Annotated in this window: 49 protein-coding genes and 1 tRNA gene (1 of these 50 only partly in view); 35 read left to right on the top strand and 15 right to left on the bottom strand. The window is 59.5% G+C overall.

Features of this window, described 5'->3' with window-relative positions; translation table 11 throughout:
- Nucleotides 1–335: 335 nt before the first annotated feature.
- From ACZ5DH_RS10095 to ACZ5DH_RS10130, 8 genes are all read right to left on the bottom strand, one after another.
- A complete protein-coding gene (locus ACZ5DH_RS10095; RefSeq protein WP_464254166.1) occupies nucleotides 336–2189 on the bottom strand; it encodes a lysophospholipid acyltransferase family protein in 1854 nt (617 codons plus the stop codon).
- Between the two features lie 26 nt (nucleotides 2190–2215).
- Nucleotides 2216–2674, bottom strand: coding sequence for a TraR/DksA C4-type zinc finger protein (locus ACZ5DH_RS10100; protein ID WP_464254167.1), 459 nt, complete (start codon nucleotides 2672–2674; stop codon nucleotides 2216–2218).
- A gap of 205 nt (nucleotides 2675–2879) precedes the next feature.
- Nucleotides 2880–3458, bottom strand: coding sequence for a pyridoxal 5'-phosphate synthase glutaminase subunit PdxT (pdxT, locus tag ACZ5DH_RS10105; protein WP_464254168.1), 579 nt, complete (start codon nucleotides 3456–3458; stop codon nucleotides 2880–2882).
- Between the two features lies 1 nt (nucleotide 3459).
- Nucleotides 3460–4341 carry a pyridoxal 5'-phosphate synthase lyase subunit PdxS gene (gene pdxS / locus ACZ5DH_RS10110; RefSeq protein WP_291300995.1) on the bottom strand — a complete coding sequence of 294 codons (882 nt, stop codon included), beginning with the start codon at nucleotides 4339–4341 and terminating at the stop codon, nucleotides 3460–3462.
- A 289-nt stretch (nucleotides 4342–4630) separates the two neighbouring features.
- Complete coding sequence (gene cuyA, locus ACZ5DH_RS10115) at nucleotides 4631–5641, bottom strand: D-cysteate sulfo-lyase (RefSeq protein ID WP_464254169.1); 1011 nt, start codon at nucleotides 5639–5641, stop codon at nucleotides 4631–4633.
- A 160-nt stretch (nucleotides 5642–5801) separates the two neighbouring features.
- A complete protein-coding gene (locus ACZ5DH_RS10120; RefSeq protein ID WP_464254170.1) occupies nucleotides 5802–7052 on the bottom strand; it encodes a dicarboxylate/amino acid:cation symporter in 1251 nt (416 codons plus the stop codon).
- Between the two features lie 406 nt (nucleotides 7053–7458).
- Entirely contained in the window at nucleotides 7459–8172 is a 714-nt protein-coding gene (gene cuyB, locus ACZ5DH_RS10125) for a cysteate racemase (RefSeq protein WP_464254171.1), read from the bottom strand.
- Complete coding sequence (locus ACZ5DH_RS10130) at nucleotides 8169–9419, bottom strand: dicarboxylate/amino acid:cation symporter (protein ID WP_464254172.1); 1251 nt, start codon at nucleotides 9417–9419, stop codon at nucleotides 8169–8171. The genes cuyB and ACZ5DH_RS10130 overlap by 4 nt, the downstream gene beginning before the upstream one ends.
- Before the next feature lie 513 nt (nucleotides 9420–9932).
- Here ACZ5DH_RS10130 and ACZ5DH_RS10135 point away from each other — a divergent pair.
- From ACZ5DH_RS10135 to ACZ5DH_RS10185, 11 genes are all read left to right on the top strand, one after another.
- Nucleotides 9933–10616 carry a GntR family transcriptional regulator gene (locus ACZ5DH_RS10135; RefSeq protein ID WP_464254173.1) on the top strand — a complete coding sequence of 228 codons (684 nt, stop codon included), beginning with the start codon at nucleotides 9933–9935 and terminating at the stop codon, nucleotides 10614–10616.
- A 90-nt stretch (nucleotides 10617–10706) separates the two neighbouring features.
- The gene (locus ACZ5DH_RS10140; RefSeq protein ID WP_464254174.1) at nucleotides 10707–11561 is read left to right on the top strand and encodes a hypothetical protein; all 855 of its coding nucleotides are present in this window, start codon (nucleotides 10707–10709) and stop codon (nucleotides 11559–11561) included.
- Nucleotides 11558–12223 carry an HAD family hydrolase gene (locus ACZ5DH_RS10145; protein WP_464254175.1) on the top strand — a complete coding sequence of 222 codons (666 nt, stop codon included), beginning with the start codon at nucleotides 11558–11560 and terminating at the stop codon, nucleotides 12221–12223. Before ACZ5DH_RS10140 ends, ACZ5DH_RS10145 begins: the two co-directional genes overlap by 4 nt.
- A gap of 61 nt (nucleotides 12224–12284) precedes the next feature.
- Nucleotides 12285–12587 (top strand): YggT family protein, encoded by a 303-nt coding sequence (locus tag ACZ5DH_RS10150; protein WP_464254176.1) that lies wholly within the window; start codon nucleotides 12285–12287, stop codon nucleotides 12585–12587.
- 55 nt (nucleotides 12588–12642) lie between these two features.
- On the top strand, nucleotides 12643–12870 hold the full coding sequence (locus ACZ5DH_RS10155) for a DUF465 domain-containing protein (protein ID WP_464254177.1): 228 nt from the start codon (nucleotides 12643–12645) through the stop codon (nucleotides 12868–12870).
- A 22-nt stretch (nucleotides 12871–12892) separates the two neighbouring features.
- Nucleotides 12893–14584: a biosynthetic-type acetolactate synthase large subunit gene (gene ilvB / locus ACZ5DH_RS10160; protein ID WP_464254178.1), complete on the top strand. Its 1692-nt coding sequence runs from the start codon at nucleotides 12893–12895 to the stop codon at nucleotides 14582–14584.
- 10 nt (nucleotides 14585–14594) lie between these two features.
- Complete coding sequence (gene ilvN / locus ACZ5DH_RS10165) at nucleotides 14595–15086, top strand: acetolactate synthase small subunit (RefSeq protein ID WP_291300991.1); 492 nt, start codon at nucleotides 14595–14597, stop codon at nucleotides 15084–15086.
- 416 nt (nucleotides 15087–15502) lie between these two features.
- Nucleotides 15503–16504: a ketol-acid reductoisomerase gene (gene ilvC, locus ACZ5DH_RS10170; protein ID WP_464254179.1), complete on the top strand. Its 1002-nt coding sequence runs from the start codon at nucleotides 15503–15505 to the stop codon at nucleotides 16502–16504.
- 431 nt (nucleotides 16505–16935) lie between these two features.
- On the top strand, nucleotides 16936–19212 hold the full coding sequence (locus ACZ5DH_RS10175; RefSeq protein ID WP_464254180.1) for a hypothetical protein: 2277 nt from the start codon (nucleotides 16936–16938) through the stop codon (nucleotides 19210–19212).
- A 764-nt stretch (nucleotides 19213–19976) separates the two neighbouring features.
- Complete coding sequence (locus ACZ5DH_RS10180; RefSeq protein ID WP_179979903.1) at nucleotides 19977–20147, top strand: hypothetical protein; 171 nt, start codon at nucleotides 19977–19979, stop codon at nucleotides 20145–20147.
- A gap of 84 nt (nucleotides 20148–20231) precedes the next feature.
- Nucleotides 20232–20918, top strand: coding sequence for a ubiquinone/menaquinone biosynthesis methyltransferase (locus ACZ5DH_RS10185; protein ID WP_291301027.1), 687 nt, complete (start codon nucleotides 20232–20234; stop codon nucleotides 20916–20918).
- A gap of 445 nt (nucleotides 20919–21363) precedes the next feature.
- On the opposite strand, the gene ACZ5DH_RS10190 is transcribed toward ACZ5DH_RS10185, so the two are convergent.
- A complete protein-coding gene (locus ACZ5DH_RS10190; RefSeq protein WP_464254181.1) occupies nucleotides 21364–21561 on the bottom strand; it encodes a DUF2065 family protein in 198 nt (65 codons plus the stop codon).
- A 47-nt stretch (nucleotides 21562–21608) separates the two neighbouring features.
- Between ACZ5DH_RS10190 and ACZ5DH_RS10195 the strand changes: the two genes are divergently transcribed.
- The 6 genes from ACZ5DH_RS10195 (at nucleotide 21609) to ACZ5DH_RS10220 (ending at nucleotide 30702) form a co-directional block, all read left to right on the top strand.
- The gene (locus tag ACZ5DH_RS10195) at nucleotides 21609–22922 is read left to right on the top strand and encodes a nucleotide sugar dehydrogenase (protein ID WP_464254182.1); all 1314 of its coding nucleotides are present in this window, start codon (nucleotides 21609–21611) and stop codon (nucleotides 22920–22922) included.
- Complete coding sequence (mqnB, locus tag ACZ5DH_RS10200) at nucleotides 22919–23701, top strand: futalosine hydrolase (RefSeq protein WP_464254183.1); 783 nt, start codon at nucleotides 22919–22921, stop codon at nucleotides 23699–23701. The genes ACZ5DH_RS10195 and mqnB overlap by 4 nt, the downstream gene beginning before the upstream one ends.
- 8 nt (nucleotides 23702–23709) lie before the next feature.
- Nucleotides 23710–24675, top strand: a complete 966-nt coding sequence (locus tag ACZ5DH_RS10205; RefSeq protein ID WP_464254184.1) for a polyprenyl synthetase family protein — start codon at nucleotides 23710–23712, stop codon at nucleotides 24673–24675.
- A 25-nt stretch (nucleotides 24676–24700) separates the two neighbouring features.
- A complete protein-coding gene (locus ACZ5DH_RS10210) occupies nucleotides 24701–27700 on the top strand; it encodes an AIR synthase-related protein (protein WP_464254185.1) in 3000 nt (999 codons plus the stop codon).
- A gap of 480 nt (nucleotides 27701–28180) precedes the next feature.
- The gene (locus tag ACZ5DH_RS10215; protein WP_464254186.1) at nucleotides 28181–29368 is read left to right on the top strand and encodes a M20 metallopeptidase family protein; all 1188 of its coding nucleotides are present in this window, start codon (nucleotides 28181–28183) and stop codon (nucleotides 29366–29368) included.
- Between the two features lie 68 nt (nucleotides 29369–29436).
- Nucleotides 29437–30702 (top strand): MFS transporter, encoded by a 1266-nt coding sequence (locus ACZ5DH_RS10220; protein WP_464254187.1) that lies wholly within the window; start codon nucleotides 29437–29439, stop codon nucleotides 30700–30702.
- Nucleotides 30703–31528: 826 nt separating this feature from the next.
- Here the strand turns inward: ACZ5DH_RS10220 and ACZ5DH_RS10225 are convergent.
- Together ACZ5DH_RS10225 and larC are read right to left on the bottom strand one after the other, a co-directional pair.
- On the bottom strand, nucleotides 31529–32008 hold the full coding sequence (locus ACZ5DH_RS10225) for a hypothetical protein (RefSeq protein ID WP_464254188.1): 480 nt from the start codon (nucleotides 32006–32008) through the stop codon (nucleotides 31529–31531).
- A gap of 399 nt (nucleotides 32009–32407) precedes the next feature.
- Nucleotides 32408–33580 (bottom strand): nickel pincer cofactor biosynthesis protein LarC, encoded by a 1173-nt coding sequence (gene larC / locus ACZ5DH_RS10230; RefSeq protein ID WP_464254189.1) that lies wholly within the window; start codon nucleotides 33578–33580, stop codon nucleotides 32408–32410.
- Between the two features lie 149 nt (nucleotides 33581–33729).
- Between larC and ACZ5DH_RS10235 the strand changes: the two genes are divergently transcribed.
- From ACZ5DH_RS10235 to ACZ5DH_RS10250, 4 genes are all read left to right on the top strand, one after another.
- Nucleotides 33730–34389: a CBS and ACT domain-containing protein gene (locus tag ACZ5DH_RS10235; RefSeq protein ID WP_464254190.1), complete on the top strand. Its 660-nt coding sequence runs from the start codon at nucleotides 33730–33732 to the stop codon at nucleotides 34387–34389.
- Nucleotides 34390–34641: 252 nt separating this feature from the next.
- Entirely contained in the window at nucleotides 34642–34959 is a 318-nt protein-coding gene (locus ACZ5DH_RS10240; protein ID WP_012625537.1) for a TusE/DsrC/DsvC family sulfur relay protein, read from the top strand.
- Nucleotides 34960–35386: 427 nt separating this feature from the next.
- Entirely contained in the window at nucleotides 35387–37825 is a 2439-nt protein-coding gene (locus ACZ5DH_RS10245; RefSeq protein WP_464254191.1) for a penicillin-binding protein 1A, read from the top strand.
- A gap of 244 nt (nucleotides 37826–38069) precedes the next feature.
- Nucleotides 38070–38963, top strand: coding sequence for a tRNA (adenine-N1)-methyltransferase (locus ACZ5DH_RS10250; protein ID WP_464254192.1), 894 nt, complete (start codon nucleotides 38070–38072; stop codon nucleotides 38961–38963).
- Between the two features lie 826 nt (nucleotides 38964–39789).
- On the opposite strand, the gene rfaD is transcribed toward ACZ5DH_RS10250, so the two are convergent.
- Entirely contained in the window at nucleotides 39790–40761 is a 972-nt protein-coding gene (gene rfaD, locus ACZ5DH_RS10255) for an ADP-glyceromanno-heptose 6-epimerase (RefSeq protein WP_464254193.1), read from the bottom strand.
- 153 nt (nucleotides 40762–40914) lie between these two features.
- Between rfaD and ACZ5DH_RS10260 the strand changes: the two genes are divergently transcribed.
- From ACZ5DH_RS10260 to ACZ5DH_RS10295, 8 genes are all read left to right on the top strand, one after another.
- Nucleotides 40915–41241, top strand: a complete 327-nt coding sequence (locus ACZ5DH_RS10260) for a hypothetical protein (protein ID WP_291300974.1) — start codon at nucleotides 40915–40917, stop codon at nucleotides 41239–41241.
- Nucleotides 41234–42028 carry an ABC transporter ATP-binding protein gene (locus ACZ5DH_RS10265; protein ID WP_464254194.1) on the top strand — a complete coding sequence of 265 codons (795 nt, stop codon included), beginning with the start codon at nucleotides 41234–41236 and terminating at the stop codon, nucleotides 42026–42028. Before ACZ5DH_RS10260 ends, ACZ5DH_RS10265 begins: the two co-directional genes overlap by 8 nt.
- Nucleotides 42025–43188: a SufB/SufD family protein gene (locus ACZ5DH_RS10270; RefSeq protein ID WP_464254195.1), complete on the top strand. Its 1164-nt coding sequence runs from the start codon at nucleotides 42025–42027 to the stop codon at nucleotides 43186–43188. The genes ACZ5DH_RS10265 and ACZ5DH_RS10270 overlap by 4 nt, the downstream gene beginning before the upstream one ends.
- Nucleotides 43189–43318: 130 nt before the next feature.
- Nucleotides 43319–43394, top strand: a tRNA-Ile gene (locus ACZ5DH_RS10275).
- Between the two features lie 198 nt (nucleotides 43395–43592).
- On the top strand, nucleotides 43593–44117 hold the full coding sequence (locus ACZ5DH_RS10280; protein WP_464254196.1) for a phosphatase PAP2 family protein: 525 nt from the start codon (nucleotides 43593–43595) through the stop codon (nucleotides 44115–44117).
- A gap of 298 nt (nucleotides 44118–44415) precedes the next feature.
- Nucleotides 44416–44775 carry an ArsR/SmtB family transcription factor gene (locus ACZ5DH_RS10285; protein ID WP_464254197.1) on the top strand — a complete coding sequence of 120 codons (360 nt, stop codon included), beginning with the start codon at nucleotides 44416–44418 and terminating at the stop codon, nucleotides 44773–44775.
- A 55-nt stretch (nucleotides 44776–44830) separates the two neighbouring features.
- Nucleotides 44831–45676: an arsenite methyltransferase gene (gene arsM, locus ACZ5DH_RS10290; protein ID WP_464254198.1), complete on the top strand. Its 846-nt coding sequence runs from the start codon at nucleotides 44831–44833 to the stop codon at nucleotides 45674–45676.
- A gap of 220 nt (nucleotides 45677–45896) precedes the next feature.
- Nucleotides 45897–46163, top strand: coding sequence for an RNA recognition motif domain-containing protein (locus ACZ5DH_RS10295; RefSeq protein WP_464254199.1), 267 nt, complete (start codon nucleotides 45897–45899; stop codon nucleotides 46161–46163).
- 729 nt (nucleotides 46164–46892) lie between these two features.
- Here ACZ5DH_RS10295 and secF read toward each other — a convergent pair.
- The 3 genes from secF to yajC all read right to left on the bottom strand — a co-directional run bounded on the left by secF (nucleotide 46893) and on the right by yajC (nucleotide 50156).
- The gene (gene secF / locus ACZ5DH_RS10300) at nucleotides 46893–47996 is read right to left on the bottom strand and encodes a protein translocase subunit SecF (RefSeq protein ID WP_464254200.1); all 1104 of its coding nucleotides are present in this window, start codon (nucleotides 47994–47996) and stop codon (nucleotides 46893–46895) included.
- A gap of 17 nt (nucleotides 47997–48013) precedes the next feature.
- Complete coding sequence (secD, locus tag ACZ5DH_RS10305; RefSeq protein WP_464254201.1) at nucleotides 48014–49588, bottom strand: protein translocase subunit SecD; 1575 nt, start codon at nucleotides 49586–49588, stop codon at nucleotides 48014–48016.
- 223 nt (nucleotides 49589–49811) lie between these two features.
- Nucleotides 49812–50156, bottom strand: coding sequence for a preprotein translocase subunit YajC (gene yajC, locus ACZ5DH_RS10310; RefSeq protein ID WP_291302466.1), 345 nt, complete (start codon nucleotides 50154–50156; stop codon nucleotides 49812–49814).
- 374 nt (nucleotides 50157–50530) lie between these two features.
- Between yajC and ACZ5DH_RS10315 the strand changes: the two genes are divergently transcribed.
- From ACZ5DH_RS10315 to ACZ5DH_RS10340, 6 genes are all read left to right on the top strand, one after another.
- Nucleotides 50531–51853, top strand: a complete 1323-nt coding sequence (locus ACZ5DH_RS10315) for an amidohydrolase family protein (RefSeq protein WP_464254202.1) — start codon at nucleotides 50531–50533, stop codon at nucleotides 51851–51853.
- 223 nt (nucleotides 51854–52076) lie between these two features.
- Complete coding sequence (locus ACZ5DH_RS10320) at nucleotides 52077–52340, top strand: PxxKW family cysteine-rich protein (protein ID WP_464254203.1); 264 nt, start codon at nucleotides 52077–52079, stop codon at nucleotides 52338–52340.
- A gap of 110 nt (nucleotides 52341–52450) precedes the next feature.
- Nucleotides 52451–52795 (top strand): hypothetical protein, encoded by a 345-nt coding sequence (locus ACZ5DH_RS10325; protein WP_464254204.1) that lies wholly within the window; start codon nucleotides 52451–52453, stop codon nucleotides 52793–52795.
- A 214-nt stretch (nucleotides 52796–53009) separates the two neighbouring features.
- The gene (locus ACZ5DH_RS10330; protein ID WP_464254205.1) at nucleotides 53010–54251 is read left to right on the top strand and encodes a M20 family metallo-hydrolase; all 1242 of its coding nucleotides are present in this window, start codon (nucleotides 53010–53012) and stop codon (nucleotides 54249–54251) included.
- Nucleotides 54244–56193: a tRNA uridine-5-carboxymethylaminomethyl(34) synthesis enzyme MnmG gene (mnmG, locus tag ACZ5DH_RS10335; protein WP_464254206.1), complete on the top strand. Its 1950-nt coding sequence runs from the start codon at nucleotides 54244–54246 to the stop codon at nucleotides 56191–56193. Before ACZ5DH_RS10330 ends, mnmG begins: the two co-directional genes overlap by 8 nt.
- 476 nt (nucleotides 56194–56669) lie before the next feature.
- On the top strand, nucleotides 56670–57513 hold the 5' portion of the coding sequence (locus ACZ5DH_RS10340; protein WP_464254207.1) for a PilZ domain-containing protein. 89 nt of this gene lie beyond the right edge of the window; only the first 844 of its 933 coding nucleotides appear in the window; the start codon lies at nucleotides 56670–56672; its stop codon lies beyond the right edge, outside the window.

Genomic DNA, 57513 nt, shown 5'->3' on the forward strand with positions numbered 1-57513 from the left:
CGGGGTGTGGCGTCCCACACCACAGGGGCTGCCTTGTGGCCGCCCGCCTGCCGCTGAGGCAGCAGGCGCGAGGTCTTCATGCAAAGACTGTTGCGCGGAAGTTCAAATCACCGCAGGCCGTCCCGACACAATGTCGGGGCGGCCTGCGGCTTTACCTGGGGGATGAGAGGAGGGGCTGGAGATCTGAAATTCTTGGTATATGGCGCGTACGCCATGTGTCTGTGATGGCGCGCGTCGTGCCTGGCGCGCCATATCCATTGCTAAGGCATTATCCCAAAGGCGGCCTGAGCCTGAAACTCCGCGACAACGCCTGCCCTCGGTGAGGGAGCGTTTTTTCAGCGCCTCTGATCTGACCGGTCGCACATGCACGCGCCGCCACACAGGGCGACCATTCCTTCCTCGCCAAGAAAGCGGCGTAACTGCTTTTCCGGCGCGTTAAGCAGGTCCACAACCAGAAGCGCGTCCAGGGTTCCAAAGGCCCTGTCTTCGTGAAAGGCCGCTATGCGCCCTCCCAACTGCAAATAGTGCTTAAAGAGAATGGGCAGGCCGCGTCCGCCTTCCATCTGGCGTACCACGCTGTTGACGCCGTTATACTCCATTTGCCGGGCAAAGGGCAGCTCGCTGCGCAGATGACGGGGTTTGCGCCCCCGCACCAGGGCCGCAAGGGGGGCATGCCAGTGGCGCAACCGCAAATGCCGCCACAAAAGGTCTACCGATTGGGGCCGGTAGTTCAGCCCTATGCTGGCCGGGCCAAAAAGCGTGCGCGCGCCCTTTTGCAGGGCCAGTCGGGCAATGCCCTTCCAGAGCAGCATCAGCGGCGCGTATTCCTTTTGATATTCAAGGCAGACAAAAGCTCTGCCAAGTTCAAGCGCGTTGCCGCACTGGCGGAAAAATTCCGGATCATACCGGAAGAGCGAGGCCGTATAGAGGCTGCTGCGTCCGCAGCTGGCTGTATCTTCGGGCCGCACCAGACGCGCCCTGTATGAACCGGCCAGGCACTGGGCCTCCTCATCCACCAGCAGCAGATGTTCATACTGGGGGTCATAGCGGTCAGTGTCCCTGGCCTTGCCCGTGCCTTCACCCAGAGCGCGAAAGCTTTCCTCGCGGCGGCGCGTCACCTCGTCCAGCAGGAGTGGGCACTCGCTGCCGTGCAGCGCGTACACACTGTACCTGCCTTCCCTGGCCAGAACGCTGCTCTCGGGCAAAGCCGCCAGAGCCGCCATGAAGTCCTGCTGGTCCGCGCTTTCGGCCAGCGGTACCTGCCGCCATTCGCCAGCGATTTTTTGAGCAATGGCGCGTTTGCGCGCGGGAACCAGAGCCTCACGGTACATGCGCAAACAATGGGTGCGCTGCACGTGGTCAAGGCCGGTCAGGCTCTGTTCTTTCAAGGCTTCTCCCACCCACAGCGTCGCACGACTTCCGCGCTGCCGCCAGAGAACGCGCGGCAGCAGGGCCGTGGCAAGTCCTTCATGCAGGAATGCGGCGGAAAGAAAGAAGGGATCGGCGCTGGCCTGCACGTGCAGGGGAACGTATTGGACGCGGGACGCTTCCTCCCCGCTGCCCTCCTTTTGCCGCCATTCGCCAAGGCGGCTCAAAAGCTCCGTCCAGGGCTGTTCTTCCAGCCCCGCTCCGGCGCGCCAGCGGGCCACCCTGCCAGCGGGGAAAATTCCCAGGGCTCCGCCCCGGCGCAAATGCCTGACGGCAACGCGCAGGGACGCGCCATTGGCCGCCCTGTCTTCGCCCGAAAGGTCCAGAGGCAGCAGCATGGGAGCCAGCGGAGCCAGTTGGGGCAGTTGCAGCAGCCGGGAACTGGCAAATATTTTCAGATCAGGGCGCGCCCTTCCGCACAGCGCTGCCATTATCAGGCCGTCCAGAGCGCCAGTGGGATGGTTGGAATAAAAAATCACCGGCCCTTCAGCAGGGATGCGGGCCAGGCTCTCCTCGGAACAACACACGTCAACATCCAGTTGCGTCAGACTGGCGGCGGCCCAGCTGTGCGGGGCGTCGCAGACAGGCAGACGCAGCACGGCCCGTTCCAGGGGAGCCAAACCGGCCAAACTGCGACCAAAGGCCCGCATCTGACGGTTCAGGTCGCCGGCCAGACGCCGCAGGGGCGAACGGCCGGGGCCGCCTCTGCCTGAAGGTTCCCGCCCCGGTGCCAGGGGTAGCAGGTCTGTGGTTCCTTGCATATGGATCTCCTGATTGTTTACCGTATTCAGCAAAACCGGGGCTCTGGTGTGGCGGATGCGTCAAATCCTGACAAAGGCCCTGAAGCCGGTACCGATGCCGACCATGCCGCCGGCCAGAACGCTGGCGCGCTTTCAGGCTGCTCCGTCAGAGGAAAGGCCATATTTTCCATCTGCTGCTGGCAGTAAAGGCACCGCGTGGTGCCCGGAGCCGCCATCAGGCGCTCAAGCGGGATGTCGTCGCCGCAGTCGACGCACTGACGGGGACCGTTGTGCTGTAAAAGATGCAAAAGACTCTGGAGGTCACGGATGCGCTGAGCACTGCGTCGCGCGCTGCACTGCGCCAGATGGGCGGCTTCCAGATGGCTGGCCGCATCCACCTCGTCGGCAAAATGCTGGGCCTGAAAAATGGTGCGCAGCTGGCCCATACGCTGCAATTCGTCGGCAAGTTCTTCCTGAAGACGCCTGAGCATGAGTGTGGTTTCCATAACTGCCTCCCCGGAATTTCCGGTGGTTGAACTGTTGTTCTTGAGGCAGTGTGCATGCCCATTTTGGCAGCCAGGTGTCGGCCATGTTAAATCGTGCGGCACGTTGACGGCAAATTGAGGAAAAATTCAGGGGAGGAAAATAAAAAGGGGAACGCCAGACGACGTTCCCCCCGTTCAAAACAGGAAGGCTGTTGGTTTCAGGCGGCTATTGGCCGCGCATATTCAGAAAGTAGCTGTGCAGGCGCGTATCCGGCGTCAATTCCGGATGAAAGGATGTGGCCAGAATATTGTTCTGGCGCACAGCCACGGCCTGACCCTTGACTTCGGCCAGCACCCTGACTTCCGGCCCCACGCTGATGAGCACCGGAGCGCGGATGAATACCGCCGGAACAGGGTCGGGGCCGATCTCGGGAATGCTGAGTTCGGTCTCAAAGCTGTCCACCTGACGGCCAAAGGCATTGCGCCGTACGGTGGCGTCCAGCACGCCGAGGCGTGGCTGGTCCGAGTTTTCAATGGTGCGGCACAGCAGGATAAGCCCGGCGCAACTGCCGTAGACGGGCATGCCCTGCATGACGCGTTCGCGCAAAGGCTCCAGCATATGCCACTCGTTGAGCAGCTTGCCCATGGTGGTGCTTTCGCCGCCGGGAATGATCATGGCATCAATGCCGTCCATATCCTTGAGCTGGCGCACTTCGCGTGCCGCCACGCCCAACCTGGACACAGCGGCCATATGTTCACGAAAGGCTCCTTGAAGAGCCAGAACGCCCACGCAACGTGCGGTCATCTTACCAGCCCCGCTCCTGCATACGCTCACCGGAAGGAATGGTGGAAATTTCAATGCCCACCATGGGTTCGCCCAGATCGCGGGATATTTCGGCCAGCATGGCGAAGTCCTTGTAGTTGGTCACGGCCTGCACAATGGCTTTGGCGCGCCTGGCCGGGTCGCCGGACTTGAAGATGCCGGAGCCCACAAAGACGCCGTCGCAACCAAGGTGCATCATCAGAGCCGCGTCGGCCGGAGTGGCGATGCCGCCAGCGGCAAAGTTGACCACGGGCAGGCGGCCTTCTTTGCGCACGAGCAGACACACTTCAAGAGGCGCGCCGATTTCCTTGGCAAAGTTGGCAACTTCGGCTTCGGGCAGACCGCAGAGAACACGCACTTCGTTCATGACCTGGCGGCAGTGACGCACGGCCTCGACCACGTTGCCGGTGCCGGGTTCGCCCTTGGTGCGGATCATGGCCGCGCCTTCGGCAATGCGGCGCAGGGCTTCGCCCAGGTTGCGGCAGCCGCAGACAAAGGGCACGGTAAAATCGCGCTTGTCGATATGGTATTTGTCGTCAGCGGGAGTGAGAACTTCGCTTTCGTCAATGTAGTCCACACCCATAGCTTCAAGGATGCGGGCTTCCACAAAGTGACCGATGCGGGCCTTGGCCATAACCGGAATGGTGGCCACTTCCATGATTTTTTTGACAATGGTGGGATCGGCCATGCGGGCCACGCCGCCAGCGGCGCGGATGTCCGCAGGCACACGTTCCAGCGCCATAACAGCGCAAGCCCCGGCCTCTTCAGCAATCTTGGCTTGTTCTGGAGTGGTGACGTCCATAATCACGCCGCCTTTCAGCATTTCCGCAAGGCCTGTTTTCAGGCGGATGGTACCCTGTTCCATGTTTCTACTCCTTCTGAGCCGGGTCCGCCGGCGAGGTATTGGCAGTCTACCGCTCACGCTGCGGCGTTGCTGGGGTGCTATATAAGCGATAAAAGCGCGTCTGACAATCAGTGGATACCGCCTCAAGAATAAACTCACAGGGCGTATACGCCCTGCGATATTTTCTTGTCTCTTGTACCAAGTATTGGGAATATTGGGCAGGTTTCAAAATTTCCGTCCGGCGGGCTCCGCTCAGATATACGGAGCCCGCCGGACAGGAGTGGAAAATCAAATCGACCGAAAAACCAAGTTACGCCCAGGACTTATGAAATGTATCCAGATAGGCGAACAGGGCCGGTGAACCACCCGTATGCAGGAAAAGTACATTACTGCCCACGGGGAATTTATCTTTGCGCACAAAGTCGATGAGGCCGGACATAGCCTTGCCGGAATAGACGGGGTCAAGCAGGATGCTCTCCGTACGGGCAAGCAGGGTCACGGCTTCGACCATAGCGTCCGTAGGCAGGGAATACCCGGGGCCAACGTAGTCATCATAGGCCACAACCGATTCGCGCGGGAGTGCCGTTTTGACGCCCATGCTGTTGGCGGTCTCCAGCATGAGATCATACACTGCCTGTTCCTGCACTGACTTTTTACGGTTAACGCCAACGCCAGTGACGGGGATGTTCATATTGCAGCCGAGAATGCCCAGCAAAAAGCCAGCGTGTGTTCCGGCACTGCCGCTGGGCACGACAATATGATCAAAATTGAAGCCCTGCTCGAACATTTGCTGCTGCAATTCCTGCGCACATTGCACATAGCCCAGCGCACCGATGTGATTGGAAGCGCCGCCAGGAATGATGTAAGGCTTACGACCGCTGGCAGCAAGTTTATCGGCCAGTTTCTGCATTTCCTGCATCATTGGACTTCCGCCGGGAACCACTGTGGTGGACTTCACCCCCATCATCTGGAACAGAAAGTTGTTGCCTGAAGATTCCGGCTTGTAGCTGCCGGCCACGCGTTCTTCAAGAACCAGGTGGCAGTCCAGGCCCTCTTTAACGGACCAGGCCAGAGTCAGGCGGCAGTGGTTGGACTGGACAGCGCCGCAGGTGATAATGGTGTCGGCCCCTTTGGCAAGGGCGTCGGCTATACAGAAGTCCAGCTTACGGGTTTTGTTGCCGCCCCCGGTACCGGGCAGCAGATCGTCACGCTTGATCCAGATGTTGACCTTGCCGCCCAGAGCCTTGCTGAAAGCTGGCAGGGGTTCTACCGGGGTAGGATGCTTGACGTAGCCGCGACGGGGAAACTGTGCGAGATTCATACAATTCTCCTTAAATAGCAGTATAGTCTGCTGTTGATTATGGTAAAAATCAAAGGGCTGCTGTTCCCTTGGCCATTTCCACAATGGTTCTGGCCAGCACATCAGCCGCGTCAACGGAAAAAAATTCCGTAATCGCCGTCAATAATACCCAGTTCGGTCATTACGCAAACCCCATCTTGACGTTTCCGCTCTGGTCGTCGTCGTCCGCAAGATGCTTGCCGCCGAACTTGTTGAGCACCACACAGGCCATGGTGTTTCCGTAGACATTGACGGCTGTCCGCCCCATGTCCATAAAGCGGTCAACGCCGGTGATGATCCCGATGGCCTCAAGCGGCAGGCCCAGGCTTTGGCAAAGGGCCGCGACAACCACAAGCGATGCAGCGGGTACGTTGGCTGTGCCTTTGTTGGCGATGAGGGTGGTCGCAAGGATGGTCAGCAACTGGGGAAAATCCAGATGCAGGCCGTAGGCTTCTGCCAGAAAGGTGATTGCCAGCGACTGATAGAGAGCAGCACCGTCAAGGTTAAAGCTGTAGCCCAGCGGCATGACGAAAGAGACAACTTTTTTCGGGATACCGTTACGTTCAAGAATTTCCATATGCACGGGCAGAGTCACCTCCGCAGAACATGTCGTAAATCCGAGAAGCAAGGGTTCCAGAATTTTTTTGGTGGTTTTGAGAGGGGAGATGCCCAGAAGTTTGAGTATGACCATGAATATGCAGACGATAACCAGAATTCCCAGATAGAACACTCCGATGAGCTTGCTCATGGCGATAAGCAGAACCATACCTTGCGAGGCGATGGCCCAGGCAATGATGGCGGCCACGGCCAAGGGCGACGTGGCAACGATGCCTCTTGTCAACGTGAACATGGCTTCCAGAATGCCTTCCATCCCTCTGATGACAGGCTTGCCCTTTTCGCCAATGGCGCCAATGCACAGGCCGAAACATATGGCGAAAAAGAGTACGGGAATAATTTTCTGCTGGGCTGCGGCCATGATCACGTTGTCGGGGATGATATCCAGCAGGAATTTCGTCCAGTCGATATGCGTGGCGAGGTTTGCAGGAATTGCCCCGGTAATCTCAAGGGCTACCCCTTGCGCCGGGTGGAAAAAGTGATTCAGGGTAATACCGATGATGATGGCCATGCCCGTAGCGGTATAAAACCAAAGAAAAGCCAGGCCACCCAGCCGTCCCAATTGCTTTATGTCCTGGCTCATCTTGCTGATGCCCAAAGCTATGGCGCAAAATACAAGAGGAATGACTACCATCTTGATGGCCTTGATAAAGGCCGTTCCGATGGGTTGCAGGGTTTTGCCGAAGTCCGGCCACAAAAAGCCAATGGCGGCTCCGATGGCCAGACCCACCAGAATTTGCCCGTACAACGGGAATGATCGTTTTAAGTGTGCAGCCATTATGTTTCTCATCGGTTTAAAAGTTCAGTCCGACGACCTCACTGTAATACCTTACTCTGACTCTGGACTTACGTTTTGCGCTGTTCCTTGACGCGACGCGTTTTCTGGTTTCGTTTCGGGCAGAGACTTGTGTGCGCCTGTTTTACCCTGCGGCATGAAATGTTAAAATGTCAAATGTCAACATTTAATGATGCACTCTCGCTCAACTCCTTAGAGCAATTTCACTTTGAAATTGCTCTGGTGGATGCGTAAGCAGACGTTCGCTACGGAGGCGTCAGCGCAGTTTATCTGCGCGGTTAAACGCCGAAGTGAGCGTGCCTTAAACTTTGAGAATGTATATTCTCAAAGTTAATCTGCTCTAGTAAGAGCCAAGAACGAATATTCACAATATCAATATTGCGGTGCATCAAAGGGCTGTTGTTCCCTTGGCCATTTCCACAATGGTTCTGGCCAGCACATCAGCCGCGTCAACAGAAAAAATTCCGTAATCGCCGCCAATAATACCCAGCTCGGTACAGGCGATGGCAATGCCCTGCGCGCCCTGCTCTTTGACGTCACTGACGATTTCGCCAAAGGCCGCACGTACGCTGTCTCCGGTATGCCCGGCCTTGATATCTTTTATAACCCCCAAGAGGCGCTGTTCCTGCATGGGAGAGGCGTACACCGCCTGGATGCCAAACCTGCGGCAAGGCTCTTCATACAGATGAGTGAGACGTACGGCGGGTGAGGCCATAATGCCAAGTTTTTTTACATCCGGGCGCTGCCGCGCCACGGCTTGCACTGTCAGCTCGACCATGTGCAGAACAGGAATGCGCACGGCGTTGCGAACGGAGGGGTAGTAGTTATGCGCGGTATTGCAGGCAATGCACAGAAAATCCGCGCCCCACGCTTCAAGTTTGCGCGCCATATCCGCCATGCACGGGCCGGGATCTTCGCCGCCACCCTCCAACAGGGCCTTGATGCGCGACGGAACCTTGGGATTGTTGTCCACAATGCAGCGCACATGGTCGATATCGTCCCTGGCGTCCGTATGGGCTATGATGCGGCGCATCAGGTCCACCGTGGCTTCCGGCCCCATGCCGCCCAGAATTCCCGCGATTTTCTCAGGGGCGGTGGTCATTGCGCAAACCCTATCTTGGTGTTTCCGCCCTGGTCGTCGTCCGCAAGATGCTTGCCGCCAAACTTGTTGAGCACCACACAGGCCACAGTATTTCCGTAAACATTGATGGCCGTTCTGCCCATGTCCATAAAGCGGTCAACGCCGGTGATGATGGCAATGGCCTCCACCGGCAGCCCCAGGCTCTGGCAGAGTACGGCGATAACGACCAAAGCCGCGGCCGGTACGTTGGCCGATCCTTTGTTGGCGATAAGTGTGGTCACGAGGATGGTCAGGAGTTGGGAGAAATCCAAATGCAGACCATAGGCTTCTGCCAGAAAGGTGATCGCCAGCGACTGATAAAGGGCCGCGCCGTCAAGGTTGAAGCTGTAGCCAAGAGGTATGACAAATGAAACAACTTTTTTAGGAATGCCGTTACGCTCAAGAATTTCCATATGCACGGGCAAAGTCACTTCCGAAGAGCAGGTAGTGAAACCCAGCAGCAATGGTTCCAGGATTTTCTTGGTAGTATACAGGGGTGAAATGCCCATCAGCTTGAGAATGACCATGAAAATGCAGATAATAACCAGAATGCCCAGGTAAAATACGCCAATGAGTTTGCCCATGGCGATGAGCAGAGTCGTGCCTTGCGAGGCGATGGCCCAGGCAATGATGGCGGCCACGGCAAGAGGAGAAGTGGCCACGATCCCCTTGGTCAGCTTGAACATGGCTTCCAGAATGCCTTCCATCCCCCTGATGACAGGCTTGCCCTTTTCGCCAATGGCGCCAACACACAGGCCGAAACATATGGCGAAAAAGAGTACGGGAATAATCTTCTGCTGGGCTGCGGCCATGATCACGTTGTCGGGAATGATATCCAGAAAAAATTTCGTCCAATCAATATGCGAAGCAAGGTTGGCGGGCAACGTACCCGTGAATTCAAGGGCAACCCCCTGAGCCGGATGAAATATTTGGTTCAGGCTGATACCGATGATGATGGCCACTCCCGTGGCTGCGTAGAACCAGATGAAAGCAAGCGCCCCCAGGCGGCCCAATTGCTTTATGTCCTGGCTCATCTTGCTGATGCCCAGAGCAATGGCGCAAAACACAAGGGGGATGACTATCATCTTGATGGCCTTGATAAAGGCCGTTCCGATGGGTTGCAGGGTTTTGCCGAAGTCCGGCCACAAAAAACCGATAGCTGTTCCGATGGCCAAACCCATCAGGATTTGCCCGTACAACGGGAATGATCGTTTTAAGTGTGCGGCCATTATGTTCCTCACAGGCTTAAAAGTTCAGTCTGACGACCTCGTTGTAATACCTCACTCTGACTCCGGACTTACGGTTTGTGATGTCCCTTGGCGCAATGCGTTTTCTGGTTTTGCTTCGGGCAGGGTCTTGCGGGCGCCTGTTTTACCCTGCGACATAAAATGTTAAATGTTAACATTATGTGATGCACCTTTGCCCAAATCCCCAGGGAGTGTCAAGAGTAAATATTCACAATATTCGCATAATTATGAATTAATTATATATATTTTTAAAATACTCTTGTGACACTAACTGAATTTCAAAGTGTAGCCCTGTTATACTTCACCGAAAACAACCGGTGTGCCTTGCTTGCTGTAGCCGCTTGGCGCTCCTGTTACACGCCCACCCTCTCGACCGCGAGACACAAATCTGCTAACTGTTTTACAGCGGCTTGGCGCAGCACTTTACCTGCCTGCCCTGCAGGCTATGCCCCACCTGTTTCGGGGTGCAACCTAAGAAACAAACCCTGAAAACAGATGAAAGCCAATCTCTGCATAACTTACAGCGCTCAAGTCATTTCCCACATCAAGGAATGCTTGCTCAATGGAACGCTCAAACCTGGCGACCCCATACGGGAAGTGGCCTTGGCCGAAAAATTGGGGATAAGCCGGGGGCCTGTACGCGAAGCTATCCAAGCCCTTGCCCTTGAAGGCCTGGTGAGCAGTTTGCCGCAAAAGGCAAAATATATACGCCAGATGGACGCCAAAGAGATTGAAGACAGCTACAACATGGGGGGAACGCTCGAAGGTGCGTGCATTGTTCGCTCCTTACCTCATATGAACGATGAGGCCATGAGCGATATCCGCGATAAATTCCGGCAGATAGAAGAGTCCTGCCGCCAAGCCTCGGGGCTGTCAGATCTGAGCGAGGTTGATGACGCATTCCATAATGCCCTGATGGTCCGTTGCGACAACAATCTCATGGTGGATACGGCGAGAAAATCCTGCTGGCATATTTCAAAGTTTCTCTACTACAGGATCTGGGACAAAATTTTTACGCCGCAAGAATTTTTAAAGCGCCACCTTCTTATTCTTGAAGCCGTTGAAAGTCGTGATCCTCACCGTATTGAGAAAGTGCTGCGCGAGCATTATGCCGAATCGGGGCGTCGGTTCGGTGCGGTTGTCGCTGCCGAAAATTCCGCAGCAGTTACGAAAAAGTAGACTATACCAGATGATGTATCAGGCATGGCAGACCACACGCTTTACGCTTCAGTGCCCCTGCTGGCGCTCGGCCCCTTGTAAGAGAGTATAATGACTACACCTACCCCCTGTGTGCGGCTGCCTTTTTTGCGCGGCCCTCTGTCTGACTCCGGCCCGGAGGATGCCGACGCCGCAGCCGTGTCTGCCGTGCATCCCGGCGCTGACGCGGCTCTGCTGCTGTGGCCGGGCCTCCCGCAAGCTCCGCCGGAGGGCGTGTACTGCCCGGCGGACTACCCGTTCAGCCAGCGCGAAGCCGCCGCCTGTCTTGAAGACCTGCGCCAGATGGGCGACGCCGCGCTTTCGGGCCTCCCAGTGGGCGCCACTGCGGCGGCCAATCCCCGCGCTGCCCGCCGCGCCTCGGAAATGGCGCTTCTGCGCGGCCTTGACGGCGCGGACACTGAGGCCGCCCTCAAGGCCGAGGCCGCCCGCAAGCTGCGCATCGAGCGCGAGCAGGCCCAAAAGGCGCTTATCTGGGCATGGCTTCAGGAAGAACGCCTGGCCGAGCTGGCCGACATGGCCCGCGCCCTTGCGCGAAAATCCGGCACGTTCACACGCTCTCTCGGCGTAGAGGACGAAGACGCCGACGCGCTGGCCGCTTCCGGCGGCTACGCGGGCACGGGCATTCTGGGCGCGCCTGTTTCGCTGGATCTCGGTCTCATGCCGCCCTGGCGGCTGGTTGTGGCCAATGCCATGTATTTTCTGCCGCCGGATATGCCCATTCTGGCCGAAGGCCCCATGGCGGAGGACTTGCAGGAAACCCTGGATTTCGCCCCCGCCGCTGCCCCGGCGCACGCCGCCCTGCTCCGCGCCCGCGCCCCTGCCTGGCGCGCCATGGGCCGAAGCCGCCCCACGGGCGCGCAGCCGCTGGATGCGGAACGCCAGTGGCTTGTGAGGGTCGCGTCATGAGCCGTCTTTTCGCCAATGGCCTTGCAGGGGTCATATTTGACTGCGACGGCGTCATTGTGGATTCGCGTGAATCCAACAATGCTTTCTACAACCGTGTGCTTGAGTACTTCAATCTGCCGCCCATGACGCCAGAGCAGGAAAAATTCTGCTTTATGGCCACTGCCATGCAGGCCCTGCTGCACATTGTGCCGCCGCATTTGCATAATCAGATAAGCTATGTGACCAGTAACGTGGTCAACTACCATCGCGACATTATGCCCATGCTGCGTCTGCAACCAGGGTTTGTTGATTTTATTGACTATCTGCGGGACAAGCAGGTGCGCATGGCTGTGCATACCAACCGCAGGCTTGAGGGAATACAAACGGTTCTGGACATTTTCGGCCTGCCCTCCTATTTTGATCCTGTGGTCGCAGCTGATACGGCAGCGCCCAAACCGTCTCCCGAAGGCACCTTGCGGATATGCGCCACATGGCAGACCCCGCCGGAAACCGTGCTTTTTGTGGGCGACAGCGAGCATGACAAAGAAACGGCCCAGGGGGCGGGCGTGGTCTTTGCCGCATTTAACGGCGGCGCTTTGCGGGGACAGATAACAGCAGCCGATTATGCAGACCTGCGCGTGGCCCTGGACGACGCACTGCCGAGAAGCAGCGCCAGGATATGAGGCCCGGCCCCGCCGGGGCCTTTACGAAAGTTGACACAAAGACCGCCACGCTGGAGGGCGCATGATCATTCTGGCCAATACCATGAGCGCCGTTGCTATGATTCTGGGTTCACTGCTGAGCCTGTATTTCTGGATAGTCATTATTGCCGCCGTACTCACCTGGGTGCGGCCGGATCCGTATAATCCCATAGTGCGCACCCTGCGCGCCCTCACGGAGCCAGTGTTCTATCGCGTGCGCAAATGGCTGCCCTTTACCTACTCCAGCGGCATGGATTTTTCACCTGTGGTGGTGCTGTTGTGCATTGAGCTTTTCAACCGCATTGTGATTGCCTCACTGGCGCAATACGCCCTCACCATGCAATAATACCGGTTTCACTCGCGGGATTCCGCGTCCGAACATCTAACAATGGAGATTTCTTATGGATCAGCATGAACTAGAAATCCTAAATAAGTATGCGGCCACTGATCCGGAGCTGAAATCCCTTTGGGAAGATCATGTGCTCTATGAAAAGCAGGTAGAAAAGCTTGAAGGCAAGGCCTTCCGCACCCCTACTGAAGAACAGACCTTGAAGCAGCTGAAAAAGCAGAAGCTTGAAGGAAAAACCCAGCTCATGGCAATCCTGGATCGTCTGAAAAAACAGGATTAGCATGACTGCGAAGGAGCCGGTCATGGAATGTACAGGTGCGCAGATTCTCCTTGAGTCCCTGAAGAGAGAAGGCGTTGACGTGCTGTTCGGATATCCCGGCGGCGCTGTGATTGACATTTACGACGAACTGCCGCGACATCAGGAAATCCGTCACGTGCTGGTACGGCACGAGCAAGGGGCTGTGCACGCGGCTGACGGCTATGCCCGCGCCTCCGGCAAGGTGGGCGCATGCCTGGTAACTTCAGGCCCCGGCGCCACCAATACGGTGACGGGCATCGCCACAGCCTATTCCGACTCCATTCCTCTAGTGGTCATTACGGGGCAGGTGCCCACACAACTGATCGGCAATGACGCCTTTCAGGAAGTGGATATTGTGGGCATCACCCGCCCCTGCACCAAACACAACTTCCTGGTAAAGGACATCAGCAAGCTGGCCCTTACCATACGGCAGGCCTTTTATCTGGCGCGCACGGGCCGCCCCGGGCCCGTGCTCGTCGACCTGCCCAAGGACATCATGCAGGCCAGAGCCGAGTTCATCTGGCCTGAAGACGTCTACATGCGCAGCTACAACCCCACCTACAAGCCCAACCTCAACCAGTTGCGGCGCTCGGTGGAAGAACTCGCCAAGGCAGAACGCCCGGTCATTCTGGCTGGCGGCGGCGTTATCATGTCCAACGCGGCCGAGGCGCTTACAGGTCTTGCGCGCAAACTGCAGATCCCGGTGACGTGTTCGCTCATGGGCCTCGGGGCCTTTCCGGCCACAGACCCGCTGTGGCTCGGCATGGTGGGCATGCACGGCACCTATGCCGCCAACCTGGCCATCAACAATGCCGACGTGCTGGTCTGCGTGGGCGCGCGCTTTGACGACCGCGTGACGGGCAAACTGGCGGGCTTCGCGCCCAAGGCGCGCATCGTGCATATTGACATTGACCCCACCTCCATTCGCAAGAATGTGGAGGTGCAGGTTCCCGTGGTGGGCGACTGCCGCCTGGCCCTTGAAGGCATGTCCGAGATATGCGACGCCAAGCTTGAAGGCAAGGACTGGGCCAGCGAGCACGCCGCGTGGCTTGAGGCCGTGGGTGAATGGAAGAAGAGCAAGCCGCTCTGCTACCAGAAAAACCACAACATCAAGCCGCAGGAAGTTATTGAAACCCTGTACGAACTTGCCAACGGCGACGCCATCATCGCCACCGAGGTGGGCCAGCACCAGATGTGGGTTGCCCAGTTCTACACCTTCACCAAGCCCCGCACCCTGCTGACCAGCGGCGGGCTCGGCACCATGGGATATGGCTTTCCCGCGTCCATCGGCGCGCAGTTCGCCTTTCCCGACAAAAAGGTCATTACCGTGGCGGGCGACGGTTCGCTGCAGATGAACATTCAAGAACTGGGCACTGTGGTGGCCAACAAGCTGCCCATCAAGGTGGTCATCCTGAACAACCGTCATCTCGGCATGGTTCGCCAGTGGCAGGAACTCTTTTACAACCAGAACTACAGCTCCACCAATATGGAAGCGCAGCCGGACTTTGTGAAGCTGGCCGAAGCCTATGGCGCCGAGGGCTATCGCATCGAAAAGAGCGAAGACCTGCGCGCCACGCTTGAAAAGGCCCTGGCCTCGCCCAATCCTGCCTTTATTGACGTTGTCGTGGAGCGTGAGGAAAACGTGTACCCCATCGTGCCCGCTGGTGCGGCGCTCGATGAAATGTTGCTGGTGTAAGGGAGGGGCTATGAGCAAAAGACATGTGCTTTCCGTGCTGGTGGAAAACGAACCGGGCGTCCTTTCCCGCGTAGCGGGGCTGTTCAGCGGACGCGGCTTTAACATCCACTCGCTCAATGTGGCCCCGGCCCTGGAAGAAGGCGTTTCACACATGACCATCACCACTGAGGGCGACAGCCTGATTTTGGAGCAGATAATGAAACAGCTGCACAAAATCGTCTCCGTCATCAAGGTGGTGGACTTCGCGGACATACCCGCCGTGGAACGCGAAATGATGTTCGTCAAGGTGCAGGCGGAAGGCCCCATGCGGGGTGAAATTCTGCGCACCGTCGAGATATTCCGCTGCAAGGTGGTGGACGTGAGCTCCAATGAAATGACCATTGAGGCCACCGGCAACCAGGACAAGCTGGACGCCATCATCAACCTGCTACAGCGGTTTGGCATCAAGGAACTGGCGCGCACAGGCTCTGTGGCCATACGCCGTTCCAAAAAGACGGATTAGAGCATTTTAGCTTTGAAAAAGCTCAAATGCTCTAACGCTGCACAAGAGTGCAGCGCGCCACAACGTGGCGTGGATTCTGCCGGAAATCACATTTTCCGGCAGAATGACGACTTTGAAATGTGAAGCATTTCAAAGTTAATCTGGACTGGCCCAAAGCCCCGGACTCTGCCCGCTTTCGCGCCTGACGGCCCACAAGGCCCTCTCCGGCGCGCGAGCGACGCAGGCGGCACGCCCTTTATCCCCAAGGGTTCCCCTGCGCGCAGGCATGACCGGTTCCGTCCGTTGCGCCTCCAGGCCGCACCACTGCCGCAAGGCAGCAATGCCGCCGGGGGCATACGTCAAGGCCCCCTATGTTCTCTTCGGGTGAAGAGAAATGTAATTTTAGCTAACCGTGAGTGATCTCAAAGGAATTTCAGATGAAAGTCTATTACGATCAGGATGCCGACCTTAATCTCCTGAAAGATAAGACCGTGGCCATCATCGGCTACGGCAGTCAGGGACACGCCCACGCCCAGAACCTGCGCGATTCCGGCGTCAAGGTTGTGGTGGGACAGCGCGCTGGCGGCGCCAACTACGAACTGGCCAAGGAGCATGGCTTCACCCCTGTTTCCGCAGCCGAAGCCGCTGCCCAGGCTGACCTGATTATGATCCTTTTGCCCGACGAAGTGCAGGCCTCTGTCTACGAAAACGACATCAAGCCCCACCTCACCAAGGGCAAGGCCCTGCTGTTCGCTCATGGCTTCAACATCCACTTCTGCCAGATCCAGCCGCCCAAGGATGTGGACGTGTTCCTCATCGCCCCCAAGGGCCCCGGCCATCTGGTGCGCCGCACCTACACCGAAGGCGGCGGCGTGCCCTGCCTTGTGGCCATTCATCAGGATGCCACCGGCAACGCCCTCAAGATGGGCCTGGCCTATGCCAAGGGCATAGGCGGGGCGCGCTCCGGCGTGATCGAAACCTCCTTCCGTGAAGAAACCGAAACCGACCTCTTCGGCGAACAGGCCGTGCTCTGCGGCGGCGTTTCCGCCCTGATCAAGGCTGGCTTCGAAACCCTGGTGGAAGCCGGGTACCAGCCTGAAATGGCGTACTTCGAATGCCTGCACGAAATGAAGCTCATCGTTGACCTCATGTACGAAGGCGGCCTTTCGCGTATGCGCTACTCCATCAGCAACACCGCTGAATACGGCGACTACGTCACCGGCCCCCGCCTGATCACCGATGAGGTGAAAAAAGAAATGAAGGGCGTGCTCAAGGACATTCAGAGCGGCGTGTTCGCCCGCAACTTCATCCTTGAGGCCCGCGCCAAGTATCCCATGTTCCTGACCACCCGCCGTAACGAGTCTGAACACCAGATCGAAACCGTGGGCAAGGAACTGCGCAGCATGATGTCCTGGCTCAAAAAGGACAAGAAAGACTAAGGCGGATTGCGTTTGAGGATGCACATCCTCAACGCTGATCTGCGCAGATAAAACGACGCTGCAACCGCTTTGCGTTTTGTCTCCCAGCCTTTGGGCCGGCCGTCCTCCGTGGACGGCCGGCTTTTTTCAGGGCGCAGACCAGCGGCAGGGGACGCCAGAGCAGTTTCAAAGTGAACTTGCTCTAAGCCCGGGCGTGCCGTTATGGCGCGCGCCTGCCCGCGCAGTCCACAGGGCAAATCCGAAATGAACGTGCCAGGAAAGTCGCGCAACAGTGAGATTTGCGTCTTTCTTCATAACCTGATACGAAAAACCGTGGCTTTGCACGTATTTTGCTTCTGCGGCACGGCCAGCAACCGTCATACCGCATACAGGCGAAAATCCCGCCCCCTTCCGGCCCTGAAGCCAATGTTCCTAAACACATGAGGTCGCGCATGGCTGCCCAAGACACCCATGAAAACACTGAAGAAATCATCGACCTGACCGAGCTTATCGAAAAAGGCACTGTTCCGGAGGCCGATACCACCGCCTCAAGCCCGGACGCTTCCGAAGAGGACGACCTGCACACCCACATGCGCGACCTGAATGACAGCGGTCAGGACGTCGCTGCAGAAGCTGAAATCGACGACCTGCTGGCGCAGATGGAATACAAGGATGAAGACGGCGCGGACGCGGCGGCAGCCCCTGCACCGCGGACCGACGCCGGAGACGGCGGCGCGGAAAGCGGCATGGCACAGGCTGATTCTGGCGCCACGGCGCCGTCAGATTTCCCGCCAGTGCGCATGCCTGACGGCCATATTGTGGACCCCCACGAAGAATTGCTCATGCCCGGCATAGGTGATGTGGACAGTCTTTTGAATTCACTCGATATTCCGCCGCAACCTCGGCCGCATGAAAAAGCTGCGCCCTCACCGAAAGACACCGACAATGCCGTGGATCAGATGCTCGGCAATCTGAACGGCGCTTCGCGCCCCGCGGCTGAACATTCATCCGGGGATGCGGGCAAGCCCCCCCATGAGGACATGTCGGACCTGGACGAACTGCTGGCCGCCGGAACCATGCCAGAACCTGTAATTTCCGATGAGCTTGAGGCCCTGTTGCGCGAGTCGGCTCCGTCCGCAAACCAGCCGCAGGTTACAGACAAAAGTCAGACGACCCCACCAGTGCCCGAACCCGCGCCAGTTCAGGCGCAAGGTCAGGCGCAAGCCCCGGCGCAGCCTGCGGCCCCGGCCGCTGCAAGCCCCGCGCAGAGCGATCCCTCGCATGACCTCAATGCCGATCTGGACGCCCTGCTGCAGTCCATAATGTCCGACAAGCCGGGGCATGACGCAGATCAGCAGCACCATATGCCTTCCGACACGGCGCAGGCGTCTGCACCGGCCCGTGACGCTGGCCAGGATGCGGACAAGGCGCAGGATGCGAGCCCGGATGTGGGAAAGGATACGGACAGGGATGCGGACAAGGCGCAACCAGCTCCGGCCAGTCCGTCAGGCACAGGCGCTGACGCTGACGCCGACCCCGATCACCTTTCTGCGGATCTTGACCAGTTGCTGTCGTCCATCAACCAGCCAGATCCGGCCCCAAGGGCGGACAGTGGCGCAAGCCAGCCCGCTGCTTCCGACCCGGCAAAAGCCAACGACAAACTTGAATTTGATCTGGATGCCCTTCTGGCGGCGGCCGATGCCGAAGAACGCGGTCTCGCCAAGCCCGCGGCAAAGCCCGAGGCGCCTGCCGCAGAGCAACAGCCTGCCCCCGCGCAGACCGCAGACCAGCCCGAACCCGATCAGGCAACGCAAGCCACCGAACAGCCCGATCAGGCCGACAAACCGCAGCCGCCTCGGCAGCAGTCTGGCAGCCTGCTGCCCGATGTGGACCTGGATGACATCCTGGCAGGAAACATGGTCGCCACCCCGCCCGCCCAGGCTGCCACGGACCACGCAGACAAGGCGGCCGCTCACGCCACGCCTCCCGCCAGCGCCTCCAGCGCCGCCACAGGGCAGGCCACAGTCACGGCGGATATGACGGAGATAATGGCACGCCTTGACCAGTACGCGGAAAAACTGCAACAGGCGGACGACCGTGTGCAGGCTCTGGAAGCAGCTGTGGCCGAGGCCAGAGCCGAAGCCGATCAGGCCCGTGCCGAAGCCGATGCGGCAAGAGCCGCCGCACAGCAGATCCAGTCCGATCTGGATGAAAAGCTCACAGCGGCTCAGACCTCTCACGAAAACCTGGCGCAAACCGCCGCCGAAGCCCTCCATACGGCGCAAAACGCGGCGCAGGCAGCGGCCAGCGCCACTGCCCGGCAACAGGAGCAGCCCGACAGCGAGCCGCCTCTTGAAGCTCTTTTTGATACGGGCCACCCCCTGCACCAGCGTCTTATGGACAGCATCAACACGGCTGCGGCAGAAGCTGCGGGCAAGGCCGCCCGGCAGGCTGCGGAAGAAGCGGTTGCGACGGCCCAAAGCGCCATGGCCCAGCCCCATGACGCGCCCGCCGGTCATGAAGATTCCGCCCTGCTGGAAAGCCTGCTGGATGACCGCATGCATGCGGTCAACCTGACCATGCACGGCGCTTCCGCACGGCTGGACGCGGTTGAAAGCAGGCTGGATGAACTGGAACCACGCTTTAACGAACGGGTGGAAAAAGCCGCTGCTTCTGCGGCGGCCCGCATTCTGCGTGAAGAAATTGGCCGTCTGCTGGAAAACGAATAATCATCAGGCAGCCGCCAGGCCTTGGCTGCCGCTATAACGCACAGCCCGCAAGGATTCTGGCCATCGCGGCACCCGGCCCGGCACGGCGCGCGACACGGCAGCCGCAGGCGAAAGCACACGCCCAGAGCGGCAGGCAGTTCACTTTCGGGCTTTGCCTTGGCCTTTCTGCCAAGCCGCAGGCACGCCCACCAGCCCTTTATGGCCCTCAAAGCCGTGCAGGCAGGGCCTATGCGCTTGCCAAGCGGCAGCGGAACGCATATGCTGTTGCGCGATTTCAGAAGTATGGGAGCATCAGCCCGCTGATCCATGCCGCGTGGTTTCCCTTTGAAACCGGATTACGGCGTCATGGCGTTTTTCTGTTGCCGCTGGCCGCGTTTCAGCAAAAAGGGCACAGGTCATGGCAGTATGCCGAAGCCTGCGAAACCGGGGGCTCCCCGGAACGGGCGACCTTTGCGAACGGCATTCCCAAAGGTTACTGAACACCCGTTGCAGCGCCTGTTGCGGGCATGACCGCGCGGACAAACGGCGCTGCGCCCTGGCGACGGGCATGTGCGTACACAGCCGCCAGAACAAGTGCAGCGTAAGAGTGCTCTGACACATATATAAAAATGGGCGGGGGCTTGAGTTTCCGTTCGTTTCCCGTCCAGGCAATACCCGCTGTGGGTCAAGGCCATTCCCCTACGGGCGGGTTTTTTTCCTTCAGCCAGCAATTGCAAACGTCTGGCTGCTGGCGACAAGCGGCAGTAACAAGGCACGAGGACCGTATGGACAAGGATCGCAAGGAAGCCCTGCAGGTGGCCAAGGAACTGACCGCCAAATTCATTGAAACGCGCACGGTTTCCCCCGGTAATTTTGCCGAGGTTTTTCCTTCGGTCTACCGGGTGGTTTGCGCCGCCATCGGCGTTGATGCGGATCAGGACAACAAGGGAAAATAAGTGGATTCTTCTCGGCATTTCCGGCAGGAAGACGGGCACGCCCCGGCCGCCGCGCCGCAACCGGCTCCCAGGCCTGCCCATGACGTGGCCGTGGCCGGCATGTTCGGCCGTATTGTACGCTTTTACGACCTGCTGAACCGCGTTCTCAGCCTGGGCCTTGACCAGTACTGGCGCAAGGTGCTGGCCCGCAACGTGCGCCTGGGCGATACGGGCGTTGTGCTGGACCTGGCCGCTGGCACGCTGGATGTTTCCCTGGCCATACGCCGCCAGCACCCCACGGCCCTTGTGCCCGCGCTGGATTTCTGCCCGCCCATGCTGGTGCAGGGCAGCCGCAAGCTCAAGGGAGAAAACGCCCGGCGCATCCTGCCTGTGGCGGCTGACGCCAAGCGCCTGCCCCTGCCCGATGCTTCGGTGGATTGTCTGACCATAGCCTTTGGCATCCGCAACATCATCCCGCGCGAAGCGGCTTTTGCCGAAATGCTGCGCGTGCTGCGCCCCGGCGGACGGGCCTGCATTCTTGAATTCGGCTCCGGGCGGGAGCGCATCTGGGGCGGGCTTTACAACCTTTACCTGAATTTTCTGCTGCCCCGCGTTGGCCGCCTGTTTTCCAAAGACCCTGCGGCCTATGGCTACCTGGCCGACACCATCCGCGCCTTTCCTTCGGCTGTTGAGCTGGAAAAGGAACTGCGCAAGGCCGGGTTTTCCAAAGCGTGGTACCAGAAGCTCACGTCGGGCATCGTATGCCTGCATGTGGGAGAAAAGGCGCGCTAGCTGCCCATCGCAGCTGGAATCGTTGCGGATTTTCACGGTTCCGGGCAAGGCAGCCAGGGTTCAGCTGGTGGACGCCGCAACGCCAGAATCAGCCTGAACCTGCCAAAATTTGGTGTTTTACGCGCGTGCAAAGGATTGCCGGCGCCGGGGTTGATTGCGGAATTGCTTGCGAAGCCTGCCGGGAACAGACCATGCGCAAAAGCCTTGCGGCTGACGCCCGTGGCCCGGCAACCGCACGGCCAGGGGATGGTGCAGCCTGCTCACGGTCGGGTATTTTGCATCTCCACTGACAAAATGCTCCGGAGCAGCCTGGCGTTGAGAATATTTTTTTCGCAACGGGTAAAAACGCCCGCTGCGGCTTTTCCAGCGCGGATGCCCCGCGCAGAGATTTCACGGCAAGCGCCCCGCCTGCGCCGCCGCCAGAGCAGGTACAAGCACCACGGCCCTAGTGCGAGGCAAGCCATACTAGCAGCAGGCCCAGAGCCAGAGCCGCCAGCCCCACCACGCGCAGGCGGCTTTCGGGCAAAAGCAGCAACTGCAGCAATGTGCGGCGCATGCCGCCGGGAAACAACGTCCAGCACAGGCCCTCAAGCACAATGGCGAGACCCAGGGCGCGCAAAAAGAGTTCAATATTAAATTCCATGCTTTTCTTGGTGACGAAAAAAGCTTGTTTTGTAAAGGAATGAAATTATGGTGACATTCGAGGCTCTGCAACAAGGCAAGGAAACGCTGGCCGTGGTTGGCCTGGGCTACGTGGGGCTGCCCCTGGCCGTTGCCCTTTCACGCCACATGAAGGTGCTGGGATTCGACATCAGCGCCCAGCGCGTCAAGGAACTGCAGGACGGCCATGACCGCACCCGCGAGGTGGACGATGTCAAACTGCGGGCCGCCGACGTGCGCTACACCTGCGACCCCGTCGAACTCAAGCAGGCCGCCGTCATCATCGTGGCCGTGCCCACGCCCATTGACGACCACCGCTCCCCTGACCTCACCCCCGTGGTGGGCGCCAGCAAAACCGTTGGCCAGAACATGAGCAGGGGCTGCGTCGTGGTATACGAATCCACCGTCTACCCCGGCCTTACCGAAGAAATCTGCGTGCCCATCCTTGAGCGTGAATCCGGCCTTGCCTTTGGCAAGGACTTCACCATCGGCTATTCGCCGGAACGCATCAATCCCGGCGACAAGGTGCACACCCTCGAAACCATCACCAAGATCGTTTCCGGTTCCGACGGCCCCACCGCCGACCTGCTGGTCAAGGTCTACGGCTCCGTTGTCACGGCGGGCATACACCGCGCCTCCAGCATCAAGGTGGCCGAGGCCGCCAAGGTCATCGAAAACACCCAGCGCGACCTCAACATCGCCCTCATGAACGAGCTTGCCATCATCTTCGGCCGCCTGGGCATAGACACCCTTGAAGTGCTGGAAGCCGCAGGCAGCAAGTGGAACTTCCTGCCCTTCCGTCCCGGCCTTGTGGGCGGTCACTGCATCGGCGTGGACCCCTACTACCTCACCTACAAGGCCGAGGAACTGGGCTTTCACCCCGAAGTCATTCTGGCTGGCCGCCGCATCAATGACTATATGGGCAAGTACGTGGCCGAATGCGTGGTCAAGCGCCTTATCAGGAGCGGCCGCGTCATCAGCGGCGCGCGCGTGGGCATCTTTGGCTTCACCTTCAAGGAAAACGTTCCCGATCTGCGTAATACCCGCGTGGTGGACGTCATCCGCGAGCTTGAAGACTACGGGGTGCAGGTGCTGGTCAGCGACGCCGAAGCCGACCCCGCCGAAGCCCTGCACGAATACGGCCAGATCCTGCTGCCGCAGGAAGACCTGCGCAACCTTGACGCCGTCATCCTGGCCGTGGGACACAGCGCCTACAAGGCCCTGACCCCCGAAAAAGTCAAGAGCCTCTTTGCCCAGCAGGACAAGCCCGTCGTGCTGGACGTAAAAAGCTTCTTTGACCCCGCAGCCATGAAGGATGCGGGCATAGACTACTGGAGGCTGTGAGCCGCGTGAGTCTGCTTGTCTGCGCCGCCACCGGCCCGGAACTGGCGGGCCTTTTGCCGGATTTTTCGCCGCCTCTGACGGCTGACGCGAAATCCGGCGGGGACGGCACGGCAGCGGTCTCAGCCGCGGCAAACTGGCCCGAAATGCGGCTGTGGCCGGTACGGCTCAAGGCAGGCGACGCCCTGTGCTGCATCACGGGCATTGGCCCCATCAACGCGGCTCTGGCCATGGGCCGTGTCCTGAGCCGCGCAGAAGCGGAAGGCACAGCCGTAAGCGCGGTGCTGAACGCGGGTCTGGCGGGCGCATTTGACCTTGAGGCCAGGCCCCTGCTTTCGCACTGTCTTGTTCGGGAAGAAATATGGCCCGAATACGGCCTGCACGACGGCCAAAGCGTCACAGCCGGGGCCTTTGGCTTTCCGCAGTGGCAGCCCCCGCAGGGCGAAGCCGTGCGCGACCGCCTGACGCTGTCCGGCGTGGAAGCTCTGGCCCCCTTTGGAGGCAGATGCGCCAAAGACGCCCTGGCTGACTGCCGTTCGCTCACCGTGGCGGGCGTCAGCGCCAGCTTTGCCCGAGCGGCGGACCTGCGGAGCAGGTATCAGGCCGATCTTGAAAATATGGAAGGCTTTGCCGTGGCATATGCCTGCGCACGCCAGGGGATTCCCTGTGTGGAAGTACGCAGCGTGTCCAACAAGGTGGGGCCGCGCGCCAGGGAAGAAAAAGATTTTCCCGGCGCCCTGCGCGCACTGGCACAGGTGCTGCCCGCCCTTAACCTTATCTGAGTAGCGACATGATTCAACTCAAAGCACGCCTCGCCCTGGAACTGCCAGCCATCAACCGCGCTCTGGACAAGGCCGTGGACACATTGCCCGAACCCGTCCGCCCCATAACCCGCCATATTTTTCAGGCTGGCGGCAAGCGTTTGCGGCCCCTGCTCACCGTGCTCACGGCACGATTGCTAGGCAACGGCAATGAAGATATCCTGGATTTGGCCGTCACCCTTGAAATGCTGCACGCCGCCACCCTGCTGCACGACGATGTGCTGGACAATGCCGTGAGCCGCCGGGGCAAACCCGCGGCCCATACGCTTTACAACGTCTCCAGCGTCATTCTGGCGGGCGACGCGCTGCTGGCCGGGGCCAACGCCCTGGTGGCCCAGCGGGGCGACCCGCGCCTTTCGCGCTGTTTTTCCGAGGCCACAAGCCGCACGGCGGCGGGCGAGATTCTTGAAATCGCGTCCCAGGGCCGGGTACACACCAGCGCCGATCAGTACGAAGAAATGGTGCGCGGCAAGACGGCATGGCTTATCCGCGCCGCCTGCGAGATGGGCGCGCTGGCTGCCGGGGCCGACGCCGACGCCGTAGCCGCTGCCGCCACCTATGGCGAAAACCTGGGCATGGCCTTTCAGATGGTGGACGACGCGCTGGACTTCGCCCCCGAGAGCGCCACGGGCAAGCCCACGGGCGGCGACGTGCGCGAGGGCAAGCTAACCCCGCCCCTTCGCCTCTACCGTGCCAGCCTGGACGAGGCTGACCGCAAGAAGTTTGATGCGGCCTTTACCAGCCTGAGCATGACCGAGGCCGATGCCGAGGCCATTGCCCTGCGCATACGCGAAGCGGGCTTTGACGCCGAGGTACGCCGACAGGCCGACACTTTTCTTGACGCGGCAAGGCGTGCCCTTGACAGCCTGCCCGACAAGCCGGAGCGCAAGGTCATGTTCAACATGGCCGACTATGTGCGCGACAGAAAGAAATAAGCTGTAACCTCACGAGGAAGCACCAATGCTCTACCGGGTGGAAACCGGCCTGCACGCCGGACTGGACGATACACAGGGTCGCAAGACGGCCCATCACCTGCTCAAAGCCCTTAACCTTTCCACGGGGTCCGTGCGGCAGATCAAGGTCTTTACGGCCGAGGGCCTCAGCGAGGCCCAGGTCAGACGCCTGCTGGATGAAGGCATCTGGCACGACCCCATCCTGCAGGCGGCCTCACTTGAGCCTCTGCCCGCGGGCCAGCCCGAGCCGGACTGGTATGTGGAAGTGGGCTTTCGCCCCGGCGTGACGGACAATGAAGCCCGTACCGCCCGCGACACAGCCGCTATGGTGCTGGACATTCCGCGCGACAGCCTGCGCGTCTACACCGCCGTACAGCACCGCATCGTCAATGATCCCGCTGCTCCGCTGACCCGCGAACAGGTGGACATGCTGGCCCGTGACCTGCTCTGCAACACGCTCATCCAGCGCTACCGCATCAAAAGCCGTGAAGAATGGCAGGCCAGCCCCGGCTTTGAAGCCCAGGCGGCCCTTGTCACCGGCGAGGCCAACGACACGGTGGACACCATCACCCTGTCCGGCATGAGCGACGACGACCTCACCCAGGCCAGCCGCGCCAATACCTGGGCGCTGAACCTCAGGGAAATGCACTGCATCCGCGAGCAGTTCACCGCCCCGGACGAAGCGGCGCGCCGCAAGGCCCTGGGTCTGCCCGGCGACCCCACTGACGTGGAAATGGAAGTGCTGGCCCAGACCTGGTCCGAGCACTGCAAGCACAAGATTTTCGCCTCGCGCATTGATTACGCCGATGCGGATACGGGCCGCCGCGAAGTGGTGGACAACCTGTACAAAACCTGCATCCGCGACGCCACGGCCATCCTGCGCGAGCGCATGGGCGAAAATGACTACTGCAAGTCCGTGTTCAAGGACAATGCGGGCGTCATCGCCTTCATCAACGGCTACGACGCCTGCATCAAGGTGGAAACGCACAACAGCCCTTCGGCCCTTGATCCCTACGGCGGCGCGCTCACGGGCATTGTGGGCGTCAACCGCGACCCTATGGGCACGGGCATGGGCGCGGAACTTGTCTGCAATACGGACGTGTTCTGCTTTGCCTCGCCCTTCCACGACAAGGCCCTGCCCCCGCGCCTGCTGCACCCGCGCCGCGTGCTGGAAGGCGTGCGCGAAGGCGTGGAGCACGGCGGCAACAAGTCCGGCATTCCCACGGTCAACGGTTCTCTGGTTTTTGACGAACGGTATCTTGGCAAGCCGCTGGTCTACTGCGGCACTGTCGGCGTGATTCCGGCCGAAATCCACGGCCGCCCGGGCTGGTTTAAAAAGGCCGAGACCGGCGACTTCATCGTCATGACCGGCGGGCGCATCGGCAAGGACGGCATCCACGGGGCCACCTTCTCTTCCGAGGAGCTGCACGAAGGCTCCCCGGCCACGGCCGTGCAGATCGGCGACCCCATCACCCAGCGCAAGATGTACGACTTCATCATGCGCGCCCGCGATCTCGGCCTCTACCACGCCATTACCGACAACGGCGCCGGCGGCCTGTCCTCTTCCGTGGGCGAAATGACCGAAGACACGGGCGGCTGCGTGCTGGACATAGCCAAGGCTCCCCTCAAGTACGACGGCCTGCGCCCCTGGGAAATCCTGCTCTCCGAAGCGCAGGAGCGCATGACCCTGGCCGTGCCGCCCGAAAAGCTGGACGAGTTCATGGATCTGGCCGCCCGTATGGATGTGGAAGCCACGGCCCTCGGCACGTTCACCGAATCCGGCTATTTCGAGGTGCGCTACAATGACCGCATTGTGGCCTCCATGCCCATGCGGTTCATGCACGAAGGCGTGCCCCAGCTTGAACTGGAAGCCGAATGGAAGGCTCCGGAACTCAAGGAAATCTGTGTGGATGTGGCCGACGCGGACCAGGGCGCTTTTCTCAAGCGCATGCTGAGCCGCCTCAACATCTGCTCCAAGGAATACATCATCCGCCAGTACGACCACGAAGTGCGCGGCGGCAGCGTCATCAAGCCTCTGGTGGGCGTCAAGCGCGACGGCCCGGCGGACGCGGGCGTGCTGCGCCCCCTGCTGGAATCCGACGCCGGACTTGTGATCTCCCACGGCATCTGCCCCAAGTTCAGCGATTACGACACCTACTGGATGATGGCCAACGCCATGGATGAGGCCATACGCAATGCCGTGGCCGTGGGCGCGGACCCCGACGCCCTGGCCGGGGTGGACAACTTCTGCTGGTGCGACCCTGTGGTCAGCCCCTCCAACCCTGACGGCCGCTACAAGCTGGCACAGCTTGTGCGCGCCTGCCGCGCCCTGCGCCAGTTCAGCCTTGCTTTCGGCGTGCCCTGCATTTCCGGCAAGGACTCGATGAAGAACGACTACACCGGCGGCGGCGAGCGTATCTCCATCCCGCCTACGGTATTGTTCTCCGTTCTCGGCGTCATTCGCAACGTCACCGCCACCCAGACGTCGGACTTCAAGAAAGCCGGCGACTACATCTACCTGCTGGGCGGCACATGGAACGAAATGGCGGGCAGCGAGGCCGCTGACGAACTGGGTCTCAAGGGCGGCCATGTGCCCCATGTGGACGCCGCTTCCGCCATGGCGCGCTACCGCGCGGTTTCCGCCCTTATGGGCCAGCGGGCCATCTCGGCCTGCCACGACTGCTCTGACGGCGGCCTGGCCGTGGCCCTGGCTGAAATGTGCATCGGCGGCCGCCTGGGCGCGGAACTGAACATGGACGCCGTACACGCCATGCAGTGCATGAACAAGACAGAACTGCTGTACAGCGAGAGCGCCAGCCGCCTGCTTGTGAGCGTCAAGCCGGAGCTGGCCATGATCTTTGACGCCCTTGGCCAGTGGCAGCTCTGCTCACGGGTGGGCGCGGTCACCGCCGACAGCCGCCTGACCATAAAGTCCGGCGACAGCGTCATTGCCAACGAGGATGTGGAAGACCTGGCCCGCGCCTTCAAGGTTACGCTGGACTGGTAAAACAGACCTCGCAGCAGAACGAATAAAGAAATGCCGCCGGCTCCCTGCCAGCGGCATTTCTTTATTTTTTTCCGCCAGCCCCACCCTGAGGATCCGGCTTCATATCTTCCAGACCAGATTAACTTTGAGAATGGACATTCTCAAAGTTTAAGACACGCATGCTTCGGCGCTTAACAGCGCAAATAAATAGCGCTTACGCCTTCGCTGCGGGCGCCTGCTCACGCAGTCGCCAGAGCAATTTCAAAGTTAAAATGCTCCAGAGCGTCTTGCCGTTGAGAATATTCACCCGCAAGGTTCAGAACATTTCAAAGTAAAAATTTCTCTGCAATTTAGTCTAACAAAATCGCTATATTACCAATTGCCATCTCATGGGGCTGGGTGTATGCTCACAACATGTTGCATCATCTTACCATGTGATCACGCTGCCGGCAGTCCCTCCCTGCCTGTTGGTGGGGCTGTCCCACAGCAAAGGAGAAAATCATGTACCATATGCGCAAAGAAGCGGAAGGCATCAAATCCCAACTGGCGACGTGGCGTGAAACTTTGCACCGGCACCCCGAATTGAGCTTAAAGGAATTCTGGACCACCGAGTATCTGAAAAAAGAACTTGCCGCCATGGGCATAGAAATTGTGGACTGGGGCGGCGAGACAGGCGTTGTGGGCCTGCTGCACGGTCCCCGCCCCGGCAAGTGCGTGGCCCTGCGGGCCGATATAGACGCCCTGCCCATTGAAGAAAAAAGCGGCGTTCCCTTCACTTCGGAAAATCCCGGCGTCATGCATGCCTGCGGGCACGACAGCCATATGGCCGCCCTGCTGGGCGCGGCCCGTCTTCTGACCGAACACAAAGACGATCTCAAGGGGACGGTGAAGTTCATCTTTCAGCCTGCGGAAGAAATTTTCGCGGGTGGCCCCCTTATGGTCAAAAAGGGCGTGCTTGAAAATCCCCATGTGGACTTCATCTTCGGTCAGCACAATATCTGCGAATACCCGGCGGGCAAGGGTCTGATCTCCTCCGGCTCCATCATGGCCTGTTCGGCCTTCATTTCCATCACTGTGCACGGCAAGGGCGGCCATGGGGCCGTGCCGCATCTGGCTAACGACCCCGTTGTGGCCGCGGCGGCCATCATTTCATCGCTGCAAAGCATCGTCAGCCGCGAGATGCGCCCCACCGAGGCCGTGGTCGTCACCATCGGCAGCATACACGGCGGCACGGTGGCCAATGTCATTCCCGATACCGTCAGCATGCAGGGCACCGTGCGCTGCTTTGACCTTGAACTTTTCAACGAACTTGAAGACCGCCTGCGCCGCGTCATCGACAATACCGCCGCAGCATACAGGGTCACGGCCGATTTCGAATACAACAAGCTCGTCCCCAACGTGAACAACCCGCCGGAGCTTACCGGGTGGATGCGTCAGGGCCCCATGAAGGAAGTGTACGGCGAAGAAAACATCCTGCCCTGCACGCCCAGCATGGGCGGCGAGGATTTTGCCTGCTACATGGCGGAAACTCCGGGGATTTTCGCATGGTTCGGCAGCGGCAATCCTGACAAGGGCATCAAATTCTCGTGGCACAACCCCGCGTTCAACGTGGATAACGAAAGCCTGATTTACGGCGCGGCGCTCTATGCGCAGGTCGCCCTGGACTGGCTGGCCAAGGAAGCCGGATAACAAGCGTACAGCCGGACAGCGTACGCGCGCCGCCCTGCTGATGCAAAACAAGCTGAAGGAGAGGCTCTATGGCATTCAAATGGAAGCACAGGCACACGTCTCTGGCCGTGGTTTTTGTGGTCTGGCTGGTTTCCTACCTTGACCGCATGGTCATGTCCACGGCCATACCGTACATTGCGGACGACTTTAACCTTTCCGCCAGTGAAATGGGCGTGGTCATGAGCGCGTTTTTTGCCGGCTACGCCCTGTTCCAGATTCCCGGAGGCATTTTGAGCGACCGCTTCGGGGCGCGCAAGGTTCTGGTTTTCGCCATCGCATGGTGGTCCATCTTCACACTTTTCACAGGATACGCCAGCAGCCTGATCGGTCTGGTGCTCATCCGCATCTGCTTTGGCATCGGTGAAGGCATCGGCCCCGCCGCCACGTGGAAATCCCTGGCTGTCTGGACGCCCGCCTCGGAACGCGGGCGCGCCAACTCCATCATGATGAGCACAAACTCGCTCGGACCCGCCCTGGCCCCGCTTTTTGTGGTGGCCATCATGTCATACTGGGGCTGGCGGGCCGTGTTCCACTATCTGAGCATACCGGGCTTTCTGCTCTGCATATGGGTCTGGTTCACCCTTTATGACAATCCCAAGGAAAAAAAGGGCGTCAGCGAGGAGGAGCTCAGGGAGCTGGAAGAAGATTCCTCCGCCCAGGGTGTGGAGCAAAAGCGCCTGACCTTTATGCAGGTACTGGCCACGCCCGTGGTCTGGAAGTCGTTTCTTCTGCTTTTCTTCAGCAATACCGTGGCCTGGGGCTATATGTCCTGGCTGCCCACCTATCTTGTCAAAAGCCGTGGCCTGGCCATGGGGCAGATGGGCATTGCGGCGTCGCTGCCCTTTTTCGCGGGCTTCATCGGCGCCATCGTTTCCGGCTATCTTATGGACGGCGCGCTGAAGAAGCACCGTTTCCACTATGTCATAGTCACCCAGTTGTGCATGGCGCTTTTCCTCTACCTCATGTTCACGGCTGAAAGCGTGACCACCCTTATGATCTTCAACGTCATTGCCGGGTACTTCTGCTTCTGCTGCGTGGCCTCGGTCTTCAGCCTGCCCATGATGGAGGTGCCCAAGGAAATCGCGGGGCGCGCCATGGGCATCGTAAACACCGCCGGGCAACTCGCGGGTTTTCTGGCCCCCATCATCGTGGGCCTGCTCATTACCACCGCCGCTGACGGCATACAGAACTACAACGTGGCCTTTGGCTTTTTGTGCTGCTCCAACATCATGGCAGCCATCATCGCCTTCTTCTTCCACCGCGGCAACGTCAGAGCCGCTGCCGCCGCCGCTTAACGTAATTTCACTGTAAAATGCTTTGTGGGGGAGGGACCCTTTTGCAAAAGGGTCTCCTCCCCCACACCCCCACCCCCCAAAACCTTTATCGTGGTTTAGAGCGGTTTAACTTTGAAATTGCTCTGGCGACTGCGTGAGCAGGCGCCCGCAGCGAAGGCGTAAGCGCAGCTTCAGCCGTTGCTTTAGCCGTTGTGACGCAGGCTTCAGCCGTTGCGACGCAGGAAGCTACGGATAAAGACAGCCTGAGTAACTACACAATTCACTCCATACAATCGCTGTCGCCATTCGTAAGGCTCGCAGACTCGCCAACGACTGCCGCGAAGCTACGGATAAAGCAACGGCTGCCGCGAAGACAGCACCGCTATTTATTTGCGCTGTTAAGCGCCGAAGCATGCGTGTCTTAAACTTTGAGAATGTCCATTCTCAAAGTTAATCTGGTCTAGAGCGGTTTAACTTTGAAAAAGTGCAACTGCTCTAACGCTGCACAAAAGGGCGGCTCTGGCGGACAGCAATATCCCCTGACCGTGGTCTCTGCGATACGCAAAAAAGCCCCGCGGGCATTGTAGCCTGCGGGGCTTGATATTGCTGCCAAACCATGCGTTTACGGGGGGTCTTCAGGGTGTGCAGCCGCGAAGAGATTGCCTGTGCCGCATGCGGCTGGCGGAAAGTGCGTCAGTCGTCAGGGCCCTGTACCTTTGCGAAAATACATTCTCAAAGTTTACGGCACGCCCACATTGGACGCTCAAGAGCGAAACAGATCGCGCCCGCGCCACGGCTGTGGACGTCTGCTCACGCAGCCGCCTTGAACAATCTCACTTGAAATGCTCTAGTTGGTAACCTCACCATCGACACGCTGCGGAGCACGGGGCTGCGGGCCGGGGCGCTTGTCATTGGGTCGGGCCACCTTGGAGCCCTTGGGCTGCTTGCCGTTGGGGCGGGCCATCTGGTCGTTGCGCGGCCCCTTGCTGCCGGGGTGCCCGGCAACGGATGCCTTGCCGGACTTTGCGCCGGCATTCTGGCCATAGGCGCTGCCCTTGGCGGCTTTTTTGGGCGCGGGCTTGCCATTGCCGGCCTTGGCAGCCTTGGGAGCCTTCTGAGCCTTGGCAGCCTTGAGGCCCTTGGCGTCCTTTTTGCGCGGGGCGTTCACACCCTGGCCCCCGTCGTACTGCTGGTCATTGCGAGCCGCAAGCATGACGCCCGGCCCATTGCCGAAAACGTCCGCGTTTGCCTGAACCGGAGCCCCGATCCACAGGGCAGCGGCAAGGGTGCACAACCCCAAAGGCCGCCAGAGATTTTGCATGGTCATAATGGTATCCTCCTTAAAGGGCACACAGCCCTGAGCTTCCATATGCCTATGCGTTCCCGGACGCAAGAGGTCTTTGCATATTACCCGTCTTCAGGCTGAAACTATTACTCTTTTTTTACCAGGGCATCTTAATTTTGAAACAAGTTAAAATGCTCTAACGCTGTACGCGAGTGCAGCGCGCCACAACCTGGCGTGGATTCTGCCGAGCTTTGGCCGTTACGATGCAGGCTTCAGCCGTTGCGACGCAGGAAGCTACGGATAAAGCAATGGCTGCCGCAAAGACAGCATTGGTTATCCGTAAGCGGTAAAGACCCGCTAACGGCTACCGCCAATCGCATTTCCAGGCAGAATGACAAATTGAAATGCGAAGCATTTCAAAGCTAATCTGGTCTGGTTTCTTTAAATCTCCGGGCAGTTTTCGGGGTTGGCAGCCAGACGCAGCGCAGGAGTCCCAAGGCCATCCTCATGCGCGGCCCGCCCCAGGGCTTCGGCTTCGGGGCGTACATACCCGCGCCCCTCGACCACGTACAGCTTGGCTGGCATATCCCGTCCCGCCACTCTGGCCGTCACAGCCCTGCGCGGCAGCACCAGACGCTCCATACGCTGACAGCGCAGCCCCAGAGTGTGGGTGTGCCGCACCATGGCGCGGCTGGCCGCGTCTTCGTTTCCCACAAGGCACAGTACGCGCAGCAAACCCGAAGGACGGTTTTTCTTGCCCGTACCCGGCAGCCACAGCACATCCAGCACTTCGGGCATGTCGGCCAGAGCCGTGAGGGCCTGACCAAGCTCTTCGCCTGTGAGGTGATCAATATGGGTTTCAAGCTGGCTGACCAGTTCACGCCCGCCACGGGCATGGTCTGCCTGGGGGGCCGCCTCCAGCAGCCAGACCCGCAGGCCCGACGCGGCCGGACGTGAACCATAGCCCGTGCCCATAGCCCTGAGGGTGCCACTGGGAGCCCCGGTAAATTCGTCGGTCAGGGCATGCAGCAACGCCGCACCGGTGGGGGTGATCAGCTCCTCGCGCGCATCGGTGGCGTACACGGGTTTGTCGCGCAAAAGCCAGGCCGTGGCGGGCGCGGGCAGGGGAATACGCCCGTGTGCGCAGTCTATGCTGCCCGAAAACCAGGGCAGGGATGAAGCCGTGATCCGGCGCGCCCCAAGCTGCTCCAGGCCATAGCACACGCCAAGGATGTCCACCAGGGTGTCCACTGCGCCCACTTCATGAAAATGCACCTTTTCAGGCGCTATCTGATGGGCGTGCGCCTCGGCCATGGTCAGGGCGTCCAGCACGGACAAGGCGCGCTGGCGCACCGCGGCGGGCAGATCCACCGCGTTGAAGATGGCGGCAATGTCCGCCGGGTGGCGCAATGGCTGCCCTTCATGCCGCCAACGCACATCAGCACAACGGCCAGGGCCGGCCGCCCTGACCTCTTCGCGTACTTCAAGCTCACAAGGCACGCCCGCTTTTTCCAGAGCCGCCGTCAGAGGGGCGAAATCCACGCCAAGATGGGCCAGGGCCGCCAGCGTCATGTCGCCGCTGATGCCGCCGCCGCAATCCAGATAAACTTCCATACGTCCCCATATGCCGCCGACAGACGCGCCGGAAATCCCCCAGGCGCACACTTGTGCAGCATCCGTTTGTTGTTGTATAATCAAAAAAAGGCCGCTGTGCCCGGTGGCCGCAGAACCAATCAAACCGCATCGAAAAGCCGGAGGGAAGCATGCCTGTTCAGAACTGGATGACCACCGATGTTGTCAGCGTCACCCCGGAGACGTCTCTGCTCAAGGTTGGCAAACTCATGAAGGACCATCACGTCCGCCGTTTGCCCGTTCTTGACGATGCAGGACGTGTCGTTGGCATTATCTCCGACCGTGATGTGCGCGACGCCTCCCCCTCCAAGGCCACCACGCTCGACATGTATGAAATGCACTACCTGCTGGCCGAATTGAAGGTCAAAAACATTATGACCCCTAACCCCCTGACCGTCAAACCTTCCGACACGGTGGAACAGGCCGCCCTGCTCATGCTTGACCACAAGGTCGGCGGGCTGCCGGTGGTGGAAGAAAACGGCAAGCTGGTTGGCATCATTTCTGACCACGACGTTTTCAAGGCTCTGGTGGACATCACCGGCGCGCGCCTTGGCGGCCTCCAGTTCGCCATAGAGCTGCCCGACCAGCCGGGCACGGCGCGCCCCGTCTTTGACCTGCTGCGCGCCCACAACGCCCGCCTGCTGTCGGTGCTTACCGTGTGCAACGCCGATGGCAATCGTCACCTTTTCATACGAGTGCGTGATCTTAACAGTAAAGCTGCGGAAGACACGCTTATGGAAGAAGTTGCAAAGCTCGGCCGAGTGCTGTATTGCATCCGTCAAGATGGTTGAGCCGAGCGATCGGGATTCGATTATATCGGTGAAATAAATAAGGAAAAAATTTGACCAGATCGGTGGGGCAGACCAAAAAAACGTGCCAGGGCTTGCCATCAAATTTTTTTTATGGCATAAAGGCATTCGTTGTGATTGCATTACGCTTTCGCGCCCCATCGGAGGAATTCGGCCGGGAAACCCCGGTTGGCTGCGCCAGGAGTATCTTGCTCCGGCGAGGTTGAGTACTATCTGTCCAAGGAGGACACACGCATGGCTGAGATCACCTATAAAGGTAAAAGCTTTGAAGTTGACGAAGACGGCTTCCTTCTGCGTTTTGACGACTGGTGCCCCGAATGGATGGATTATGTGAAAGAATCCGAAGGCATCTCTGAAATCACCGCCGACCATCAGAAGATTCTTGACTTCCTGCAGGATTACTACAAGAAGAACGGCATCGCCCCCATGGTCCGCATTCTGTCCAAGAACACCGGGTACAAGCTGAAGGAAGTTTACGAACTGTTCCCCTCCGGCCCCGGCAAAGGCGCATGCAAAATGGCCGGTCTGCCCAAGCCCACCGGCTGCGTGTAGTCCGAGCCGTTACATTTCGGAAAAAAGCGGAAGGGAAACCTTCCGCTTTTTATTTTTGGCGCGAACTGCCGTAAAAATACACTTCGCAAAGGGCACGGCGCGCGCTACCATATATCCGCACGGTCCGCTCGTTACGATATGCCGTTATGATATGCCCGCTCGGCGCGCAACAGCACGGACAAACCGCGCGCGGCCCGGACACTGTGCCGCGTCTTCACGGCAAGAGCGGTTTGCGCGGCCTGAGCAATTTCAAAAGAGCTTGCTCGACAAACCAGCATATCTGCAATTTACAATTGTTTGTTTGTAAAATGCGTCCTCATCCACCATTTCAGGCGTACAGCCCCCGTCCGCACATTTCGCAGCCCGCCGCACCCGGCGCTTTGGACGCGCACTTTACGCCGAAGCAAAAAAACGGTATCGCCCTGCCATGAAAATTCGTCTGTCGTGGAAAAAAATCACTCTCTGGCTGATTGGCATTATACTGGTTTGCGGCATTCTTGGCGGAAGCGGCGTGGTCATGCTCTTTTACTGGGCCTCGCGCGACCTTCCGGACATTAACCGCATAGCAGAGTACAAGCAGCCTCAGGCCACGGTCATTCTGGCCCGCGACGGCTCTACACTGGGCACGCTTTTTCATGAAAAGCGTTACGTCATCGGCCTCAAAGAGATGTCGCGTTATCTGCCCATGGCCTTTCTGGCCGCTGAAGACGACGCGTTCTACCGCCATATGGGCGTGGACCCCACGGCCATCCTGCGCGCGGCCATCAACAATTTTCGCAAGGGACGCCAGGGCGAGGGCGGCAGCACCATCACCCAGCAGCTTATCAAGCAGCTTTTGCTGACCTCCGAACGCAGCTATACCCGCAAGATGAAAGAGGCCATTCTGGCCTATGATCTGGAAAAGACCTATACCAAGGACCAGATCCTCACCATCTATCTCAACCAGATATACCTCGGTGAACACGCCTATGGCGTGGAGGCCGCCGCGCGCACCTACTTTGGCAAGCACGCCTCGGACATCACGCTGGCTGAAAGCGCCGTTATCGCCGGGCTGCCCAAGGCTCCCAGCACATACAACCCTTTCCGGCGGCCAGAAGAGGCCAAGAGCCGGCAAATGTACGTGCTTGGCCGTTTGCGCGACCTCAAATGGATCACCAATGAGGAATACGAAAAAGCCGCAGCCGAGCCTCTGGTTTACTGGAGCATGCCCGAGGGCATGGGCGGCGCGGCCCAGTGGTACCTTGAAGAAGCCCGCCGCCTGCTCATAGAATTTTTTACGGAACAGAACCTCAGGGCCCTTGGCATAGAAACCGACAAAACCGGCGCGGATTACGTGTACGAAGCCGGTCTTACCGTGCATACAGCCATGGAGCCGGTCCATCAGTACGCGGCAGGAGCCGCGCTGCGGCAGGGCCTCGAAGAACTGGACAAACGCCAGGGCTGGCGTGGCCCTCTGGAAAAGCTGGATGCGGAAAAGCAGAAGAGCTTTCTTGCCCAGAAGAGCTTCAGTCCGCTGGATCTCGCTGGCGACAGCTGGGTCAAGGCCGTCGTGACCCAGGTGGAAGCCAAGGAAGCGCGCGTGAGCCTTGGCCAGGGGTATACGGGCGTCATCCCGGTGGCCGACATGTCCTGGGCGCGTAAGCCCAATCCCAAGGTGGCGGGCATTTATGCTCCTGCCGTCAAGGATGCCAAACAGGTGCTCAGCCCTGGCGACCTCATCTGGGTGTCCGCCGCTGAAACCACTATTGTGGAAACAGGAGCCAAGGGCCGCAAGGAAAAGAAAACCCAGCCCTTTGACCCCGGCACTGCCAAAAAAGGCACGCCCATTGCCCTGCTCTTGCAGCAGGAACCGGCGGTGCAGGGCGCCATTGCCTCGGTGGAGGCTGAAAACGGCGACGTGGTGGCCCTTATCGGCGGCTACCAGTTCGGCGACAGCCATTTCAACCGCGCAACCCAGGCCCGTCGCCAGCCCGGTTCCAGTTTCAAGCCGGTGGTCTATTCCACGGCGCTGGACATGGGCTTCACCGCGCTCTCAACAGTGCTGGACGCGCCCTTTGTGTATGTGAACCCCTATACCAACGAGGTATGGCGGCCTTCCAACTACGAAAAGAACTACAAGGGCGAACTGCCCCTGCATACCGCGCTGGCGCTGTCGCGCAATACGTGCACGGTGCGCATAGCCCAGCAGGTGGGCATTGCCAACGTCATCCAGCGGGCCAAGGCTCTGGGGCTTGAACCCCACTTCCCGCAGGAACTTTCGGTCAGCCTGGGCGCTGTGGCGGTTTCGCCCCTCAACCTCACCCAGGCATACGCGGCCTTCGCCAACAAGGGCCTGGGCGTGCGCCCACGCATCATCACCTCCATCGCCGATCCCAAGGGCCGCGTGCTCTACCGGCAGGATGTGGAGCAATGGCAGGCCCTCACCCCGCAAAACGCCTTTATGATGGCTACCCTGCTCAAGCAGGTGGTCAACGCGGGCACTGGCAGCCGCGCCAAGGTTCCGGGGTACAATATCGCCGGAAAAACCGGCACCACCAACGAAGAGCACGATGCCTGGTTTGTGGGCTTTTCTCCCCATCTGGTCACGGGCATCTACGTGGGCTACGACCAGTTGCAGAGCCTGGGCCGCCTTGAACAGGGCGGACGCACCGCCGCCCCCATCTTCCGCGCCTATCGCGTGGAAGTGGAAGACCGCTATCCTGCCGACGATTTCGTCATGCCGGAGGGTATTGTCATGAAGGACGGCCTCGCCTTCCGCTCCGACATGCCCATAGAGGGCGCTTCGGCCACGGCCGCCTCCACCGAGGACGACAGCGTGGTGGACACCTCACAGGGCGGCGAAGACCTTATGCGCCAGATGTTCTGATTTTTTTCTATGAAAACACTGATTAAAGAGCCTCCTGGAAACGCGCGGTTGTTTCGTTTGGCAAGGCGCGATCTTTTTTTGAAGCAGGAGTGGACTCTTCCGTCCTCGACTGTTTCAAAAAAAGTGAAGCAACGCCGCCAAACGGAATAAATCAGCGTTTCCCTGCGTTCTCAGCTTCCAGGGGCCGGACAACCGGCCCCTTCCGCGACTTTACGCGCCCAACGCCGCAACACAAAGGAAATGCATGATTCCCTATGGTTCTCTTGTTGTTTACGTGACGCCCAAGGGCCGCCGCTACACCAAACGCCTGGTCGAAGACCAGAACTGGCACAGCAACGACGGCACCCTGTTGGCCTCTGATGTGACCCGCTGCGATTTCGGCAGTGTGGTTTACACCAATCAGCAGGTGCCCATACAGGTAATGGAAGCCACCCTTTACGACCGCCTCAAGACCCTCAAACGTCAGACGCAGATCATATATCCCAAGGATATCGCCTACATCTGCCTGCGTCTTGGCGCTGGCCCCGGCCGCACCATCATTGAGGCCGGGTGTGGTTCCGGCGGCCTGACCACGGGCCTTTCATGGTTCTGCGGCCCCACCGGGCGCGTTGTCAGCCATGAGGCCCGCGAGGAATTCATGGCTCTGGCCCGCAAGAACCTTGAATGGGCGGGCGTGGGAGACAACGTTGAGCTGCACAACCGCGACGTGGCCCAAGGCTTTGCCGTCACAGGCGCGGACGCCCTCTTTCTGGACGTGCGCACCCCCTGGGAATATCTTGACCACGCGGTGGCGGCCGTGCGCCCCGGCGCAAGCTTCGGCTTTCTGCTGCCCACGGTGGATCAGGTCAGCAAGCTTTTGCTCGGCCTTGAGCGCGGCCCCTTTGCGGATGTGGAAGTCTGCGAGATTCTCATCCGCCGCTGGAAGCCCGTGGCTGACCGCCTGCGGCCCGAAGACCGCATGAACGCGCATACGGGATTTCTGGTTTTTGCCCGCCAGCAGGAACGCAGTCAGGACTTTGAATCGCGCAAACCCCTGGGCACGCGCGAACGCAAGCAGGAGGCCGCACGGCTGGCCCGCCTGGGCCTGGACGGCGAAACCCCGCGGGACGCCACGCCAGAGGAAGATACGGAAGAGTAAAGTAGTTTTACTTTGAAATGCTTTGTGGGGGAGGGACCCTTTTGTAAAAGGGTCTCCTCCCCCACGCCCCCACCCCCTAGACCAGATTAACTTTGAGAATGGACATTCTCAAAGTTTAAGACACGCATGCTTCGGCGCTTAACAGCGCAAATAAATAGCGGCGCTGTCTTCGCGGCAGCCGTTGCCCGCAGGGCTTACGGATAACGACAGCGACTCTTTGAGTAAGATTTTTGCGTAACTCATTGCCGTCTTTATCCGTAGCTTCGCGGCAGTCGTTGGCGAGTCTGCGAGCCTTACGAATGGCGACAGCGATTGTATGGAGTGAATTGTGTAGTTACTCAGGCTGTCTTTATCCGTAGCTTCCTGCGTCGCAACGGCTGAAGCCTGCGTCACAACGGCTAAAGCAACGGCTGAAGCTGCGCTTACGCCTTCGCTGCGGGCGCCTGCTCACGCAGTCGCCAGAGCAATTTCAAAGTGAAAATGCTCTAAAACTTTTACTATAGTATAGTGTAATACAAAGGGTTTTCTGATATAAGCGATGGTTCAGAACATTTTGACTTTGGAAAAAGTCACATGCCCAAACGCTGTCCACGAATGTTCAAAAGCCCGGCACGTTCACACGTGCCGGGCTTTTTCTGCACAATGGCTCAAGGGTTCGCCATGCTTGCTGAAATCACAGAGCGGCCCGCTGGGCTTCCTGCATTGGCCCTTGAGCCGTCGGTTGTCGAAAGTAATGCGGTTCGGGGCGGCCATGAAAAGCCCGCTCCCGTAAAAAATTCGGCGCGAAAGTACCTGCCAAATCCGGCGCGAAAAAACTGTCGACCCACTACAGATAGGGGTCTTCATTCTCCAGATAGCCGCAAACGTAGTCGGCAACGCCCTCTTCAAGCGGCGTAAAGGCAAGCGGGCAGTCCACGCGCTCAAGCCAGCCCATGGCGGCTTCGGTATAGTGCTGGTAGCGCCCCTTCAGCGTTTCGGGCATGTCCACATAGTTGATGCGGCATGGCAGCTCAAGAGCGGCAAACACGGCCTGGGCCAGTTCGTTGAAGCTGCGGGCCGTGCCAGTGCCCACGTTGTGGATGCCGCAAACGTCGTTGCGCTCCAGCAACCAGGCCATAAGGGCCGTGCAGTCTTTGACATAGACAAAGTCGCGGCTCTGCTCGCCGTCAGCCATGTCCGGCCTGTCCGATTTGAACAGGTTCAGGCTGCCCTCTTTTCTGATCTGCCTGTGGGCCTTGGCGGCCACGCTCTGCATATCGCCCTTGTGGTACTCGTTGGGGCCGTAAACATTAAAGAACTTCAGGCTGACCACTTCGTTCTGCAAGCCTTCGCGCAAGAGCCAGAGGTCGAAAAGCTGCTTGGAGTAGCCGTACATATTCAAAGGCCGCAAACGCGGCACAAGAATCTCGTCGTCGCTGAACCCCAGCGATCCGTCGCCGTAGGTGGCTGCGGAACTGGCGTTGATGAAGCGGGCCCCCTTATCCAGGGTATAACGGCAGAGGTCGCGGCTGTAGTGGAAGTTGTTTTCCATCAGAAAATCCGCGTCCTTTTCCGTGGTGGCGGAACACGCGCCAAGATGCACCACGGCGCTGACCTCCCAGGGCAGGGCGTCGCGCTTCATGAGATCGAAAAACCGATCCCTGTGCAGATAGTCCACATAACGGCGCTTGACCAGGTTGCGCCACTTGTCGCTTCTGGCCAGGTTGTCGACAATCACAATATCTTCAATATTCATGCAGTTGAGTTGCCACAAAAGAGCGCTGCCCAAAAAACCCGCGCCACCGGTAATCACATACATGGCTACCTCCATACACTCTTTTTTATGATACCCAGTAGCGTATTGTACCGCAAGGGCGGCCGCGGGCCCCGACCCTGTTCCACCGCCGCCCCCACTGGACACAGGCTTGCAAGTTTGCCACTATGCGGCATCTGCAAAACCAAGGGGAATACCATGAAAGTGTGCATCGCTTATATGCACGGCAAGCCGGTGATGCTGGAGCTGCGGGACGATATCGCCTATATTAATGACGAACCCGAACCCATCAAAAACCTCAGCCGGGAAATGCTTCAAAACTTCAGTGACGCCGTCAGCGCCATACCCTACAGTGCGGATCCGGGCTACGACGCCCTGGTCAATGCCAAACGAGCTGCCTTTATCGTGGATCTGCTGGCCAAGGCCGTGGGAGACGAGTGCGTCTCCAGGCTGACCCACATTCTGGATCATGTGCATTACGATGTGATGGAATATCTTGGAGAAACCGGAGACAGCGATGCTTGAAATTCATGACCTGCATGTGGAGGTCAAGGGCACGCCCGTGCTCAAGGGCATAGACCTTCACATAAAACCCGGCGAAACATTCATCCTCTTTGGCCCCAACGGTTCCGGCAAGACTACCCTGCTTATGACGCTTATGGGCGTTTCAGGCTATACCGTCACCCAGGGGCAGATTATTTTCAAGGATACGGACATAACCCATGCCCCCATGTACGAGAGGGCGCGCCTTGGCCTTGGCATGTCCTTCCAGCGGCCGCCCACCATCCACGGACTGCCCACGGGCAAACTGGTGGAACTGTGCGGACGCGGACGAAAGATGGATATTTCGGCCATGGCCCGCAAAGTGCATTTTGACAAATTTCTGGACCGCGACGTCAACGCGGGGTTTTCAGGCGGCGAAATCAAGCGGTCTGAACTCCTGCAACTCATGGCCCAGCAGCCCGACCTGCTGCTTTTCGACGAGCCGGAATCGGGCGTGGACCTTGAAAACATGACCCTCGTGGGCCAGACCGTGCGCAACCTGCTTGACGGCATGCCGGATCGATGTTGCGCCACGCTGCGGCAGCGTGAAAAGGCGCGCTGTACAAGCGGCCTCATCATTACCCACACAGGGCACATTCTGGAGTACGTCAACGCTCACAGGGGCCAGGTCATGTACAACGGCAAACTGTGCTGTGAAGCCGGGCCGCGTGAAATTCTGGAGCACATTGCCAAACACGGTTACCAGGAATGCCTGCGCTGCCTGGCTGGCGACATGTCTGGTCAAATTGCGGAGGCTCCCCTCAAATGAGCAATGTAAATCTTTCCCGATACAGCTTCAGCGGCAACGAAAGCGCCGCCCCCATCGAAGACCTCGCCAGCCTGCCCGCTGAAGACAGGGAACGCCTTGTTCTGGCAGGCATTGACGTCAACGACCGCTCCGTCAGCGGCGCGTTCATGCAACTCAACCATGCGGGTGTTCACTGCCAGACCAGTCATGAAGGTCTTGACCTTATGGACATCCGCACCGCGCTGAAAAAATTCGACGGCCTGCCCCAGTATTTCTGGAAGCTGCTTGATCCTGACAAGGACGAATTCACCCGGCTCACGCGCGAACACTGCAATGGCGGCTATTTTGTCCGCGCCCGCAAAGGGGCCAGAATCAGCCAGCCTGTGCAGTCCTGCATGTTCATCAAGGGGCACGGCGCGGGCCAGAGCATCCACAACATCGTGATTGTTGAAGAAGGCGCTGAGCTGCACATCCTTGGCGGGTGCGCCACGGCCCACGACGCCAATGACACCGCCCACCTCGGCATTACCGAATACTATGTGGAAAAGGGCGGCAAGCTCACCTTCACTATGATCCACAACTGGGGCACAAGCACCACGGTGCGTCCCCGTTCGGCGGGCATTGTGGAAGCCGGGGGCGAGTTTCAGAACAATTACATCCTGCTCAAGCCTGTGGCCGATCTGCAGATGTACCCCACCATGAAGCTGCAGGGTCAGGGCGCTGTGGCCCGCTTCAACTCCGTCATCGTCGCCCCCACAGGCTCCCATGTGGACTGCGGCAACCGCATCGAACTCAACGCCCCCGACACGCGCGGCGAGGTCATCTCGCGCACCCTCACCACGGGGGGCACCATCATCAACCGGGGCTTCATCGGCGCTTCCGCAGCGCCCGCCAGAGGGCACCTTGAATGCAAAGGGCTCATACTGGGCGGGGGGCGCATCCACGCCATACCCGAACTCGACAGCAACCAGGACGGAGTGGAACTGTCGCATGAAGCAGCCGTCGGCAAGATCGCCCAGGAAGAAATTGAATACCTCATGGCGCGTGGTCTGGATGAAGATGAAGCGGCATCCACCATCGTGCGGGGCTTCCTCAATGTGGACATCATGGGCCTGCCCCTGCCGCTGAAAAAAGCCATGGACGAACAGATCGCCCTGCTTGAAACCGGCAACGCCATGTAGTGACAACTTGGAAAGGTGAAGCATTTCAAAGTCCGTCTGCTCTAGTCCGGCGGCAATGTTATGAAAATCCGGCAGTTCTGCCTTGTTGACTTGACCGACACACAACTTGCGTCTATAGTTCCACTCCTTGGGGCCTATAGCTCAGTTGGTAGAGCCTCCGGCTCATAACCGGCCTGTCCCAGGTTCGAATCCTGGTGGGCCCACCAAGACAATCAGTAGAGTCCGCCGAGGCACAACACGCCTTGGCGGACTTTGCATTTAAAGCATTTTGCCTTTGAAAAAATTTGCAGGCTCCACGCCTCCGCGCCACCTGCCGCCAGCGGGCAAGGCATGCCCCTGTTGCACCAGAAAAACCGCCATCAGGCGGCCTTCCACATATAAAACACCACCACGAAAGAACAGCCATGCAGTCCCTGAATCACGAACTTTTTCTGACGCTGAACGCCGATGAATCTTCACCTGTTGCTCTCATTGCCATTGCCCGCCTTCTGGCTGAATTGCCCATAGCTCTCGCGGTGCTCGCGGCGCTCTACGTACTGGTACGGCGAAAATCTGAAAAAGCCGTCGCCATGCGTCTCCTGCTGTCAGTGTCCCTGGCCATGGCCGCGGCCTACGCCATCAGGAAAATCCATTATACTCCCCGGCCCTTTGTTATTGACCTCGGGCACACCTTGATTGACCACGCTCCCACAGCATCCTTCCCCAGCTTTCACGGCACCTTTCTGTTTTCATTGGCCGCTGCTCTGCTCTTTTGCCCCAAGGAACGCGCCCTGGGCGCAGTGCTCCTGCTGCTGGGTCTGGCGACGGCCTGGGCAAGAATATATCTTGGCGTGCATTACCCTCTGGACATGCTGGGAGCGCTTATTACCGCCTTTGCCGCCGCTGCCGCCGTTCACTGCTGCTTTCTTTTGCGCAGGCAACGGACGTAACGACAAAAGCTCCGCACCTCCGCAACAGCTAGAGCATTTAACACTTGAAATGCTCGCTTACGGCAGGCAAAAGCCTGCCTTCTCGCATTTCGTGGCAAGGATTTTCAGGAAAATCCTTGCAGAGCAGTTAACTCATTTCATTCGTTAACTGCTCTATTTTCAAGGATGGCCCACCCGCCGCCAAGGGCGTAACAGCGCGGGCAATCCGCGCTTGCAGCTTTACGTTGCACTGCCCCGCAGTGATCCCCCCTGCGACAAGCCCATTGACATATTTCAAAAGAAGTTGAAATATTGATCTATGGAAGTCACCCACGCCAGCACACTCTTTGAAGCCCTGTCTTCGCCCGTGCGCCTACAACTCTTTCGGCTGCTTGTACGCTTTGCTCCTGACGGGCTGGTGGCGGGAGAAATAGCCAAACACCTGCAAATCCCCGGCACCAACCTTTCATTCCACCTCAAGGGGCTTTTGCGCACCGGCCTTATCACGGTGGAAAAAGAGGGGCGCTTTCTGCGCTACAGGGCCAACATCCCCCTGATGCTGGAAACCATCGCCTATCTTACTGAAGAGTGCTGCGCGGGCCATCCCGAACAGTGCGAGCGGTTCCGGGCCCAAAGCACGGTGTCGGCAGCGGTGCTGCCCGTGCGCTGCTGCAAGTAATTTTTTTATCACAACAATTCAACTATATTTGAAATATTAAAATAAAGAGAACAGCATGAAGCACTCCAGCACACCCACAAGCGACCAGCACGTCAGGGAAACCGTTCGTTCCGGCTATGCGGCCATAGCCACGGGGCAGCAGCGTTCCTGCTGTTGCGGCCAGCGCGGCAATGTTGCCGACCCCACCAGGCTGGCGCAAACGCTGGGTTACGATGCCGCGACCCTTGCACGTTTGCCCGAGGGCGCCAACATGGGCCTTTCGTGCGGCAATCCTGTAGCCATGGCCGCGCTCATGCCCGGCCAGACCGTTCTTGACCTTGGCAGCGGCGGCGGCTTTGACGCTTTTCAGGCTGGTGAAAAGGTGACCGCAAGCGGGCACGTCATCGGCGTGGACATGACGCCCGAGATGCTCGACAGGGCGCGAAAAAACATTGCGTCATACAGCCAGCTCACCGGGCTCGAGAACGTGGAATTCCGCCTGGGAGAAATCGAGCATCTGCCTGTTGCCGACAACAGCGTTGATGTGGTTCTGTCCAACTGCGTCATCAATCTTTCGCCCGACAAAGAACAGGTGTGGCGAGAGATTTTTCGCGTCCTGAAACCCGGCGGCAAGGCTGCGGTGTCAGACCTTGCCCTCCTCAAGCCGCTGCCGGAAAACATCCGCACGATGGCCGCGGCTCTGGTGGGTTGCGTGGGCGGAGCCATTCTGGTTGAGCAAACCAGGGCCATTGTGGAAAAAACCGGATTTTCCCGTTTTGCGCTGCGCCCCAACCCCGACTATGTGCAGAGCATGCAGGACTGGAATGACCCGCTGTACGCAGAAATTGCAAAAAACCTGCCCCACGGCAAAAAACTTGCAGACTATGTAGTGAGCCTGACTATTGAGGCGTACAAAGAGTAAAACCTACAGAATTGCGGGTTTTACAGCCTCCTGCCATGCCAGGCAAGGATTCTGACCAATTTTGCAGAGTTGCATACCGCGCATTTCTCTTGACAGTCTTTTCCGACCCTCGTAGAGTGCTCTCACTGATTGGGTCCAGTATTTTTTTTTGCCAGAGACTTACGTGGGTAAGGCTTCCAGCGGAAAGTCTGCACCCAGAACAACAAAAATGGAGTCTCAAATGGCTATTTCCATCTACGTGGGCAACCTGCCCTGGTCCGCTACCGAAGACAGCGTTCGTGATCTCTTTTCCGCTCATGGCGAGCCCCTGTCCGTTAAGCTCATCTCTGACCGCGAAACCGGCCGCGCCCGTGGCTTTGGCTTTGTGGAAATGAATGAAGACGACGCCCGTAACGCCATTTCCGCCCTTAACGGTGTGGAATTTGAAGGCCGCGCCCTGCGCGTCAATCAGGCTGAAGAAAAGCGTCCCGCTCCCCGCCGCTGGTAGTCCAGCCGCTAGCTGACGATTCAAGGCCGCAAGCAATTGCGGCCTTTTTTTGCGCCCTCACGATCCCCACGTGCCGCTCCAGAGCAGATTAACTTTGAAATGCTTCACATTTCAAAGTTTTCATTCAGCCGAAAAATGCGATTTGCGGTAGCCGTTAGCGGGGCTTTACCGCTTACGGATAATCAATGCTGTCTTTGCGGCAGCCGTTGCTTTAGCCGTAGCTTCCTGCGTCACAAAGGCTAAAGCTCGGCTGAATCCACGCCACGTTGTGGCGCGCCGCACTTTCGTGCAGCGTTAGAGCATTTACACTTTGAAAAAGTGTAAATGCTCTATCTTGTGGGCTGAATACGCCGCTTGCCGGGTGTACTGCTTAATCCTGTGCGCCGCTCTGCCAGTTACTGATCTGCCGGTGACTACTCTGCCGGTGCGCCAGCGTGCCGCCCGCGACTCGCCTCTTCGCTTGCCCACACCCAGGCAGATAGCCCTTGAACTGTGTGATGCAGGAAGGCGCTGCCTCTGGCTCACGCAATCAACCACAATAAAAAATTTTAGGGGGTGGGGGCGTGGGGGAGGAGGCCCTTTTTTAAAAGGGTCCCTCCCCCACAAAGCATTTCACCGCGCCATCGCTTTGGCCTCCCATCCCCGCACCCGCCCGAAAAACGCGGAATCCCCGCACCATCTGGTGCGGGGATTCTGTCTGTCGATCAAAAACCTTTACGAATTGCGGCCTTACACCATGCCGTGTTCGCCGGGCCTTTCGTACTGGTCTTTTTTCTGCACAAGACGGACGTAAAAATCCGTGTCGCCCAGAGCCAGCAGAATGGCGGAAGAAACATAGATGGAGGAGGCCGTACCTATGACCACGCCGATAAGCATGGTAAGGGCGAAATCGTGAATGACGCCGCCACCGAGGAAATAGAGGGCCAGGGTGGACAGCAGGGTCGTGCCGCTGGTCAGGATGGTGCGCGAAAGGGTCTGGTTGACGCTCTTGTTGATCAGGTGCGCCATGTCCAGATTGGGCGTGGCCCGCAGATTTTCGCGCAGGCGGTCATAGATGATGATGGTGTCGTTGAGCGAAAAGCCCACCAGGGTCATCAGGGCCGCCATGACGTTGAGGTCGATTTCAACATTCATCAACGAAAGCAGGCCCACAGTTATGGCAACGTCGTGCAGCAGCCCCACAACGGCCCCCAGGGCGAAGTTGAGGCGCAACACAAAGCATACCAGCATGGTTATGCCCAGAGCCAGCATCACAAGCCAGCCCATGCTAAGGCCCGTAAGACCGGCCACATAAATGCCGCCCCAAAGGGCCGCCGCCATGATGGCGCCAGCCATCCAGCGCTGTTCGAAACGACCGGAGATGTACACCGCAATGAGCAGAATGGCATAGTACAGCGCGCTGAGGGCCTTGTTGGTCAGGTCTGCGCCCACCTTGGGGCCCACGATCTCGAGGCGCACGATTTCAGCGGTATTGCCGGGAAAGGTGGCCGCCATGGCTTCCATCACCGTGGTGCGCAAATGTGTTGCGTCGGCGTTTTCAGCGCTGCTGAAACGCAGCAGATAGTCACGTCCGCCCTCGCCGAAGCGCTGGGTGGTGATGCCGGGCAGGGCCGGAATATCCAGGCCCTTTTTCAGGGCTTCGTCGGCGACCGGTTCCTGAAACTGCACCTGCACGATGACGCCGCCCGCGAAGTCGATGCCCATCTTGAGGCCATTGCCCCATACGGCGGAAATAATGCCGATCAGGATAAGCAGGGCAGAGGCTCCGTAGACCCAAAAGCGCTTGCCTATGAAGTCAATATTGGTGTCGTGTTTGATAAAGGTAAAACTCATGACAGCCTCCCGGCGCGCTAGATGCTCAGACCCTTGGGACCGCAATGGCGCGCCCATTCTTCAAAAATGGCCCGCGAAACAAAGATGGCCGTAAACATGGAGGCAACAATGCCCAGCCCCAGGGTTACCGCGAAGCCTCTGATGGGCCCAGTGCCGAACTGGTACAGAATGACTGTAACAATGATGGACGTGAGGTTGGCGTCCGTAATGGAGACCATGGCCCTGTCAAAGCCTGCCCGTACCGATGCCAGCGGCGTGAGGCCCAGGCGCAGTTCTTCACGTATTCGTTCATAGATCAGCACGTTGGCGTCCACCGCCATGCCGATGGTCAGCACGATGCCCGCGATGCCCGGCAGGGTCAGGGTAGCGCCAAAAGCGCCCATGCCCGCCATAACGATGAGCATGGTGAAACAGAGCATGAGGTTGGCGATAAGGCCGCTGAGACCGTAATAAAACCCGATGAAAACCACTACGGCAGCCGCGCCCACAACGGCGGCGCGCACGCCGCTGTCAATGGCCTCCTGCCCGAGGGAGGGGCCGACGCTGCGCTCTTCCAGCACGGAAACCGGGGCGGGCAGCGAGCCCGCGCGCAGCACGATGGCCAGGTCCTGCGCCTCGGCAGTGGTGAAGCTGCCAGAAATGCTTGCCTTGCCGCCGCCGATGCGTTCGCGGATGACAGGCGCGGAATAGACCTTGCCGTCAAGCACGATGGCCATGCGGCGTCCCACGCTCTCACCGGTCACGCGCTCAAAAATGCGCGCGCCACGGGCGTTGAAGCTCATGGTCACGTAGGACTTGTTCATGTTGTCAAAGGCCGGACGGGCATCGGCAACGTCTTCGCCGGTGAGCATCGAGTCTTTTTCAACAGCGATGTGCCCCTCGGGCTGACCGGCGTTCTTTTCCAGCATGGGCAGAACCACCACCCCTGGGGGCAGCACGGCCTTGCCGGGGTCCACATCTTCGCGAACCAGATGAAATTCAAGGTGCGCGGTCTGGCCGATGATCTGCACGGCGCGGCGCGGGTCGGAAATGCCGGGCAACTGCACCTGGATGCGGTTACCGGCCTGCTTGCGGATATCGGGTTCCGCCACGCCGAACTGGTCGATACGGTTGCGGATGGTGCGCAAGGCCTGATCAAGGGACAGCTCTTCAATCCTTTTGACTTCGGCCGGCGTAAAATGGGCCACATAGCGCAACTGCCCGCCTTCGCCCACCTGGGGCTGGCCCACGCTCAGCTGGGGAAAGTGGCGGGCCAGGATCTCGCGCAGCTTGGCTTCATTATCGGCGCGGGGCAAAAGAAATTCCAGGGCCGTGCCGCCCATGACGCGGGGGCGCAGCACCACTATTTTTTCGTCCTGGGCCATGCGGCGCAGGTCCTGCCCGGCAAGAGCCAGAGAGTTGCTCACGGCCTTGGCCACGTCCACGCCCAGCGTCAGGTGTATGCCGCCCTTGAGGTCAAGACCGAGATTGATCTTGCTGGACGGCAAAACGCGCTCCAGGGCGGGCCCGATAACGGGCACGCTGGGCAGCGCGTACACAAGAGAAATCAAAAATACCAACGAAGCCAAGATCAAGCGCCAGCGCAGACCCATCGCTCACCTTCCAAACAACAGATTTAAAGCACAGCATGCCCTGAAGGGCACGACTCGCCCGAAGCCTTGCAACCGCGGGCCGGGCGGGAGCCCGCAACGGTGGAACAGCACGCTAACACAGCGCGCACCAGGATCATGCCGCCCGTTCCAAGGGTCAAAAGCCCCTGAGCCGGCCTTGGCAAAGGCCAGCCCACGGGCCGGACATGACAAAAAACCAGAGATGCTACTTGCTGTCGTCCTTGCCGCCCTTACCGGGCACAAGGCCGCCAATGGCGCCGCGCGTAACGCGCAGTTTGGACTCTCCGCTTTCAAGCAGCACCTGTTCATCGTCGATTTCAAGGATGCGGCCAATCAGTCCGGCGGACGTGATCACATGGTCGCCACGCTTGAGTTCGGCCAGCATGGCCTTGTGGGCCTTGGCCCGCTTCTGCTGCGGACGGATGAGCAGAAACCAGAAGATGACGAACATCACGATGAGGGGAAGGAACTGCATAAGCATGTCGGTTCCGCTGGCGGGGCCGGCACCGGCCTGGGGCGTGCCCATGGCGTAGGCTACTGATTCAAACAAAACGCACCTCCAAAGGTGTAGCAAAGTCATTGGCCTGAACGTCACGCATACCGCCGGGCAGCCCCAAGGCCGCCTCAAAGCCGATTTGCGCACAATACCAGCGAATTTCTATATACGTTGGCGTTCAATCTTGCAAGCCTTTCCGCCGCGCCCCGCGCGGCAAAACGGCGATCCTCCCCTGTTGTAAAAGACGTGACTGCCCGCCGGCAAGGCGCGGCATACAGAAAAAAACATTCACAACATACTATAATTATTTAATAAAAATAAACAACTCTTCTGTTTGAATCCTCCTCCTCCGCAGCGTGCCCGGCCTTGCCATCACCGGCCCGACAGGGATACAGAATCTTTTTGCAAACATCGTCGCGGGAGTTGCCATGCGCCCTTGCCATACACTTGTTCACGCCGCTCTCATTGTCACCCAGGACAAAGAGCGTACTGTCCTTGAAAACGCCAGCATGGCGGTACTTGACGGCCTTGTGGCGGACATTGGCCCGCGCCACGAAGTGGCCTCCCGCTGGCAGCCGCAGCAGGAGGTTGACCTTGGGCAATGCGTGCTGCTGCCGGGGCTTGTCAACGCGCACACCCACGCCGCCATGACCTTTCTGCGCGGCCTCGCCGACGACATGCCCCTGATGGAGTGGCTCAACAACCGCATCTTTCCTGTTGAGCAAAAGCTTACCCCTGAAATCGTGCGCCTGGGCAGCCTCATGGGCCATGCCGAAATGCTGCGCACGGGCACCACGGCCTACATTGACATGTATATCTTTGAAGAGGCGGCCCTTGCCGCCGCCGAAGAATCCGGGCTGCGCTGCCTGGGGGGTGAAGTGGTGTTCGCCTTTCCTTCCGCGGCCTTTTCCGGCCCTGAGGCCGCGCTTGAGAATACCCGCGCCCTGGCCGAAAAATACGCCGGCCACCCACGGGTGCGCGTGGCCGTCAATCCGCACAGCGTTTACACCACCACCCCGGAAATACTGTCGGCCTGCCGCGATCTCGCCTGCGAACTGGCCCTGCCGCTCCACTTTCACCTTGCCGAAACCACAGAGGAGACGCAGATATGCCTGCACACGCACGGCAGCAGACCCGTGGCCTACTGCCACCGCATGGGCCTGCTGGACGCCCCGTGCACCCTTGCCCACGTGGTCGACGTCACCCCTGACGAGCTTGATTCCCTGGCCGCCGGCAAAGCCGTGGTAGCCCATAACGCATCCTCCAATATGAAGCTTGCTTCTGGCGTGGCCCCCGTGCCCGCCATGCTTGAACGCGGCATGGCCGTGGGCCTTGGCACGGACGGAGCCGCCAGCAACAACCGGCTGAACATGTTTACCGAAATGGGACGTACGGCCCTGCTGCACAAGGTCGCGGGCATGGATCCTACCCTTTTGCCCGCGCAGACCGTGTTGGACATGGGCACGTTGGGCGGAGCCGCCGCCATGCATGACGAGCGCCTGGGCAGCCTCGCTGTGGGCAAGGCCGCGGACTGCGTGGCCCTTGACCTGACCGCCCCCAACATGCAGCCCGTCTATAATGTTGTTTCCCACCTCGTTTACGCAGCCACGGGTATGGAAACCCGCATGACCATGGTGGGCGGCGAAATTCTGTATATGGACGGCAAATACACCCGCTTTGACTATGAGGCGCTGTGCCGTGAAATGACGCAGGTGCGCAATTTTGCGCGCCGTGTGGCCGGGCTGGCATAAAACGGCCCTCGCGCGGCTGATCGCCTGCAAAACCTGTCAGATAGACTACGGCGCGCGGCCCTGCCAATACCCTGAGCGTGACGGCTTTGGCTCCCGCCGGGAAATTCCGCCCATCGCCCTCTTGACAGCGACTCAAGTTCGGCTATATTTCTCCATTCCGAACCGGCGGCCCTGTGCCGCCGCTATTTCGCAATACGGCGCTTCTGCGCATGGAGGTTTTGCTATGACCCCTCTGGAAAACGCCACCAAGACCGCTGACGGTGTGGTGCTTAACGGTTTTGTTCTTTCGCCGGTGGTGGAACAGTGTACTGGCTGTGACCGCGTGCGCGAATTTGGTGAAGAGCAGTTCTGCTCAAGCTACCCCGTGCCCTCCAAAAAGTGGGTCGGCGGTCGCTGTAATTTTGCCACCCATATCAAGGCCCAGGCCGGCTCCGGCGCCAAGGTCAACCCCCTCAAGGCGTCCAAGCGCGCCGCCAAGGGTCGCTAGGCAGGCCGTCACCCCTTCGGACGTCGTTGGATTTTTCCTTACCCGGCCGGGGGGCGGATATGCCCGCGCAGGCGAAGTGTGCCAGGTACGGGTTTTGCCCGTATACGGCCATGGATGGAAGACATCGGATTTTCGGCTTTTGTTCCGTCAACGGGTTCGCCCGTGCGGCGCGGAGCCGTTTTTCCGTTTCTTTGAGCCAGACCGGGCAGGTTGTTCCGCAGATTTTTCCCAAGGGGCTGCTTGCGCAGCCCCTTGCGCTTTCAGCCCCGGTACGCCAGTCTGCTGACACGACGGGCTGCGGGCAGGCCAGTCTGCCGGTACGCCAGTCTGAATGGCGGCGGGCCATAAACGGGGCCGAACAATTTTATGCCGCTGCGCCGACGGCTGCACGGGCAGACGCCCGCTTGCAGGCGTCTGCGTGGTTCAGCATCCAAGTTCAGTATCTGGGCTGTTAAGCTCTGTAACGTGCTTGCCATACCCTTTGAGAATGTCCATTCTCAAAGGTAGTCTGCTCTGGAGGATGCCCGGTTGCTGCCGCTCAAATGTCGGCCTCGCGGTTTCACGGGGCAGACATGCTGGGGCCGCCTCGCGCCTTCATGGCGAAACAGCGACGGCACGGACGCCAGAGCAGGTTTATGATACGTGGCTCTGAAGTCAGGGGAGGAACACATGCACAAGGATATGGACGCCCTGTTGCGCGGCCTCGCGGGCCGTGAAGACCGTGTGGTGGCCCTGCAAAGCGCCCTTACCGCCTGCCCTGCCCTTGGGCCGGACAACGGCGGCGACGGCGAAGAGGCCAAGGCCGCGCTCATCACGCAATGGCTTGAGGCCTGCGGCATAACAGATATTTTACGTGTCGACGCCCCTGATTCCCGCGTGTCTTCGGGCCTGCGCCCCAATCTTGTGGCCCGCATCCCCGGCAGAAAAAAACGTGCCCTGTGGCTTTTCGGCCATATGGACGTTGTTCCCCCGGGCGATTTGTCCGCCTGGCTCTCCGACCCCTGGCAGGTCCGGCGGGAAGGCGACCTGCTGTACGGTCGCGGCGTAGAAGACAATCAGCAGGCCGTCACAAGCATGCTGCTGCTGGCTGAAGAACTGCGCCAGCGCGACATCACGCCCGAACTGAGTCTGGGTCTTGTCTTTATGGCCGACGAAGAAACAGGCAGCGCCTATGGGCTGGAGCATATCCTCAAAACCGCTCCCGAACTTTTCAGTGCCGACGACCTGTATATCGTGCCCGATGCGGGATCGCGCCGGGGCGACGTCATAGAAGTGGCCGAGAAGGGCCAGCTCTGGCTCAAGGTGCGCACCACCGGGGTCCAGTGCCACGCCTCCACCCCGCACAAGGGCCGCAACGCCTTTCTGGCCGGAGCGGACATGGCGCTGGCCTGCCACAGAGGCCTGCACGCCGCCTTTGGCGATACCAACGCCCTGTTCAGGCCGCCCACGTCCACCTTTGTGCCCGGCAAACACGAGGCCAACGTGCCCAATATCAACACCGTGCCCGGCAGTGACGTTTTTTATGTGGACTGCCGCCTGCTGCCCCAGGTTGACCCGGAGGCCGTGCTGGACAAGGTGCGCGCCCTGGCCGCCGAGGTGGAGCAAAACCACGACGTGCAGATAGAGGTCAGCGTGGTGCAGCGGCAGGCAGCCTCCTGCGTGGCCGAAACCAGCCCTGTGGTCACGGCCCTGAGCGCCGCGGTCGCCCGCATTTACGGCGTCGAGGCCAGAACCCTCGGCATCGGCGGAGCCACCGTCGCGGCCCAGTTGCGGCAGCGCGGCCTTGCCGCCGCCGTGTGGAGCTGCCTTGCGAGCACCTGCCACCAACCCAATGAGAGTTCTTCCATTACGGCGACCATCAGGGATGCCCAGGTCTTCACCCATATACTTATGAATCCCGCACATGTCTGATACCAGCACCGCCATTTTTGACTGTATCGTGGCCGGAGGCGGCCACGCGGGTTGCGAAGCCGCCGTGGCCCTGGCCCGCATGGGGCACAGCGTGCTGCTTGTCAGCGGCAATCTTGACCGCCTGGGCTACCTTTCATGCAATCCCGCCATCGGCGGTCTGGCAAAAGGGCACATGACCCGTGAAATCGACGCGCTGGGCGGCATGATGGGTCTGTGGGCCGACGCGGCGGGCATACAGTTTCGCGTGCTCAACATGAGCAAGGGCCCCGCGGTACGCGCCACCCGCGCCCAGATGGACCGCCTGGCCTACCAGCGCGTGGTGCAGAAAACCCTGTACTCCACTCCCGGCCTGCGCATCTGGCAGGATTCCGTCACCGGCATATCCTCCGGGGACGACCGCGTCACCGGCGTGCGGACGGCTCAGGGACTCAGCTTTTCCGCCCGTCACGTGCTGCTGACCACGGGAACCTTTCTGGACGGCCGCATCCATATGGGGCTTACCAGCATACCCGGCGGCCGCCTGGGCGACGCCCCGGCCATCGGCCTTTCAGACAGCCTGCGCTCCCTTGGCTTCGCGCTTGGCCGCCTGAAAACCGGCACCACGCCACGGCTGCTGAACTCCTCCATCGACTATTCGGTGCTGGAGGAACAAAAGGGGGACAATCCGCCCCCGGCGTTCAGCTTTCACGGGCCCGGCCCGGTATTGCCCCAGGTGTCCTGCCATGTGACCTGGACCAATGAACGCGCGCACGAAATCATCCGGAGCGGCTTTGACCGTTCGCCCATGTTCACGGGCATCATCAAGGGCACGGGCGCGCGCTACTGCCCTTCCATCGAGGACAAGGTCGCCCGCTTCCCCGACAGGGAACGCCACCAGATATTTCTTGAGCCCGAAGGTCTCCACAGCGCCGAGGTGTATGCCAACGGCATTCCCACCAGTCTGCCGCTGGACGTGCAGCTGGACATGGTCCACGCGGTGCGCGGCCTGGAAAACGCCGTCATGCTGCGCCCCGGCTATGCCATCGAGTACGATTTTTCCGATCCCGTGCAGCTCATGCCCACCCTTGAAAGCAAGGCCGTGCCGGGACTGTGGCTGGCCGGGCAGATCAACGGCACATCAGGCTATGAAGAAGCGGCGGCGCAGGGGCTGTGGGCGGCCCTGAACATTTCCTGCCGCCTGCGTGATATGCCGCCCTTCCTGCCCGGCCGCGACGAGGCCTATATGGCCGTGCTTGTGGACGATCTTGTCACCGCCGGCACGCAGGAGCCGTACCGCATGTTCACGTCGCGGGCGGAACACCGCCTGCTGCTGCGCGAGGACAACGCGGACACGCGCCTGACCCCTCTGGGCCGCGATCTGGGCCTCGTGAGCGACGCCCAGTGGGACACGTTCCGCCGTAAACAGGATGCGGCGGCCCGCCTGCGCGCCGCCCTTGAGCAAAAGCGCATTCCATCCGACAAGTATAATGGTGGCAGCGCCGACGCCCCGGCGGAGTCTGCGACTTTTGGGGATACGGCGGCAAGTCTGCCCGCCGGGCGCACCCTGGCGGAAGTGCTGCGCAGGCCGGAGCTGGACCTGCACGAGCTCGCGGCCCTGTTGCGGGCCTGCCCTGACGGGCCTGCGGCCGAACTGGGAGCCTTTCTGGAACAAGAGATGCTGCTGGCCGGAACCGCGGCGTGCGAGAGCGTACAAACGGAAATCAAATATGCGGGCTACCTGGTGCGCCAGCGCGAGCTTGTGGCACGCGCGGCCAAGCTCGAGTCCACGGCCTTGCCCCCTGATATGGATTATGCCACAGTAGTCGGACTTTCCCGTGAGGTGACGGAAAAACTTGGCCGGGTACGCCCACTCAGCCTGGGCCAGGCAGGACGCATCTCGGGGGTCACACCAGCGGCCGTGGCCTGTCTGGAAATACATCTGCACAAGTTGGGACTGCTCTGATCCCCCCTGGTCATGAAACGAGCAGAAAAAAGTACTGGCCGCACGGTTTTTCGCCCCAGTGCGACGACAGCAGGGCAATTTCACCAGAGCATTTTGCCCTTGAAAAGGGGCCATGCTCTAACGCTGTACGAAAGTGCAATGCGACGCAACGTGGCGTGGATTCAGCGGGCTTCAGCCGTTGCGACGCAGGCTTAAAGCGTTGTGACGCAGGAAACTACGCTTGAAGACAGCATGCGTAACGACACGGTTTGTCCCTTACAATCGCTGTCGCCATCCGTAAGGCGCCTTCGTCTGGAGACTGCCACATAAAAATGCTCTGGCCATCGCGGGAGCAGGCGCTCACCGTGAGGGCACAAGCGCGGCGCACCTGCGCGTCAAGCTCCGTAACGGGCGTACCATTACTGTTGAAAATGGTTATTTTCAACAGTGCTCTGAATGCGCTGACTCGTTGCACAGCAATATATATTGGTGAACATATGACGGGTACACAACTTCTCCTGGTTTGCATTGCCGTACTGGTGATTTTTTGCATAACGGCCATTATCGCGCAAACATATATACAACGACAGCAGCAGGTGGCACGGCGCAAGTCCATTATCCGCCAGATGCTTGAAACGGCCCAGGCGCAAAACGAAATATTCGACATCAACATTCTGGACAAAGGCGCTTCCCACAAAGGGCTGGCCGCGCTGCTGCAATACATTTCCCCCACATCGCTGGGCATGGAAGTGCTGAACTATGTATCAAGGGAACTGGCGGGCGTGACGGTGGAAGTGTACTTTCGCGCCACACTGCCCGAGGGACCCACCTTTTACAAATTCCGCTCTGTCATCGAGGGGGTGGAGCCAAACCGCAATAAATCCCTGTTGCGGCTCGCCTCCCCTGAAGACCTTTCCACAGGGCAAAAGCGTGTTTTTATCCGCGTGAAGCCTCCCAAGGACAAAGTACGCGTCATCGGCGTGTGGGAGATGGATTCCAGCAGACCCATACCGCGCAATACCGCAGAGATCAGCCGTCCCCTGCTGCACTACAAGCGCGGCATGGAAATAGAACCAGTGCAGGTTGAAAATATTTCGGCCACTGGCATGGCCCTGCGCTTTCCCATGGAAGATCTGGATATCAAGCCAGTTGACCTGGACAAAGGTTCACAGTTACTTTGTCTCATCATCTACCACATGGGCAAGGATGAAAAAGTCGTCACCTTCTGGTGCACTTGTTCCGTTCTGCACGCCCGTGTGCATGAGGGGCCAAACCCGGCTCTTGTACTCGGCACGGAGTTTACCAACTGGGCCGTGCTTGAGCAGGGAAAATCGGAGATTA

This window comes from Desulfovibrio simplex (genome assembly GCF_055387835.1).

Excerpts from the sequence above, each read along its gene's own strand:
- cuyB (WP_464254171.1), bottom strand. The coding sequence starts at position 8,172 with ATGACCACCGCCCCTGAGAAAATCGCGGGAATTCTGGGCGGCATGGGG.
- cuyA (WP_464254169.1), bottom strand. The coding sequence starts at position 5,641 with ATGAATCTCGCACAGTTTCCCCGTCGCGGCTACGTCAAGCATCCTACC.
- secF (WP_464254200.1), bottom strand. The coding sequence starts at position 47,996 with ATGAGTTTTACCTTTATCAAACACGACACCAATATTGACTTCATAGGC.
- ACZ5DH_RS10190 (WP_464254181.1), bottom strand. The coding sequence starts at position 21,561 with ATGGAATTTAATATTGAACTCTTTTTGCGCGCCCTGGGTCTCGCCATT.
- pdxT (WP_464254168.1), bottom strand. The coding sequence starts at position 3,458 with ATGACCGCACGTTGCGTGGGCGTTCTGGCTCTTCAAGGAGCCTTTCGT.
- ACZ5DH_RS10250 (WP_464254192.1), top strand. The coding sequence starts at position 38,070 with ATGATTCCCTATGGTTCTCTTGTTGTTTACGTGACGCCCAAGGGCCGC.
- pdxS (WP_291300995.1), bottom strand. The coding sequence starts at position 4,341 with ATGGAACAGGGTACCATCCGCCTGAAAACAGGCCTTGCGGAAATGCTG.
- ACZ5DH_RS10155 (WP_464254177.1), top strand. The coding sequence starts at position 12,643 with ATGGATCAGCATGAACTAGAAATCCTAAATAAGTATGCGGCCACTGAT.
- ilvN (WP_291300991.1), top strand. The coding sequence starts at position 14,595 with ATGAGCAAAAGACATGTGCTTTCCGTGCTGGTGGAAAACGAACCGGGC.
- ACZ5DH_RS10225 (WP_464254188.1), bottom strand. The coding sequence starts at position 32,008 with ATGACCATGCAAAATCTCTGGCGGCCTTTGGGGTTGTGCACCCTTGCC.
- rfaD (WP_464254193.1), bottom strand. The coding sequence starts at position 40,761 with ATGTATGTGATTACCGGTGGCGCGGGTTTTTTGGGCAGCGCTCTTTTG.
- arsM (WP_464254198.1), top strand. The coding sequence starts at position 44,831 with ATGAAGCACTCCAGCACACCCACAAGCGACCAGCACGTCAGGGAAACC.
- ACZ5DH_RS10285 (WP_464254197.1), top strand. The coding sequence starts at position 44,416 with ATGGAAGTCACCCACGCCAGCACACTCTTTGAAGCCCTGTCTTCGCCC.
- ACZ5DH_RS10175 (WP_464254180.1), top strand. The coding sequence starts at position 16,936 with ATGGCTGCCCAAGACACCCATGAAAACACTGAAGAAATCATCGACCTG.
- ACZ5DH_RS10320 (WP_464254203.1), top strand. The coding sequence starts at position 52,077 with ATGACCCCTCTGGAAAACGCCACCAAGACCGCTGACGGTGTGGTGCTT.
- ACZ5DH_RS10215 (WP_464254186.1), top strand. The coding sequence starts at position 28,181 with ATGTACCATATGCGCAAAGAAGCGGAAGGCATCAAATCCCAACTGGCG.
- ACZ5DH_RS10210 (WP_464254185.1), top strand. The coding sequence starts at position 24,701 with ATGCTCTACCGGGTGGAAACCGGCCTGCACGCCGGACTGGACGATACA.
- ACZ5DH_RS10135 (WP_464254173.1), top strand. The coding sequence starts at position 9,933 with ATGAAAGCCAATCTCTGCATAACTTACAGCGCTCAAGTCATTTCCCAC.
- ACZ5DH_RS10235 (WP_464254190.1), top strand. The coding sequence starts at position 33,730 with ATGCCTGTTCAGAACTGGATGACCACCGATGTTGTCAGCGTCACCCCG.
- ACZ5DH_RS10270 (WP_464254195.1), top strand. The coding sequence starts at position 42,025 with ATGAGCAATGTAAATCTTTCCCGATACAGCTTCAGCGGCAACGAAAGC.
- ACZ5DH_RS10315 (WP_464254202.1), top strand. The coding sequence starts at position 50,531 with ATGCGCCCTTGCCATACACTTGTTCACGCCGCTCTCATTGTCACCCAG.
- ACZ5DH_RS10220 (WP_464254187.1), top strand. The coding sequence starts at position 29,437 with ATGGCATTCAAATGGAAGCACAGGCACACGTCTCTGGCCGTGGTTTTT.
- ACZ5DH_RS10260 (WP_291300974.1), top strand. The coding sequence starts at position 40,915 with ATGAAAGTGTGCATCGCTTATATGCACGGCAAGCCGGTGATGCTGGAG.
- ACZ5DH_RS10195 (WP_464254182.1), top strand. The coding sequence starts at position 21,609 with ATGGTGACATTCGAGGCTCTGCAACAAGGCAAGGAAACGCTGGCCGTG.
- larC (WP_464254189.1), bottom strand. The coding sequence starts at position 33,580 with ATGGAAGTTTATCTGGATTGCGGCGGCGGCATCAGCGGCGACATGACG.
- ilvC (WP_464254179.1), top strand. The coding sequence starts at position 15,503 with ATGAAAGTCTATTACGATCAGGATGCCGACCTTAATCTCCTGAAAGAT.
- ACZ5DH_RS10145 (WP_464254175.1), top strand. The coding sequence starts at position 11,558 with ATGAGCCGTCTTTTCGCCAATGGCCTTGCAGGGGTCATATTTGACTGC.
- ACZ5DH_RS10330 (WP_464254205.1), top strand. The coding sequence starts at position 53,010 with ATGCACAAGGATATGGACGCCCTGTTGCGCGGCCTCGCGGGCCGTGAA.
- ACZ5DH_RS10205 (WP_464254184.1), top strand. The coding sequence starts at position 23,710 with ATGATTCAACTCAAAGCACGCCTCGCCCTGGAACTGCCAGCCATCAAC.
- ACZ5DH_RS10100 (WP_464254167.1), bottom strand. The coding sequence starts at position 2,674 with ATGGAAACCACACTCATGCTCAGGCGTCTTCAGGAAGAACTTGCCGAC.
- ACZ5DH_RS10150 (WP_464254176.1), top strand. The coding sequence starts at position 12,285 with ATGATCATTCTGGCCAATACCATGAGCGCCGTTGCTATGATTCTGGGT.
- ACZ5DH_RS10140 (WP_464254174.1), top strand. The coding sequence starts at position 10,707 with ATGACTACACCTACCCCCTGTGTGCGGCTGCCTTTTTTGCGCGGCCCT.
- ACZ5DH_RS10295 (WP_464254199.1), top strand. The coding sequence starts at position 45,897 with ATGGCTATTTCCATCTACGTGGGCAACCTGCCCTGGTCCGCTACCGAA.
- ACZ5DH_RS10245 (WP_464254191.1), top strand. The coding sequence starts at position 35,387 with ATGAAAATTCGTCTGTCGTGGAAAAAAATCACTCTCTGGCTGATTGGC.
- secD (WP_464254201.1), bottom strand. The coding sequence starts at position 49,588 with ATGGGTCTGCGCTGGCGCTTGATCTTGGCTTCGTTGGTATTTTTGATT.
- ACZ5DH_RS10265 (WP_464254194.1), top strand. The coding sequence starts at position 41,234 with ATGCTTGAAATTCATGACCTGCATGTGGAGGTCAAGGGCACGCCCGTG.
- ACZ5DH_RS10120 (WP_464254170.1), bottom strand. The coding sequence starts at position 7,052 with ATGGCTGCACACTTAAAACGATCATTCCCGTTGTACGGGCAAATTCTG.
- ACZ5DH_RS10180 (WP_179979903.1), top strand. The coding sequence starts at position 19,977 with ATGGACAAGGATCGCAAGGAAGCCCTGCAGGTGGCCAAGGAACTGACC.
- ACZ5DH_RS10095 (WP_464254166.1), bottom strand. The coding sequence starts at position 2,189 with ATGCAAGGAACCACAGACCTGCTACCCCTGGCACCGGGGCGGGAACCT.
- ACZ5DH_RS10280 (WP_464254196.1), top strand. The coding sequence starts at position 43,593 with ATGCAGTCCCTGAATCACGAACTTTTTCTGACGCTGAACGCCGATGAA.
- ilvB (WP_464254178.1), top strand. The coding sequence starts at position 12,893 with ATGGAATGTACAGGTGCGCAGATTCTCCTTGAGTCCCTGAAGAGAGAA.
- ACZ5DH_RS10325 (WP_464254204.1), top strand. The coding sequence starts at position 52,451 with ATGGATGGAAGACATCGGATTTTCGGCTTTTGTTCCGTCAACGGGTTC.
- ACZ5DH_RS10130 (WP_464254172.1), bottom strand. The coding sequence starts at position 9,419 with ATGGCCGCACACTTAAAACGATCATTCCCGTTGTACGGGCAAATCCTG.
- mnmG (WP_464254206.1), top strand. The coding sequence starts at position 54,244 with ATGTCTGATACCAGCACCGCCATTTTTGACTGTATCGTGGCCGGAGGC.
- ACZ5DH_RS10240 (WP_012625537.1), top strand. The coding sequence starts at position 34,642 with ATGGCTGAGATCACCTATAAAGGTAAAAGCTTTGAAGTTGACGAAGAC.